The following is a 49,197-nucleotide window of genomic DNA, read 5'->3' as shown; positions in this document are numbered from 1 at the left end:
GTCGCGAGGACGATCGTGCCCTTGCCGTCGTCGTCCGTCTTCTCCATGTGCGGTTCGAGGTACGCCACGGCCGTCTTCATGACCTCGGCGGACTGAAGGACGAACGGCAGCTGCATCCGCCCGGAGCCGAACAGCTCGCCGACCGTCTTCATGCCCTCCAGAAGGGTGTCGTTGACGATCGCCAGAGCCGGCCGCTCGGCCAGAGCCTCGTCCAGGTCGGCCTCCAGGCCGTTCTTCTCGCCGTCGACGATCCGGGCCCGCAGCCGCTCCTCCAGCGGCAGGGCGAGCAGTTCCTCCGCCTTGCCGGCCTTCAGCGACTTCGCGGTGGCGCCCTCGAAGAGTTCGAGGAGCCGCTGCAACGGGTCGTACCCTTCGCGCCTGCGGTCGTAGATCAGATCGAGCGCGACCTCGACCTGCTCCGGCTCCAGCCTGGCGATGGGAAGGATCTTCGACGCGTGCACGATCGCCGAGTCGAGACCCGCCTTCACGCACTCGTCGAGGAAGACCGAGTTCAGTACGATCCGCGCCGCCGGGTTCAGCCCGAAGGAGATGTTGGACAGACCCAGCGTGGTCTGGACGTCCGGGTGGCGGCGCTTGAGCTCGCGGATCGCCTCGATGGTGTGGATGCCGTCCCGCCGGGACTCCTCCTGCCCGGTGCAGATCGTGAAGGTGAGCGTGTCGATCAGGATGTCCGATTCCCTGATCCCCCACTTGCCGGTGAGATCGGCGATGATCCGCTCGGCGATGGCGACCTTCGCCTCGACCGTCCGAGCCTGGCCCTCCTCGTCGATCGTCAGCGCCATCAGCGCCGCCCCGTGCTCCTTCGCCAGCGCCGTGACCTGCGCGAACCGCGACTCGGGCCCGTCACCGTCCTCGTAGTTGACGGAGTTGATCACGGCCCGGCCACCGAGCTTCTCCAGCCCGGCCCGCAGCACGGCGATCTCGGTGGAGTCGAGCACGATCGGCAGCGTGGAGGCGGTCGCGAACCGCCCGGCCAGCTCGGCCATGTCGGCCGTGCCGTCCCGCCCCACGTAGTCCACGCACAGGTCGAGCATGTGCGCGCCCTCGCGGATCTGGTCGCGGGCCATCTCGACGCAGTCGTCCCAGCGGCCGTCCAGCATGGCCTCGCGGAACCTCTTCGAGCCGTTGGCGTTGGTCCGCTCACCGATCGCCAGGTACGACGTGTCCTGGCGGAAGGGGACATGGCTGTACAGCGAGGAGGCGCCGGCCTCCACCTCGGGGACCCGCGCCGGCACGGCCGCTCCCCGGACGCGCTCCACGATCCGCCGCAGATGCTCCGGGGTCGTGCCACAACAGCCGCCGACGAGCGCGGGGCCGTAGTCCCGTACGAAACCCTCCTGCGCGTCGGCCAGTTCGGCCGGCGAGAGGGAGTAGTGGGCGCCGTCCGACGTCAGCACCGGCAGGCCGGCGTTGGGCATGACGGACAGCGGCACACGGGCGTGCTTCGACAGGTACCGCAGGTGCTCGGCCATCTCGGCCGGTCCCGTGGCGCAGTTGAGCCCGATCATGTCGATGCCGAGCGGCTCCAGGGCGGTGAGCGCCGCCCCGATCTCCGAGCCGAGCAGCATCGTGCCCGTGGTCTCCACGGTCACCTGCACGATCAGCGGCAGGTCGAGGCCGCACCACTCCAGGGCCCGGCGGGCGCCGATGACCGCCGCCTTGGTCTGGAGCAGGTCCTGCGAGGTCTCGATCAGCAGGGCGTCGGCGCCGCCCCGGATCAGTCCTTCGGCGTTCTGCTGGTACGCGTCCCTCAGCGGCTCGTACGTGGTGTGGCCGAGGGACGGCAGCTTGGTGCCGGGGCCCATGGAGCCGAGGACCCAGCGGGGGCGTCCGTCGGCGGCCGTGTGGGTGTCGGCGCTGGTACGGGCGATCCGGGCGCCGGCCTCGGACAGCTCGTACACGCGGTTCTCGATGCCGTACTCGGCGAGCGCGGCGAGGTTCGCGCCGAAGGTGTTGGTCTCGACGCAGTCCACGCCGACGGAGAAGTAGGCGTCGTGGACGGAGGCGACGATGTCCGGACGGGTCAGGTTGAGGATCTCGTTGCAGCCCTCCAGGTTCTGGAAGTCGTCCATCGTCGGGTCGGCGGCCTGGAGCATCGTGCCCATCGCCCCGTCGGCCACCACGACCCTGGTGGCGAACTCGTCCCGTAGCGACCGCCTCATGTCAGCCCCCTCATGACAGCCCCCTGATGACGGTCCTCATGCCAGTCCTCTCAGATGGGTCACCAGCGAGGCCGTGCACCCGACCCCGTACGTCGTCCTGATCCGGTCGAGCAGCGAGTCCCGGTGCAGCCGGTACTCCTGCGTCCCCACGTAGTCGAGTACGGTCGCGGCGACCGCGCAGCCCAGCTGGGCCGCGCACCGCTCGGGCACACCCCACAGCGTCCCGGCGAGGAACCCGGCCCGGAAGGCGTCCCCGACCCCGGTCGGGTCGACGACTCCCGGCACCTGGACCGCCGGCACGGCCAGCGGCTCCCGGCCCTGGCCGCGGACCCGGACACCGGCCTCGCCGTGGGTGGTGAGCCAGGTGCCGACGCGGCGCAGGACCTCCGCCTCCGACCAGCCCGACTTCTCCAGGAGCAGTGCCGTCTCGTACTCGTTGGTGAACAGCCAGCGCGCGCCGTCCACCAGCTCCCGCACCTCGTCCCGGCCGAGCCGCGCCAGCTGCTGCGACGGGTCGGCGGCGAACGGGATGCCGAGGTCGCGGCAGGCGCGGGTGTGCCGCAGCATGGCCTCGGGGTCGTCCGGGGAGACCAGGACCAGCTCCAGGCGCCCGGTCCGGGCGACGACGTCCCGCAGGTCGATCTCGCGGGCCTCCGCCATCGCTCCGGCGTAGAACGTGGCGATCTGGTTCTGCGCCCGGTCGGTAGTACAGACGAACCGGGCGGTGTGGAGCGACTCGCTGACGCGCACCGAGTCGGTGTCCACACCGTGGTCCTTCAGCCAGACCCGGTACGGCTCGAAGTCGGAGCCGACCGCGCCCACGAGAACCGGGCGCAGTCCGAGCACGCCGAGTCCGAAAGCGATGTTCGCTGCCACTCCGCCGCGCCTGACCTCCAGGTTGTCGGCGAGGAACGACAGGGAGACCCGGTCCAGCCGGTCCGCGAGCAGCTGCTCGGTGAACCAGCCGGGGAAGGTCATCAGATGGTCGGTCGCGATGGATCCCGTGACAGCGATACGCATTTCCTCAGACCCCTTCGTCCTTTTGCGCCTCCGGAGCGCTCGCCGCCTTCTTCAGGGCCTCCACGCGGTCCGTGCGCTCCCAGGTGAAGTCGGGGAGCTCTCGGCCGAAGTGGCCGTACGCCGCCGTCTGGGCGTAGATCGGCCGCTTCAGGTCCAGGTCGCGGATGATCGCGGCCGGCCGGAGGTCGAAGACCTGGCCGACGGCGTCCTGGATCGCCCCGTCGGACAGGGCGCCCGTGCCGAAGGTCTCCACGAACAGGCCGACCGGCTCGGCCCTGCCGATCGCGTACGCGACCTGCACCTCGCACCGCTTGGCGAGCCCGGCCGCCACGACGTTCTTGGCGACCCAGCGCATCGCGTAGGCGGCGCTGCGGTCGACCTTCGACGGGTCCTTGCCGGAGAACGCGCCGCCGCCGTGGCGGGCCATGCCGCCGTACGTGTCGATGATGATCTTGCGGCCGGTGAGACCGGCGTCGCCCATCGGGCCGCCGACCTCGAAACGCCCGGTCGGGTTCACCAGCAGCCGGTAACCGTCGCTCTCCAGGTTGACGCCCTCCTCGGCGAGCGCCTTCAGCTCGGCCTCGACGACGAACTCCCGGATGTCCGGCGTCAGCAGACCCTCGACGCTGATGTCGGCGGCGTGCTGGGACGACACCACCACCGTGTCCAGACGGACGGGACGGTCGCCGTCGTACTCGATGGTGACCTGGGTCTTGCCGTCGGGCCGCAGATACGGGACGGTCCCGTTCTTGCGGACCTCCGTCAGCCGCCGCGCCAGCCGGTGGGCCAGCGCGATCGGCAGCGGCATCAGCTCGGTCGTGTCGTCGCAGGCGTAGCCGAACATCAGGCCCTGGTCGCCGGCGCCCTGCGCGTCCAGCACGTCCGAGCCGCCCTCGACCCGGTTCTCGTACGCCGTGTCGACGCCCTGGGCGATGTCCGGCGACTGGGAGCCGATGGACACCGACACCCCGCAGGAGGCGCCGTCGAAGCCCTTGGCGGAGGAGTCGTAGCCGATGTCGAGGATCGCCTCGCGCACCAGCTTCGCGATCGGGGCGTACGCGGTGGTGGTGACCTCGCCGGCGATATGGACGAGACCCGTGGTGAGCAGGGTCTCCACCGCCACCCGCGAGGACGGGTCCTCGGCGAGCAGCGCGTCGAGGATGGTGTCGCTGATCCGGTCGGCGATCTTGTCGGGGTGGCCCTCGGTCACCGACTCCGAGGTGAACAGGCGCCGGCTCATGCCTGGCCCACCTCCGCACGCGCGTCGGCGAAGAAGTGGGTCTCGATCGCGGCCAGGGTCCGGATGGCGTCGACCTCCAGGGTCTCCATCTGGATGGACCGGCCGCTCTCCTGCTCCAGCAGGAAGACGAACTCGACGAAGGACAGCGAGTCGATGAGCCGGTTCTCGATGAGGTCCAGGTCGGCCGCGATGTCGTCGCGCTCCGGGTGACGCTCGAGGATCCAGTTCTTCACCTGCTGCAGGCCGTCGGCCATGGTGGGACTCCTTAGTGATGGTGTACGGAAGGGGTGGGGGGCGCGACGATGATCGGGGCGGCCACCGCGACCGCGTAGTCCACGTCGTGGCTGATGGACACGGTGATCTCGGTGATCCCGGACTCGGCGGCCATCTCGGCGGCCGACCGGTGCAGCTCCACCAGCGGCCAGCCGCCTTCGGAGCGCCGTACGACGATGTCCGGCCAGGGCAGGAACCTGCCCCTGACCCGGAGGGTCTTGAAAGCCGCTTCCTTGGCCGCGATCCGCCCGCACAGGCTCATGACGTCGAGCCCGGAGGAGGTGCGGCAGTCGGCGAGTTCGCCGGGGGTGAGCATCCGCTCGAAGAACTTCTCGCCGTACTCGGTGAGAAGCCGGCGGACACGGTTGACGGACACGATGTCCATGCCGAGGTTCGCCCAGCCCAGGCCGCCCGCCGGCGGGGCGACGGGTCGGGCCGGCACGTCAGATCACCGGCCCGGCCGCCACGCTCACGTCGGCGCGCATGCGGGCGTTCGCGTCGAGGACCGCCTGCGTCGCCGCTTCCCAGTCGCCGTGCCGGCGGGTCAGCGCGGACAGCCAGCGCTCCAGGCCGAAGGCCACGCAGCTGGTGAACGCGGGCCCGCCGTTCGACGCGAGCGTGATGTCGCAGCGCTCGCCGAAGAAGTTGCGATGGGTGTTGACCGACGCGATCGCCAGGTCCTCGTAGAGGAACTCGTACTTCACCGGCGTGAGGCGCTGGAGCAGCGCCTTGGAGCCGCCCTTGTCGAAGAACGGGTCGCAGGCGGCCTCCCTGCGCAGCGGCAGGTCGAGCGCCTCGGCGAAGGCCTGGACGCGGGTGGTGAAGTCGACCAGATGCGTCTCGGCGTGCTCGCGTGCGCCGATGGCGACGATCTCGCGCATACGGAAGCCGAGTTGGCGCCGCATGCCTTCGTAGTGGGTCTCCTTGCGGAAGCACCAGGAGCAGACGGTCACCAGGGTGTCGTCGGCGACCCGCCGGCCCTGGTGGTCGAGGTAGACGGCGTAGCAGGACGCCGAGGGCAGTCCGAGCGCGGCGGGTTCGAGCGCGTCGCACGGAAAGCAGCCGGTGTCGGTACAGAAGGCCGAGGTCTCGCGGCGCTCCAGGTCGAGCGGGGCGGCGACGACGGCCTGGTGCGGGAAGTTGTCGTAGTAGTCGAGCCGGGCCAGGTCGGCGGCCGGCAGCAGCGGGGGCATGGTCATCGGGCGGGCGCCCGCGGTCACGCCCCAGCTCTCGAAGGTGTCGTCGAGGAGCCGCAGCAGGGCGGTCGCCTCGGGGCCGAGGGACGGCAGGCCCCTCGTCTCCCCGGCACTCGCGGGGGTCGTCACGGTCATGGTCGATGCACCTCTCGGGTGATCTCTCGGATGATCTGCCGATCGGGCGGGCTCAGACGACGGGCAGGGTGTCGTCGGAGAAGATCCCGGTCTTCAGGAAGAAGGCGAGCGGCTTGCGGATCGCCTTGCGCTCGTACGGACGGCGGCGCTCGTCGGCGACCAGCGCGTTGCGCAGGGCCAGCGGGTCGGCGATGCCGGCGTCGCGGTACACGTGCGGGTTGTACAGCGAGTTGATGCTGAAGACGACGTACCGCTTGAGATAGGTCTCGACCTCCGCGACGCGTGCGGCGGGGACCGCCTCGCGCATCCGGGTGAAGAGCAGGGAGACCAGCTCGCGGCCGAAGGCGATGTGGCGGGACTCGTCCTGGTGGTGGATGCGGTTGACCTCGCGGATGGTGTGGCACAGGGAGTCGTCCTGCGCCATCCGCATGTTGTAGTGGTCGACCAGCTCCTCGAAGAACAGGATGCGGGCGAAGACGAGGAAGTTCTCCACCTCCGGCTCCCAGGCGGAGTCGGCGCGCATCGCGGTGGAGCCGTAGATCTTGTCGCCGTAACGGCGGCAGAACTCGGCGAAGAACCACATGTGCTCGTTCTCTTCGCCGATGAAGTGGTGGAAGAAGTCCGAGGGGACCTCGAAGCCGGGCATGTGGATCCGGCCGACGACCTCGATGAGCAGCTCGCGGATGCCGTGCACGTTGAGGCTGTAGAAGTTGACGGACTCCCACTTGGAGAGGCGCTGGATCGTTTCCTCGCCGAGCTCGTCGTAGTACGGCGTGCCGTAGACGGTGAGCAGCTCGGGGGTCATCCAGAGCTGCTTCTCCTCCAGCTGATCGGGCCAGTCGAACTGCTGGTAGGGGTTGTAGTACTCCTCGATGGAGCGGGAGCTGAGCCGCTCCAGGACTTCCATGAACCGGTCGGTGACGGGCAGGGGGGCGGTGACGCCCATGATGAACTCCTCTTTTCTTGAGGCTCGGTTCGCCTCCGGGGGCCTTGAGCCGGGCTCACGCGTCCGTACGTGCTCGCTCCCTCGTTCCTCGGGAACTGCGCGCGCTCGGACGCGTTCCCCCGACGGCCCCCTTCGGCTCACTCGCCCTAGGCGCACGGGGTGGACGTGAGGGCCGTCGGGGTGCGGGAGCCCCGGGCCGTCAGGGCCGGACTTCGTAGACCGCGTTGACCGGGGTCTCGGTGGCGCGGCGCCAGCGGGTGAAGCCGGCCTCCTCGGCGATGGCGCGGAACGCCTTCTCGCCGGAGTGGTTGCCGAGCGCGTGCGGGCCGCGCTGGGCGACCGCGACGGGCAGGCACATCACGGCGGACAGGGCCATGAACATGCGGGCGGCGGGGGTGTTGGTGTCGATGTCGGCGGGTGAGACGTTCGACTCGACGAGCATCCAGGTGCCGTCGGCGTCCAGCGACTTGTGGACGTGCTGGGCGGCGGCGACCGGGTCGCCCATGTCGTGCAGGGCGTTGAAGAAGCACACCAGGTCGTAGCCGGTGCCGGGGTAGTCGTCGGCGGAGGCGACCTCGAAGACGACCCGGTCGGACAGACCGGCCTCCTCGGCGAGCTGCCGGGCGATGGCGATGGCCTCTTCGGAGTAGTCGAAGCCGTGGACGGTGGCCTGCGGGAACGCCTTGGCGATGAGCAGGGTGGTGTGGCCGACGCCGCAGCCGACGTCGGCGACGGTGCCGCCGGCGGCGAGCTTGCCGGTGACCTCGTGGAGGGCGGGCAGCCAGTCCGGGACGAGCTTGTGCTCGTACGTGGGTTGGAAGAAGGAGCCCATGCCGGTGTCGAGGGCCGCGTCGTGCTCGGCCCAGCCGACGCCGTCGCCGGTGCGGTAGGCGTCGACGAGCAGGTCCTCGGTGGCGTACAGCGCCTTGAGGGCGGTGAAGAACCCGGCGGCGAAGGTGACGGCCTCCGGGTCGGCGAGCACCTCGACGTGGTCGGCGGGCAGCGTGTACGTCGCGGCGCTCGGATGGCGCTCGACGTAGCCGGCGGAGAGCTGGGCGTGCAGCCACTCCTCGATGTACCGCTCGTTGGTGCCGGTCTTCCGCGCCAGCTGCGCGGCGGTGAGCGGGCCGTGCTCGGCGAGGCACTTGTACAGGCCGAGCCGCTCGCCGAGAGCGACGGTCAGGCCGCGGACGGCCGCACCGGCGTCGGTGATGACCTTCTGGTGGAAGTCGTGGGCGCTCATGCGGCCTTGTCCCCCTCGTACGTCGGCAGGTCACAGGTGAACAGGAAGGAGCGGGGCACGCGCGGGACGGTGCGCGGCGGAACCGGGTAGGGCCAGCGGTCGAAGTCGGCGCCGTCCTCACCGGGCTGCTTGACCTCGCGTACGTCCCAGCCGCAGGCGGCGAGCAGCGCCTCGGGCTCCTCGGTTCCGAAGAGCCACGGGTTGCCGTCCTCGCGCAGGGCGTTGAGGAACGGCCGGGCGAGCGGGTTCTCCAGGGCGGCCCTGGAGATGACGTCGCCGAGCAGCACGGAGCCGGGCGCCGCGTGCGCGGACAGCGTCGAGATGAGGGTCCGTACGGCGTCCTCCGGGAGGAAGAACAGCAGGCCCTCGACCACCCACAGGACGGGCTCGTCGCTCTTCCATCCCGCCTCCTTCAGCGGACCGGTCCAGTCCTGGGTGAGGTCGACCGGGACGGTGATCCGGGTACGGCCGGCGGGCGCCGGTTCCTGGCTGAGCATCTCCGCCTTGGCCTCCAGGAGGGCCGGGCGGTCGAGCTCGTAGACGGTGACGCCGTCGGGCCAGGGCAGCCGGAAGAACCGGGTGTCCATGCCGGCGGCGAGGAAGACCACCTGACGGATGCCGCGCTCCTGCACCGCCTTGACGATGGCCCGGTCCAGGTAGGTGGTGCGGATGGCGAGGAACGGCACGGTGCCGCCCCCCGCGTAGCGCTCGAGCAGCTCGAAGCCGATCCGGTCGGCGACGGTGCGCGCGTAGGGATCGGCGAACAGCCGGTCCTCGCGCTCGGTCTCCAGGGCGCGCGCGGCGGCGGTCCACTGGGCGGTGCGGGATACGGCCTCCACAGGAGGTCCCCCTTCATTCGGGTGTCGGAGATTCGGACGGCCGTGTTCAGCCGGGCGTCTGAAGTGTCAGGCGCTCGCGACCGGTGCGCGGCTCTTCGTACGGGCGCACGCGACGGGGTCCTCGGCCGCGGACATCGACGACAGATGGTCGGCGTCGGACTCGGCGGGGCGCCGCCGGAAGATGCTGTGCAGGATCATGCTGAACACGGCCGTCCCGTCGGCGGCCACCAGCGTGCACCGCGGTTTGACGGTGCCGGTGGCGGGGTTGAACGGCGACGGGGCGGAGCCAAGGATCTCCACGCGGGCGGTGAGGACGTCCCCGGGCCGTACGGGGCGCAGATAGCGGACCTCGTCGATTCCGGGTGATCCCATGCAGGCGCTGTAGGCGAGCAGTCCGTCCACGTAGCGCCGCATGAACATCGCCTGCGTGTGGAAGCCGCTCGCGATGAGCCCGCCGAACTGCGAGCGGGCCGCGAGGTCGTGGTCCGTGTGGAAGGGCTGCGGGTCGAAGCGCCTGCCGAACTCCAGCACCTCCTCCGCGGTGACGGTGACGGTGCCCAGTTCATGGACATCGCCGGGCCGGAAGTCCTCGAAGTAGCGCATCGCGCGCCCCCCTTGACCTAAAGGAGTGGTCGTTCCCTGGCATCACCCAATCTACGAATGGCTCGTTTATTTTGTCAACCCAAAAGAAGGCTCATATGACCCCAGCCGCCCGGCCGTTCACCCCCCGCCGTCGCCGAGCGCGCGCTCGAAGTCGCTCCACAGGTCCTCCACCCCCTCGATGCCGACGGACACCCGCACCAGACCGGCGCCTATGCCGGCCGCGGCGAGCGCGTCCACGTCGAGCTCGCGGTGCGAGGTGGACGCGGGATGGGTCACCAGCGTCTCGACACCGCCCAGGGAGAGCGCGAGCCGGGCGATCCGTACCCGCTCGATGAACGCCCGGCCCGCCTCCCGGCCGCCCGCCAGCTCGAAGGAGAGCAGCCCGCCGCCCCCGGACAGCACCTTGCGGGCCGTCGCGTACGAGGGGTGGCCGGCGAGCCACGGGTAGTGGACGGCCGACACGTCCGCACGGGCGGCGAGCCGTTCGGCGAGGACGGCGGCGTTGGCACAGTGTTCCCGCATCCGCAGCGGCAATGTCGTGATCCCGCGCAGGGTCAGCCAGGCCGCGAACGGGTCGGCGCACGCGCCGAGTTCGACCGTGCGCGGCCACACCGCACGGCGCAGCTCCCCGTCGGCGAAGACGGCCGCGCCGCCGAGGACGTCCGAGTGCCCGGAGAGGTACTTGGTGGTGGAGTGGACGACGATGTCGGCGCCGAGCTCCAGCGGACGGCACAGCACGGGCGAGGCGAGCGAGTTGTCGACCACGCTGGTGATCCCGAGCCCGCGGGCGGCGGCCAGCATCCCGGGCAGGTCGGGCACCTGACCGGTCGGATTGGCGATCGTCTCCATCACCAGGAGCCGGGTGCGGGGGTGCCGGGCGGCCGCCTCGAACTCGGCGGCGTCGTCGCCGGAGACATGGCTGACCTCGATCCCGTACCGCTCGGCCAGGTCGGAGAGGACCGCGTAGGTCCCGCCGTACAGACACCGCTGCGCGACGACGTGGTCGCCGGGGCGCAGCAGGGCGAGCAGCACCCCGCTGATCGCGCCCATGCCGGAGGCGAAGGCGATGGCCGAATCACCGCCCTCGAGCCCGGCCAGGGTCTTCTCCAGGGCGCGTACGGTCGGATTGCCGCGGCGGCTGTAGACGTACCGGCCGTCGGGCCCCGCCATGGCCTCGGCCAGCTCGTCGGCCGAGTCGAACGCGAAGGCCGAGGACTGCACGAGCGGCACCGACAGCGGGCGGCTGCCGGGGTCGGGCGGCTCGTTGACGACGTGGACGGCCCGCGTGCTCATGTCTTGTGTGTCTCGCATGCCAACTCCCCTGCCGGGTTGCGGAGATGTGCCGGGTTACGGAAAAGGGGCCGCCCGACGTCCGTCGTGGACATCGGGCGACCCCTGGGCGCGCACGGCGAACGCACCCCGTGCGTCACACGGAGACCTTGTCGCCCTGCGGGGCCGGGGCGGCCGCGCCGGGGGCGAGGGCCTTGTCGCTCTTCATCACGAGGAGCGTGACGACACCGCCGACCGCGGCGATGATCGCGGCGCCGATGAAGGCGGCCGAGAAGCCGTCGGTGAGGGCGGGCAGGTTGCCGAGCTGGTCGGCGCCCTGGGACATGGCGACGGCGGTCAGCGCGGCGAGACCGAGCGCCGAGCCGACGTTGTAGGTGGTGTTGACGATGCCGGAGGCGAGACCCGCCTGCTCCTGCGGGGCACCGGACATGGCGGCGATCATCGCCGGGATGTAGGCGAGGGACATGCCGAGCGCGGCGACGAGCGAGGCGGGCAGGACGTCGACGAGGAAGGTCCCGGTCGGCGGGACGGCCGCGAGCCAGACCAGACCGGCCGCGAGGACCAGCAGACCGCCGGCGATCAGCGGCTTGGCGCCGAACCTGCCCATGAGGCGGGCGGTGATGGCCGTCATGAAGATCATCAGCAGGACGGTCATCGGAAGCAGCGCGGCACCGGACTCGAAGGCGCCGTAGTTCAGCACCTGCTGCAGGTAGAGGTTGAGGAAGTACCACATCGGGATCCAGGCGGCACCGAGCAGCGTCATGGCCAGGTTGGCCGAGCCCAGGCGCGGGACCCGCCAGACGCTGAGCGGCATGAGCGGCTCGCGGACGGCCTTCTGGATCACGAAGAAGAGGATGAGCAGCACGGCGGCGCCGGCCAGCTGGAGGACGGTGCCGGTGGAGCCCCAGCCGACCTCGGGGGCGCGCACCACGGCGAACACGGCGAGCGCGAGACCGGCGGTGACGGCGACGGCACCCAGGACGTCGACGGAGCCGCGGCGGGACTCGACGTTCGGGAGCAGCTTGGTGGCGGCGAGGGTGGCGAGGCCGATCGGGATGTAGATGATGAAGACCCACTGCCAGCTCATCCACTCGGTGAACACGCCACCGAGGAACACACCCGCGGTACCGCCGGCGGGGGCCGCGGCGCCGTAGAGGGCCATCGCCTTGCCGAGCTCCTTCGGGTCGTGCATGAAGAGCATCATCAGCAGGGTCATGGCGGAGGGCGCGATGAGCGCACCGCCGACGCCCTGGACGGCGCGGCCGACGATCTCGACCCAGGCGGTCTGCGCGGCGGCGGCGAGGACCGAGCCGACGATCATGACCGCCCAGCCGGAGACGAAGATCTTGCGCGCGCCGACGAGGTCGGAGAGGCGGCCGCCGAGGAGCAGGAGCCCGCCGAAGACGATGACGTAGGCGTTGAAGATCCACTGGAGCTCGCTCTGCGAGAAGCCGAGGTCCTTCTGCATCTCGGGGAGAGCGACGCCGATGATCGAGGTGTCCATGATCACCATGAACTGGGCGGCGGCGAGCACGACAAGTGCCCACCAGCGCCGGGGATTGACGGTTGACATTGCCCTGCTCCTTCTCTCGCACATACCCCTGGGGGGTACCTTCGCGGAGCACCGTAGCATACCCGTAGGGGGTATGTAAGAGTGCGATGAGGAAGAGCCTGGAAGGCAGCCCTCCGCAGCTACGGGCAGGCACAATGCCGTCCATGACCGCAGAAGAAGAGCGCGCGCCCGACCGCGAGCTGCTCCAGCGCTGGACCTCGACCCTGCTCGCCGCCAGAGCGGGCCGCGAGGGCCCGGACCCCGACCCGTACGGCCGGAACCTGCTCACCCGCTGGGCCGAGCCGCAGCGCAGGTACCACACCGTCGACCACCTGCGGGCGGTCCTCGACCGCATCGACGAACTCGCCGCTCAGGGGCCGTCCGACGCCGAGTGGGAGCTCGTCCGCCTGGCCGCCTGGTTCCACGACGCGGTCTACCGCCCCGACCGCTCGGAGAACGAGGAACGCTCCGCGGCCCTGGCCGAAAAGGCCCTCACGGAGGCGGGCCTCCCGGCCCGCGACGTGACGGAGGTGGCCCGCCTGGTCCGCCTCACGATCACCCACGACCCGACGCCCGGCGACACCAGCGGCGAGATCCTCTGCGACGCCGACCTCGCGATCCTGGCGACCGACCGGAATACCTATGCGGGGTATACGTCCGCGGTCCGCGAGGAGTACGCCTTCGTCCCGGACGACGCCTTCCGCGCGGGCCGCGCGGCGGTCCTGCGCCAGCTGCTGTCATTGCCCCGCCTCTTCCGCACGCCGTACGGGGCGGCGACGTGGGAGGAGAGGGCGCGCCGGAACCTGGAGGGGGAGCTGGAGAGCCTGGGGGCGTGAAACCCGTTGTGGGCTTTCGCTCCTCCCCCAGACTTCGTCCGGGGGGGGACCCCCGAGCGGAACGGGTGGGCACAACGGACGGCGCCCTGGCGGGCGCGTCCGCTCCAGGGCCTCGGCGCGCACGGACCGTCCGCATGCCAAGACACCTGCGCCCGGAGGAATGTCAGGCATAAACCCCCTGTTGACGCATGTCATGCCGTCACTCGCCGCCGAGCCCACGTCTCCCGCACCCACCCCCGCCCGAATGCCCCTGGCCGTCTACATCCTCGGCCTCTCCGTCTTCGCGCTCGGCACGAGCGAGTTCATGCTGTCCGGGCTGCTGCCGCCCATCGCCGACGACATGAACGTCTCCATCCCGCGCGCCGGGCTGCTCATATCCGCCTTCGCCATCGGCATGGTCATCGGCGCCCCCCTGCTCGCCGTCGCCACCCTGCGGCTCCCCCGCAAGACGACCCTCGTCGCCCTGATCGCCGTCTTCGGTCTCGGCCAGGTCGCCGGAGCCCTCGCCCCCAACTACGCGGTGCTCTTCGCCTCCCGCGTCGTGAGCGCCCTCGCGTGCGCCGGGTTCTGGGCCGTCGGAGCCGCCGTGGCCATCGCCATGGTGCCGGTCGGCGCCCGCGCCAAGGCGATGGCGGTCATGATCGGCGGCCTCTCGATCGCGAACGTCCTCGGTGTCCCCGCGGGCGCATTCCTCGGCGAGCACCTCGGCTGGCGCTCCGCGTTCTGGGCGGTCGGCGCCGCCTCCGCCATCGCGCTCGTCGGCGTCGTGACCCGCATCCCGCACATTCCCCTGCCGGAGACGAAGCCCCGGCTCAAGCGGGAGCTGGTGATCTACCGCGACCGCCAGGTGCTGCTCTCCGTCGTGATCACCGCCCTCGCCGCGGGCGGCATCTTCTGCGCCTTCTCGTACCTCGCTCCGGTGATCACCGACGTGGCCGGCATCGACACCGGCTGGGTCTCCGCGATCCTCGGCCTCTTCGGCATCGGCGCGCTCATCGGTACGTACATCGGCGGCCGCGTCGCCGACGCGCACCTCTTCGGGGTGCTGCTCAGTGGCATCACCGCCTCGACGCTCTTCCTGGTCGCCCTGGCCCTCTTCGCCTCCAGCCCGGTCGCCACGGTCCTGCTCGCCTTCCTGCTGGGCGTCTCCGCCTTCTACACCGCCCCGGCCCTCAACGCCCGCATGTTCAACGTGGCCGGCGCCGCCCCGACGCTCGCGGGGGCCACCACCACCGCCGCCTTCAACCTGGGCAACACCGGCGGCCCCTGGCTCGGCGGCACCGTCATCGACGCGAACCTCGGCTTCGCGGCGACGGCGTGGGCGGGCGCCGCGATGACGGCCGTGGCCCTGGCGACGGTCGCGCTGGCCCTCCGCCTGAGCCGGCGTACCGCGAACAGCCACATCGTGGCGACCTCCTCGGCGTCGCACCAGGAGACGAGCCCGGAGCCGAGCATGGCCCGCGTGGACTGACCCGTCCCACCCTGTGGCACTGTGACGCCGATCGCCTCCCCCACAAGGGGGGAGGCGCAGGCGCACAAGAAGCAGGGGGAGTCAGTGATACCCGCGCGACACAAGGGGTTCAGAATCTTCAGGGCGTCGGGACGCGCCGTCGCGGCGGCCGCCGGTGCGCTCGTCCTCGCGCTCGGCGGCTCGGTGCTCGGCGCCCCGCCCGCCGCCGCCGTCTCGGCGGACTTCGAGTACCAGGTGAGGCCGAAGGCGGACCCGTACGAGGACGTACCGGGTACGGAGATCACCTTCGACGCGGCGGCCGGGGAGAGGTCGCTCCTCTGGTCCCGGTACTTCTCGGTGGAGCCCGTCTCGGCGCTGTCGTCGGGTGACAACATCGGCAACACCTTCGCCATCCGCTGTCGCAACGCCGACGGGACCGCGCTGCCCACCGGGACCGAGGCCGGCTCCTACTGGGCCGCCAACCTGGTGCCGCCGGGCGAGACGCGTCTGGACTCCGCGCTCCGCTGGCTGTTCATCGCCCCGGCGGACGGCAGCTACACCTGCCGCCTGTCGATCGTCTCGTACTCCTCGATCATCAAGAACGGCCGCACCGTCACCATGCGCGTCCCGGCCGGAGCCGAACTGGCCAGGAAGACCTACTCCTCGATGTCCCGCTGGACGCTGCTCGCCGGCAGCGGCACCGTGGTCGACCGGGGCACCACGGTCTCGACCGGCGGCTCCACCAACACCCCCACCGACGAGAACATCATCGTCTACCAGGACGCGGCGCTGTCGACCTGCATGGCCGAGTCCTCGATCTGCGCGGGCGGCACCGCCGCCCACACCCACACCACGGCCGAGACCTGGGTCGAGGCCCAGCCCAAGAACCCGGACGGGGCGCTCTGCGGCGGCCCGATCAAGGGCCCCGTGTCCAGGTGGAACATCACGAACGCCAAGCACCACCAGACGGCGGCCAACACCCTCCGCCTGACCAAGTCCCAGCTCGGCGGCTGCACCCAGATCCGTATGACCCTGAAGGTACGGAACGTCGACGGCAACCCGCTCAACATCCATGACGGCTACGCCACGGACACGCTCGCGGCGACGCACGGCGTGGCCTACTCCTACTGAGTCCCACCACCCGGCGGCCCTGTCATGGGTGTGTGCGAGGATCGCTCGTCGCACACACCCATGGGGGGTTCATGCCAAGGGCATCGGCGTCCACCAGACGCCCCGTTTCCGCCGTCGTCACCTGCCTGTTCGCCGTCCTCGGCACGCTCCTGCTGCCCGTCGGGTCCGCCACCGCGCAACCCGCCGCCGAGGAGTGCGTGGCCGTCCCCGAGGGGCGGTACGCGGGCGAGTTCACCGCTCCCGGCCAGACCACCTGCCTGGAGCTGCCCAGCCCGCAGGGCGCCCGGATCGCCGCGCTGACCTCGCGCGGCGGCGAAGGGACCGCCGTCACCGTCGAGGTCGTCGACGCGAACGGCACCGCGCAGTGCACGGAGAGCGCGCTCTCGTACGGTTCGTGCGCCCTCACCGGCACGGCTCCGTTCCGCGCGACGGTCCGCGCCGAGGACACCACGGCGACCGGCTCGTACGGCGTGCACTTCGTCCGTACGGACGCGCCGCAGGCCAACTGCCCGGTTCTGACCGCCGGCACCTTCGCCGACGACACCGCCGCCGTACGCCTGGAGACCGGCGACGGCGTGTTCTCGCACTGCCTGACCATCCCGGCCGACGCGCACTCCACCGCGGAGCTGTTCCGGTTCCGGTACGCCTTCCCGGACGACCGGGACGTGTTCCCGGACTACGTGGTCCGCCTGATCGACACCGACGGCAACGGCCCGGAGTCCTGCTACACCCACCCCATGGCCGGCCAGCAGCTGCGCACGGACATCCTCAGCAGCTGCTCGCTCGCCGAGGGCAAGGCGTACACCGTCCTCCTCGAAGGCCAGAACGCGCCCGCCACGCACACCCTCGTCCACCGTGACGTGACCGCCACGGCCCAGGGCTGCGCCGGCTCCGCCGCGACCGCCATCGGTGCCCCGGCCCTCCATGCCTCCTCGGGCGAGAACGGCACGCTGCGCTGCCACCGGATCACCACCGACACGGCGACGGACCGTCTGGTCATCAACGCGCGCGACACGGAGGACACCACCCACACCCTCGTCATGAACGCCGAGGGTGGCATCGAGTGCTATCTGCAGACCGTCGCGTGCACGGCCCAGGGCTCCACCAGCTACCAGGTCGTCACGCAGGCGCCGGAGGACTGGACCCTGCCGGAGTCGTACCGCCTCGACGCCTGGCGGACCGCCACGGCCGCCGGGCTCGCCCCGGAGTGCCCCCGGGCCGGATCGTTCACGTCCGGCTACGGGCCGGTGACCGGCGCGCTCTCGGAGGAGCGCCCCGCCGTGTGCGCCGTCCTGCCGACCGTGGCAGGCGACCGGTTCACGGCGAACGTCACGGCCACCGACGGCGGGACGTCCACCGCGGAGCCCACGCTCTACGGCGGCAAGGGGCAGCGCCTCTCCGGGCCCACCTACCAGACCGACGGCCAGAGCCTCTTCGTGCTCTCGCTGCCCGACGGCGCCGACCGGACCGCGTACCGCGCCACCCTGTCCTGCGCCAACCAGCCCTGCGGCGCCGAGGAGCCGTCCGTCGACACGGTCACCCCGACCAGCGCCCAGAGCGGTACGGTCGCGACCGTCACCGTGCGGGGAACTGCGCTCAGCAAGAGCACCACGGTCAAGCTGTCGGGCGGCCCCGCGCCGCTGACGGCCACCACCGTCTCGGTCTCCGAGGACGCCCGGACCCTGAAGGCGACGGTCGACCTGCGCGAGGCCCCGGCCGGCACGTGGAGCCTCAGCGTCCTCGCGTACGACAAGGAGTACCCGCGCGGCTCGTTCACGGTCACGCCGCCCACCACCGGCCCCGGTACGTACAAGCCGATCACCCCGACCCGGCTGATGGACACCCGCAGCGGACTCGGCGTCCCCAAGGGCAAGGTCGGCCCCGGCGGGACCGTCACCCTCCAGGTGACCGGCAAGGCGGGCATCCCGGCGGCCGGGGTCACCGCCGTCGTCCTCAACGTCACGGCCACCGGCCCCACCTCCGGCAGCTTCGTCTCCGTGTACCCCGACGGCACCACCCGCACGAGCGCCTCGAACCTCAACTTCACCGCCGGCCAGACGATCCCCAACCTGGTGGTCGTCCCCGTCGTCAACGGAAAGGTGAGCTTCTACAACCGCGCCGGGTCGGTCGATCTGCTGGCCGATGTCGCCGGGTACTACACGACCGACGGCACCGGCTCCACGTACGAGCCGATCACGCCCACCCGGCTGATGGACACCCGCAGCGGACTCGGCGTCCCGAAGGCCAAGGTCGGCGCCGCCGGCACCGTCACCCTCCAGGTGACCGGCAAGGCGGGCATCCCGACGGCCGGAGTCACCGCCGTCGTCCTCAACGTCACGGCCACCGGCCCGACGGCGGGCAGCTTCGTCTCCGTGTACCCCGACGGCACCACCCGCACGAGCGCGTCCAACCTCAACTTCACGGCCGGGAAGACCATCCCCAACCTGGTGGTCGTCCCCGTCGTCAACGGAAGGGTCAGCTTCTACAACCACGCGGGGACGGTCGACCTGCTGGCCGACGTGGCGGGTTACTACACGACCGACGGCACCGGCTCCACGTACGAGCCGATCACGCCCAGCCGTCTGATGGACACCCGGAGCGGACTCGGCGTCCCGAAGGCCAAGGTCGGCCCCGGCGGAATCGTGACCCTCCAGGTCGCGGGGAAGCCCGGCATCCCGGCGACCGGAGTCACCGCCGTCGTCCTCAACGTCACGGCCACCGGCCCGACGGCGGCGAGCTTCGTCTCGGTGTACCCCGACGGCACCACCCGTACCAGCGCGTCCAACCTCAACTTCGTCGCGGGCGAGACGATCCCCAACCTGGTCGTCGTGCCCGTCGTGAACGGAAAGGTCAGCTTCTACAACCGGGCGGGGACGGTCGACCTCCTCGCGGACGTGGCGGGTTACTACACGTCGTAACGCGGGAGGCTCTCCCCGGGCGCCGGCCGGCCCTTCGGCCGGCGCAGTCCCGCCTCCGTGATCCTTCGTACGAGCTCCTTGGAGCCGACCTCGACGGCGCCCGCCGCCACCGCGTCCGCGTACCGGTCCGACGGGATGTCGTAGTGGTCGCGTTCGAAGGCGCGGGGCGGGGCGCCGATCGAGGCGGCGAAGGCGTGGAGCTCCTCGTACGAGACGTCGCTGACGAGGTGCGACCACATGCGTCCGTGACCCGGCCAGGTCGGCGGATCGATGTACAGGGCCACGTCAGCCCCTCACCGCTGCGGCCGCCGCCGTCACTTCAGGCCGCCGACCGGGGCCACGACCACGCCCGCCTTGCCGCAGACCCAGTGCGGGTCCGGTCCCAGTTCCGGCTCCACGTCCAGGGCGTGCGGGTCGCCCGACGAACACACGGGACAGAGCGGCCAGCGGCCGTACCGCTCCAGGAGCGCGTCCTGGACGTCCTGCGCGACCAGCCCCGCGACGTACGTGATGCCCTCGGGCCACTGCTCGACCCACCACCGCCGGTGCGTCACCGCGTCCTCGACCATCGAGACGACCTCGGCCGCGGCCACCTCGCGCGCCGCCAGATCGGCGAGGACCAGGGCGCGAGCGGCATGCAGGGCCTGCTCCAGGGGGTCGATGTCGTCCATGGAGTCATTGTCACCCCACAAGCCTCACCGGCGAAGGCCCCCTCCGCATCCGCGGCCGACGAGGTCTTGACGCCCCCTGTGCCCGAAAATATCTTTCAGGTGTGACCAATGACGTGAAGGAAAGTTTCACCGGCGGCACCAGAGCGTCCGTACCGGGCCCGTCCGCGCCCGCCGGCGGCGGCTCCGGCGCCCGCGGAGCGCCCGCCCCCGCCGCCCTCGCGGCCAAGGTGCGGACCCTCGTGCCGTCCATGACCCGCTCCATGCAGCGGGTCGCCGAGGCAGTCGCCGGCGACCCGGCCGGCTGCGCCGCCCTCACGGTCACCGGTCTCGCCGAGCTCACCGGCACGAGCGAGGCGACCGTCGTCCGCACCGCGCGCCTCCTCGGCTACCCCGGCTACCGCGACCTGCGGCTCGCCCTCGCCGGCCTCGCCGCCCAGCAGCAGTCGGGACGGGCCCCCTCCGTCACCGCCGACATCGCCGTCGACGACCCGATCGCCGACGTCGTGGCCAAGCTCGCCTACGACGAGCAGCAGACCCTCGCCGACACCGCCGCCGGACTCGACACCGTCCAGCTCGGCGCCGCCGTCGCCGCCCTGGCCGGCGCCCGCCGCATCGACATCTACGGCGTCGGCGCCTCCGGCCTCGTCGCCCAGGACCTCGGTCAGAAACTCCTGCGGATCGGCCTCCTCGCCCACGCGCACAGCGACCCGCACCTCGCCGTCACCAACGCCGTACAGCTGCGCTCCGGCGACGTCGCCATCGCCATCACGCACTCCGGTTCGACCGGTGACGTCATAGAACCGCTGCGCGTCGCCTTCGACCACGGCGCCACCACGGTCGCGATCACCGGGCGCCCCGACGGCCCCGTGACGCAGTACGCCGACCACATCCTCACCACCTCCACCGCCCGCGAGAGCGAACTGCGCCCCGCCGCCATGTCGTCCCGTACGAGTCAGCTCCTGGTGGTGGACTGCCTGTTCACCTGCGTGACGCAACGTACGTACGAGACGGCGGCCCCCGCCCTCGCGGCCTCGTACGAAGCCCTCGCCCACCGGCACTCCCCCCGCACCCGCTGAACGTCCACGCGACCGACACCAACGCGACCGACGTCAACGACGACGCACCGAAAGAGCCGCACGTGTCCTCTACGTACTCCGAACTGCGCGCCCAGCTGGCCACGCTCACCACCGAGGCGTTCCGCCCCGAGCTCGCGGAGATCGACCGGCTTCCCACCGCCGAGATCGCCGCGCTGATGAACAGGGAGGACCAGACGGTCCCCACGGCGGTCGCCGCGCAGCTCCCGCGGATCGCCGCCGCCATCGACGCCACCGCCGCGCGCATGGCGCGCGGCGGCCGTCTGGTCTACGCCGGCGCCGGTACGGCGGGGAGGCTTGGCGTCCTCGACGCGAGCGAGTGCCCGCCGACCTTCAACACCGACCCCTCCGAGGTCCTCGGTCTGATCGCGGGCGGCCCGACGGCGATGGTGAAGGCGGTCGAGGGCGCGGAGGACTCCAGGGAACTCGCGGCCGCCGACCTCGACGGGCTGCGGCTCACCGCCGACGACACCGTGGTCGGGGTCTCCGCCTCCGGCCGTACCCCCTATGCCGTCGGCGCCGTCGAACACGCCCGCGCGGCGGGCGCTTTGACCATCGGCCTGTCCTGCAACGCCGACAGCGCGCTGGCGGCCGCCGCCGAGCACGGCATCGAGGTCGTCACCGGCCCCGAACTCCTCACCGGATCCACCCGGTTGAAGGCCGGTACGGCCCAGAAGCTGGTCCTCAACATGATCTCGACGATCACGATGATCCGGCTCGGCAAGACGTACGGAAACCTCATGGTCGACGTCCGCGCCTCCAACGAGAAGCTCCAGGCCCGCTCGCGGCGGATCGTCTCCCTCGCCACCGGCGCGCCGGACGAGCAGATCGAGGCCGCGCTCGACGCCGCCGACGGCGAGGTGAAGACCGCGATCCTGATGATCCTCGCCGACATCGATGCCAAGGCCGCCGACCAGCGCCTCACCGACTCCCACGGCCACCTGCGAGCGGCGCTGCACGCCCCGGCCGGCTGAGCGCTCCTCTCCCCCCACCCCCGCACAGCGAGGCACCACCGCACATGAGCACAGACGACAAGAACCGCGCCATCGCCGCCGCGATCCTCCCGCTCGTCGGCGGCGCGGAGAACATCGGCTCCGTGGCCCACTGCATGACCCGGCTCCGGCTGGGGCTGCGGGACCGCTCCCTCGTCCAGGACCAGGCCCTGCGGGCGCTGCCCGCCGTCCTGGGCGTGGTGGAGGACGACACGTACCAGATCGTCCTCGGCCCGGGGACGGTGGCGAGGGTGACCCCGGAGTTCGAGGCGCTGGTGGCCGCCGGGACACCGGATCTGGCGGCGCGCGGCGCGGCGATCAAGGCGGCGCGGAAGGAACGGAACGCCACCCCCTTCAAGCTCTTCCTCCGCAGGATCGCGAACATCTTCGTCCCGCTGATCCCCGCCCTCATCGGCTGCGGCATCATCGCCGGGCTCAACGGCCTGCTGGTCAACCTCGGTTGGCTGCCCGCCCTCACCCCCGCGCTCGCGGCGATGGCGAGCGGCTTCATGGCGCTGATCGCGGTCTTCGTCGGCTACAACACGGCGAAGGAGTTCGGGGGTACGCCGATCCTCGGCGGCGCGGTCGCCGCCATCATCGTCTTCCCGGGCGTCGCGAAGATCGACGCGTTCGGCCAGACGCTGTCGCCCGGCCAGGGCGGCGTGCTGGGCGCGCTCGGGGCGGCGGTGCTGGCCGTGTACGTCGAGAAGTGGTGCCGCCGCTGGGTGCCGGAGTCCCTGGACGTCCTGGTCACCCCGACGCTCACGGTCCTGATCTCCGGCCTGGTCACCCTCTTCGGCCTGATGTTCCTCGCCGGTGAGATCTCCACCGCCATCGGCGACTTCGCCGACTGGCTGCTCGCGAACGCGGGCGCGGGCGCGGGCTTCATCCTCGGCGGACTGTTCCTGCCGCTGGTGATGCTGGGGCTGCACCAGGCGCTGATCCCGATCCACACCACGCTCATCGAGCAGCAGGGCTTCACCGTCCTCCTCCCCATCCTCGCGATGGCGGGCGCGGGCCAGGTCGGCGCGGCGATGGCCGTCTACGTCAAGCTCCCCCGCAACGGCTCCATCCGCCGCACCGTCAAGTCCGCTCTGCCGGCCGGCTTCCTCGGCGTCGGCGAGCCCCTGATCTACGGCGTCTCGCTCCCCCTCGGCCGCCCGTTCGTGACGGCCTGCGTCGGCGGCGCGTTCGGCGGCGGCTTCGTCGGCCTCTTCAACATGCTCGGCGACAAGGTCGGCTCCACGGCCATCGGCCCCTCGGGCTGGGCCCTCTTCCCCCTCCTCGACGGCAACAGGGGCCTGGGCGAGACGATCGCGATCTACGCGGGCGGCCTGCTCGTCGGCTATGTGACGGGCTTCGTGGCGACGTACCTCTTCGGCTTCAGCCGAGAACTGCTGGAGGAGTTCAACGTGGACACAGAACCGGAGACCATGCCGGCCACCTCGGGCGCGCCGGCCCCGCAACCGGCGAAGGTCTGACCGTACGCACGCCACCAGGGCCGCCCCGGCCGGACACCGGGGCGGCCCTCGCACGGCCCCTCTACGCGAGAAAGGCCGACGAAATCGTCGGCCGTGGTGGCGTACCTACTCCTCGCCACTTTCAACTTATAGCGCACAGGGGGGCTTGCGGCAAGGCCCCGGTGGTGCCGCAGAATCGCTCGCCTCGGCCAGAAACCGCGGGAACGGGAGACCCATCACGTGCGTGTGCTGTTGTCGGTCCACGGGTTGTGCGGCGCCAGGAGGCGGACGTGCGCGTCGCCGGACTTCGCCGGCGCGACCTCGGATCGGAGCTGAAACCATGAACCCCCTGACCACCAGCGCGTTCGACCTTCCCGGCCACCTCTCCCCCAAGGCCGACCCGATGCTGATCGGCGGCGACGAGCAGCACTTCGCGGCCATCGCGGAGAGCCTCGAGCAGGCGATCGCCGAACTGTCCGACCGCCTCGACGCCGCGCGCGAGGCGCCCGGCGGCATCGGCCGGCAGGCGATGGAGCGGGACCTGGAGATCCACCGGCTGACCGCTCGCCTGCGCACACTGCGCCGCTTCGGCCTGGACCTGTGCCTGGGACACGTCGTCGGCGCGGACGACCCCGAACCCGTGTACATCGGACGCCTCGGCCTCACCGACATCGAGGGCCGCCGGCTGCTGCTCGACTGGCGCTCCCCGGCCGCCGAGCCGTTCTTCGCGGCGACCCACGCCAACCCGATGGGCCTGGCGAGCCGTCGCAGATACCGCTGGACCCGCGGCCGGGTCAGCGACTACTGGGACGAGGTGTTCACCGCCGACGGGCTGGAACGGCACGCCGCGCTCGACGACCAGTCCGCGTTCATCGCCACCCTGGGCACCAACCGGTCGGCCCGGATGCGCGACGTGCTCGCCACGATCCAGGCCGACCAGGACGCCATCATCCGGGCGGGCTCACGCGGCGCCCTCGTCGTCGACGGCGGTCCGGGTACGGGCAAGACCGTCGTCGCCCTGCACCGCTCCGCGTACCTGCTCTACTCCGACCCCCGCCTCGGGCACCGTCGCGGCGGCGTGCTGTTCGTCGGTCCGCACCAGCCCTACCTCGCCTACGTCGCCGACGTCCTCCCCAGCCTCGGAGAGGAGGGCGTGCGGACCTGCACCCTGCGGGACCTCGTCCCCGAGGGAGCGGCAGCGCCGGACGAGACCGACCCGGACGTGGCCCGCCTGAAGTCGTCCGCGCGCATGGTCGGGGCGATCGAGCAGGCCGTCGGGTTCTACGAAGAGCCGCCCACGCGGGGAATGACGGTCACGACGCCCTGGGCCGACATCCGGCTGACCGCCGACGACTGGGCCGAGGCGTTCCAGGCGCCGGGACCGGGGACGCCGCACAACGAGGCGCGGGACCTGATCTGGGAAGAGCTGGTCTCGATCCTGCTGGACAAGCTCGACGGCGACGTCCCGCCCGACGATTTCAGCAGGGCGCTGCGGCAGGACGACGAGCTGACCGGCGCCCTCCACGGCGCGTGGCCGCTGCTCGAAGCGACCGACCTCGTCGGTGACCTCTGGTCGGTACCCGCCTACCTGAGGCTGTGCGCTCCCTGGCTGGGCCCGGACGAGCTCCGGAAGCTGCGGCGCGCGGACGCCCAGGCCTGGACGGTGTCCGACCTGCCGCTCCTGGACGCGGCACGGCAGCGGCTCGGCGACCCGAAGGCGTCCCTGCGCAAGCGGCGGCACGACGCCACTCTCGCCGCCGAACGCGAGCGCATGGCCGGCGTCATCGACAACGTGCTCGCGGCCGACGACGACGGTGAGGGCGCGGTGACGATGCTGCGCGGACAGGACCTGCGGGAGAGCCTGATCGACGAGACCGCCCTGCCCGCCATCGACCGGGACGCCCTGGCCGGCCCGTTCGCACACATCGTCGTGGACGAGGCTCAGGAACTGACCGACGCGGAGTGGCAGATGTTGCTCCTGCGCTGCCCGTCCCGGAGCTTCACCATCGTCGGGGACCGCGCCCAGGCCAGGCACGGGTTCACGGAGTCGTGGCGGGAACGGCTCGAACGGATCGGGCTCGACCGGATCGAGGTGGCCTCCCTGAGCATCAACTACCGCACCCCGGAAGAGGTGATGACGGAAGCCGCGCCGGTCATCCGCGCCGTGCTGCCGGACGCCAACGTGCCGACCTCGATCCGCAGCAGCGGCGTCCCCGTCGCCCACGGGTCCGTCGCGGACCTGGACTCGGTCCTCGACACCTGGCTCGCCGCGCACGCCGACGGGATCGCCTGCGTCATCGGCGCCCCCGCCTTCCGGTCGACGCCCCGCGTCCGGTCGCTGACCCCGGAGCTGTCGAAGGGGCTGGAGTTCGACCTGGTCGTCCTCGTCGACCCGGAGGAGTTCGGCGAGGGCGTCGAAGGAGCGGTCGACCGCTACGTCGCGATGACCCGGGCGACCCAGCGGCTCGTCATCCTCACGAGCCCCTGACATCGGCCGCTGCCATAATCCAGCGGTGGACGCGCGAACGAGGACCGACGGGATACGGACGGGCGCGGGGCCCTTGGCATGGGCGCTGCGCCCCGGGGAACCGGCGGACGTCGAGCCGATCGCGGAGCTGCGGGCCGAGGTGCTGCGCCCGGACCTGGAGCGGTTGGGCCGGTTCGACGAGCACCGGGTGCGGCAGCGGCTGCGGGACTCCTTCTCCCCGCGACACACCTCGGTCATCCTGGCCGACGGCGCCTTCGCGGGCTGCGTCACCTTGCGCCCGGCCGAGGAGGGGCTGTGGCTGGAGCACTTCTATCTCGCCCCGCCCCTCCAGGGCCGGGGCCTCGGCTCGGCCGTCCTGCGCACCCTCCTGACCCGCACCGACGCCGACGCCGTGCCGGTCCGCCTGAACGTCCTCCAGGGCAGCGCCGCCCGCCGGCTGTACGAACGCCACGGCTTCACGGTGGACACCCAGGACCCGATCGACGTCTACATGACCCGCCTCCCCGACCTCCGGCACTCCACCGCGACCCTGCTCCTGGAACAGGGCGTGACCTCATCGTGATCAAGGAGCTGTTGGGCCACGCCCAAGGCTCCGCCTTCAACACGACGCCATCGACACCCTAAGTACCACGCTCGGCAGCCCGGCGATCACCACGGGCAACGGTGACAACGACGAACCGCCGCCCCTGCGCCATCGTCCGCTGACGTTGCCGTCATTTACTGCCGTCACCCCACGCAGAAGCCCCGCCAGGACGCACTCGACGGGGCTTCGTTTCGCGATCACGAACGGCTTCAGCAAAGGAAGCCTTCAGAAGTGGGTGGAGGTATAGCCTGCCAGTGATCAGTCCAGGCTCTCGGCAAGCTCAATCCAGCCTGCCACTTCCCTCTCCCAATGAGAAGGATCAGCAGTCTCAAGGAAGCCTGCCGCCGACCATCGATCCCACAACCCTTCGGGCGCAAGTAGATCTTGCGAAAGCCGTATGCCCAAACGCCTCTCGATATGCAGCAGCGCGCCAAGGCACGACGGCTGGTTTCCCCGATTTTGCAGCTCGCTCAGACTGCGCTCCAGATAACGCTTCAACGCATACACATCTGAGGGTTGACAGAACCGAGCCAGCATGAAGGCAACGCCCTTTTTCGTGCGCCTGGCGCCCCCCCTCATCGATAAGCCTGTGCAGCTCATCTCGAAATTCAGATCTCTACGCAAACCCGATGAGCCAACACGCCGTAAGAGCCTCCCGCCAGTCGCCGTCCAGGAGCTGCTCCAGCTCGCTCGCCGACGCCTGCCGACCGTCGTCCATCAAGGCCGCACCAAACTCAAGGGCCTGCTCACGGCCAGCCCTCATGAAGCTCCCGGAGAGGGGTTTCTTATACCTGTTCCCAGGCAAGCAATAGCACGCAAACAGATCACCCGCATTGCTTCCAGACACACTCAAACCCCCCTCTCCCGGACACACTACTTCGATTCCGTCACTTAAATGGCCCCCATTCTCGGCATGCCCGTCGTCTTCACCGGCCTGGTCGCCTCAGCCTGGGAGAACGAAATCAACGGCAAGGACCGGCACGGCATCTCCCTGCGCGCCGACGCCGCCAAGGCGGGCGCCTGATGACCGGCAACCCCCTCGGGCTCGCGCTCCTCGCCGTGGTCGGCCTCGGCGGGCTCGGGCTGCTGGGCTGGTCAGGTTTCTGCTTCGCCCGCTGGTACCGGGCCGACGCCGAGACCCGGATCAGCCTGCGGCAGGCCCGGCGGCTGCGGTGGAGCTGGAAGCGGCTCGCCCCGATGCTCGGCCTGGCAGTCAAGGACGCCACCCCCACCGTGCTCCAGCAGTACGGCCCGCAGGACCAACCGACCAAGCCGCGCGTGCTGGTCCCGCGCCTGCACACCCGCGCCGACACTTTCGGCGTCACCGTCACCGCCGATGCCCTGCCGCAGGTCGGGCTGAGCGCCTGGCAGGACGCCAACGAGGGCCTGTGCGACGCCTGGGGTATGCGCCGCATCCGGATCAGCCAGCCCTAGCCTGGAGTGATCGTCGCACGCGGCTTCCGCCGTGAGCCGCTGGAGGCGGTGATCCGCTCACCACTGCTCGGTCCCGACGGCTCCCCAGTGTGCCGACCGGGTCAGTTCGTCTCCACCGATGATGTGCTGCTCGGCTGGGACGAGGACGGCACCCCCGTCGTGCTCAACCTCGCCTATTCCGCGCACGCCCTCGTCGCCGGCCTCACCCGCTCCGGTAAGTCGATCACCGTCAACACCCTGCTCGCCTACGCGTCCCTGATGCGGGATGTGCGGCTGATCGTGATCGACCCCAACCTCGGTGCGGTCGCGCCCTGGTGGCGTACCGCCTGCAAGGTCTCCGACGCCATCCACCCCGACGAGCCGACCGAGATCCTGCGCCGGGTCCGCGAGGAGATGCAGCGCCGCGAGCGGCTGTTCTGGTCCGGTCGCACCGACCGCATCACCGAATTTCACTCGGTGCTCGAATCGGCCCTGGAACACGCGGTCCGCGAAGACGAGCCGCCCCGGAACATCGCACGCAACGTCAAGACCACCACGCACCAGCCCAGGCGCTTCCAGCCCCTCACCGCAGCCGAGGCGCGCCAGTTGCTCGACGCCGCCCGCGCCGACCGACTCCAGGCGCTGTACGAACTCGCACTGCGCACCGGCCTCCGCAAAGGCGAACTTTTCGGCCTCCACTGGGAAGACCTCGACCTCACCAACCGGAACGGCCAGCATCCACCGCTCGCTCCAACGCACCCGCATCGGCGGCCTCACCCACCTGCCCACAAAGACCCGGGCGTCCGAGCGCCGTATCGCGCTCCCTCAGCCCGACCGACGACGACCACGACAACCCACCCGCCGCAGCCATCGTCCGTTGACGTTGCCGTCAGCGTTGCCGTCAAACGACTCAGAAGCCCCACCGAGATTACTCTCGGCGGGGCTTCTGATATACCCAAGGACATTCCGCCTTGCTGTTGCGGAAACAGACGGATCAGAGCAGAGCCCTATCCATCAGTCCAGTCGATTCAGTTCAGCACGGATTCCTTCTGCTTCGGCGCGAGCAGCGGCCGCTTCGGCGGCAGCTCTCTGGCGATCTTCCTGATAGATGAGAACGCCAGCCAGTGAGTCCAAAGCGTCTGCAATCCTTTCCCGCCACGCGGCAAAAGATTCAGTTTCACGCCCACCCGGAGGCCTTTCGGATCGCACTTCCCTCAATTTCTTAAGTGCGGCGCGCAACTCTGGAGAGACAGGCACGAGGCTCACCCTCGTCCACCGATTTGAGGCAAGAACCGCTGGCAGGCAGGGCATGGTGCGATCAGTTCACCATGATTCTCAATTGGGAATGAATTCCCTCTACCGCCACCGCCGATCCTGACAGACTGGAATGTCGCCCCCTCTAGCGGGATGCCGGCGCTCTCGAACTGAATGGCACACCCAACTTCCCCGCACCCGCCGTGGTGTCCGGAGTTAGCTACTGCTCTCGCTGTCTGCGGAGGCATTGCACCACTGCGCGTATCCGTTGCATAGGAGAAACGGACATGCTCTCCATCCGCAGAGGTAATCTTCGTAGCAACATTGGGACGCGATTCCGGACTCATGCTCAGCGCCTCGTCTGCGAAGTCGAGCAAGTCATCATCGGCCTCCCCACAGTTGTGAACGAGGACCGGCGCAGCCCCAGCCAGCACATAGTACGTGTGGACGTCAGAGACGGTCAGGTTGTGGACCGTGGCGTCCTGGCCGGTCCAGCGCTCGATCGAGGCGATCTGGACGAACGTGCCCGCGCTCGTCCGGAGCCACTGGCCCGACTTCAGGTCGGCGGCGTTGATCCACCTGCCTAGCTCGGCGACCCAGAATGGGTGGCCGTCCGTCGCCGTGACCTCCGCCGTCTTCGAGCCGGCCTTCCCGTCCGTGTCGATCGTGACCTTGACCAGGTGCTTGAGGCCCTCACCCTTGATCTCGGCGGTGACCGTCTCGATCCGGGACTCGCCCGTCTTCGGGTCGGTCGCAACGACCTTGTCGCCGGTCTTGACCTGCTCGATCGGCTTGGTGGAGCCGTCGGCCATCAGCACCTTCGTGCCCGGCGTGAAGCTGTTGTCCGACCTGTTGCAGGATCCGCCGCTGGAGCCGCCGCTGCTTCGCGAGGAACCGCCGTTGGAGCCGCCGGCCTTGGAGGTACTGACCTTGTTGCCGCCACCTCCGCCGCCCTTACCGCCGCCGCCCTTGCCGCCGCCACCCTTACCGCCGGAGACGGAGGAGGACTTCGGCGCAGCCTTCGCCTGCGCCTGCTTCTGGACCGGGTTGCCGGTCTTCTTCTTCTGGGCTAGCGCCTTGTCGGCGATTCTCTTCGCTTCTTCCGCGGCCTTTTTCTTGGCCGCTTGCGCGGCCTTCTTGGCCTTCTCGATCGCCGCGATCTTGGCCTTGAGCGCCGCCGCCTCGGCCGCCTTGGCCGCCTTGAGGACGGCCTCCGCCGCCTTCTTCGCCGCCTTGAACGCCTGGATGGCGTCGATCGTGCGGTCGATGGCTCTCAGGACCGACGGGATCTTGCCGATCTTGCCCCATGGAATCGCGTCGAGGATGAGGCTGCCGCACGACCACATGTCACCGCCGAAGCAGGCCATGGCGTCGTTGATCCCGATGAAGTCCTTCAGCGTCTCCCACGCGATGGCGAGGATCACCGAGGACAGCGACTTGCCCATCGTGGACTGCGCCTGCGCGACCTGCGCCGCGCTCAGACCCGCGCCCGCCAGGGCGGCCGCCCGTTCCGAGGACGACAGCGAGATCGCCAGGCCCGTCGGGTCGGCGTGCGTGACCGGGTTGTTGTGCGCGTACGCGTAGCCGTTGGACTGCAGCGGGTCGTTCAGATCCAGGATCGGGTCGGCGGACAGGAAGCGTCCGACCACCGGGTCGTACAGACGGGCGCCCAGCAGCGAGTAGCCGGAGGCGTCGTCGTTCGTCTTGCCGAGGAACCCCTTGTGGGTCTGCAGGTTGGCAGCCGTGGTGGCAGCCGCACGCTGGTTGCCGAAGGGGTCCTGCTTGCGGATGCGGACCGTCTGGCCGCCGTAGAGCGCGACCTCCGCGTACGGGCTGCCCTGGTGGTCCGTCGTGATGGCGACCAGCTGGGAGGAACCCGCGCCATAGGCGAAGCGCATGATCGCGCCGCCGGGAGCGGAGTAGGTGCGCTGGGTGTTGACCAGGATGCCGCCCTTCTGGACGGTGACCTCGGCCTCGCCCAGGTGCAGGGTCGCCTGCTTGCCCTTGATCGTCAGCAGTCGGCCGCCGTCGGGGCCGTAGATGTGACGGGTGTCGTTCTGCGGCGACCACAGCTGGGCCGCGGAGGCACCGTCACAGGTCGCCAGCACGATCGCCGTACCGCTCGCGGTCGCGCCGCCCTGGACCGCGACGCAGAGACCCGACGCGACGTGCGTCAGCTGTCCCGCCGTGTTCCGCTTCAGCTGCTGCGCGGCCGTGCCGTCACACTTCTGGATCTGCACCGCCGAACCGGCCGTGTTGGCCGCCGGCCGGACACACCAGGTGTCGTGCACCGTCAGCGTGCCCAGGTTCGGGTCGGCCTGACCCGGTGCGGGAGCGAACCTGAAGTTCTGCGCCTGGGTGGCATTGCAGGGGTACAGCTGCAGCGGCTGCGAGGCCGCGACCAGGCCGGACTTGAGGTCGATGCACTTGTCGGCGAGGCCCACGTACGGGGTCTTGCCACCAGCGCCCTGGCCCGTGATCCGGTCGACCTGGCCGTCGTAGGTCCAGCTCAGCTCCTGCTTGTCGCCGTTCTGGATCGAGGTGATCGACTTGGTCTCACCAGTGAGCTCGTACAGACGCTCCGCCTCGGCCTTCACCGCCGCGCCCGCAGGCGTCTTGTACGCCTTCGACACCTTGGTCAGCGTGTGCGGCTGGGAGCCGTCCGCCTTTCCGTAGGTGTAATCGATGACGGCGTCCTTCGTGGTGTCGCCGGTGAGGTCCTTCTCGCTCAGCTTCTTACGGTTGCCGAGCAGGTCGTACTCGTACTCCTGCCAGTAGCCGGAACCGTCCGCGCCGGCGGCGACATTGAGCGTGCCGTCGAGCGCGTTCTTCGGAGCGGTGGAGCACGTGGTCTGGTTCTTGTCGGTCCACGCCTGCTTCAGCTGACCCAGCGGGTCGTACGTGAAGCACTGACGCTCCGCGATCCCCTGGGAGTGCTCCTGGATCCCGGTGACGTTGCCCGCCGGGTCGTAGGTGTAGGAGCGCTTGGAGACGAGGATGCCGCTGACCAGGGACGCGTCACCCGTCTGCTCCCGGTAGACCTGCTGGTCCTTCAGCTCACCGCTGGCCTCGTCGAAGGTGTTCTGCGTCCACACCCGGTACGGCTGCGCGCCGAGCGTGGAGCGCATCACCTGGCCGTACGGGGAGTAGACGGTCTCCGAGCCGTACCAGTCCTTGCCGGATATGGAGAGCGGCAGGCCGTCCTTGTTGTAGCGGACGACGAGCTTCTCGGCGGCGAGGGCGCCGACCGCGGGAAGGGTGGCAGCGTCCAGCTGGCCGGTGTCGGAGTACTGGTAGCCGTACGTGTACGAGCTCTGCAGACCCCACGTGTCTGCGATCGACTGCGGCAGGCTCAGCGTGGTCGAGGTCGGCTGGTAGTCCTCGGTGTAGCCGTTGACCTTCTGCGTGTACGCCAGACCGTCGGTGTAGCGCGTGGCGGTGGCGGGCAGGCCCTTGCCGCCGGCGACGTTGTCGTACGTGAAGTCGGCCAGCAGCGTGCCGGCCGGACCGTTCAACCGCTGCTGCGTGGGCCGCGACAGCTCGTCGTAACCGTTCCACACCACGCCACGGCCGGTGGTCGTGGTCAGCACGCGATCGCGGTGATCGTAGGAAGTACTCGCCGTGCCCGTGTCCGGGTCGGTGGCGCTCTTCATCCGGCCGCGGTGGTCGTACGTCCACGACCACGGGTGCGTCGGGTCGGCCGACTTGGTGGCCTTCACCAGCTGGCCACGCGCGTCGTACTGGTAGCTCGTCGACGTGTACGTCTGGTGCGCCGTGTCGGTGAACGTGTCCGTGCGCGATGTGCGGCCGAGCGCGTCGGTGTAGACCCGGTAGGAGGAGGCCCCCTGCGGGTTGATCACCTTCGACCAGTCCTGGCCGTACTCGTATCGGGTGGCCCGCTCCGGGAACGCCTTCGACGTGGCTCCCTCGGACCCCGGAATCTCGTACTTGAGGAAGGGCATCTCCTCGACCACGCGACCGAGGCCGTCGTAGGTGTACATGGTCCTGTTGGGGACCGCCGTGTCGGCGTCCGGGATGAACAGCTCGCCCGGCTTGGCCGTGTGCGACAGATAGGCATTGTTGGTCTGCCGGATCTGGCTGGCGCTGTTGTACAGCGTGTCCGTGATCAGCCATCCGCGGCCCGTGGCCTGCTCCTGCGACTGGCGCTCACGGCCGAGACCGTCGTAGATCGTGACGGAGGTCTCGATCCGGTCCTTGTGGCCACGCGCGTGGGTGGTCACGTAGGGCGGCGTGCGCGTCGGGTCGTCCGGCTTGATCTCGGGGATCGTGTAGACGGCCTCGAAGTCGGGCACTGCCGTGGCCGAGGGCGTGCGGCCCGCACCCCACGCCTTGACGAGGCGGCCCAGCGGGTCGTACTCCGCCTGGCTGACCCGGCCGTTGACGTCCGTGGTCTTGAGGCCCACGGCCCGGCCCGGCTCCAGCTCTTGGATCTGCTCGTGCAGCAGGGAGTTCCTCTCGATGACCTTGAAGACCTGTCCGGTGGGCGGGTCGAAGGTGATCGTGGAGGACTTCTGGTCGGGGTCGGTGCGCCGGACGACACGGCCGATGGCGTCGAAGCCGGTGGTGCCGTTGGTCTGGAAGCCGGTGCCGTCGCCGTTGAGCGACCACGTCTCGGTGGCCAGGCCACGCGTCGTGGCGCCGAGCGCCACACCGTAGCCCAGGCCGTCGTACGCCGTGCGGGTGCCGCCGCTCAGAGTCTTCAGGTCTGTGAAGTTGGCATTCGCGCAGGAGGTCGGCGAGGAGAGAGCCTGCTTGGTCAGACCGATCATGTTCTTGTCGGTCTGGTGCAGGTACTCCATCTTGGTGCAGGACTCGTCGCCGGTCTTGCCGGTGTCCCCCAGGAACTCGACCTGCGTGGGCAGGCCGTACGTCGCGTCGTAGGTCGTCTTCGTCTCGACGAGGCGCAGGGTACGCGTGTCGTCACCCGTGCCGGAGGACTTGGTGTACGACACCGTCCGCGGCTCGGTGACGCGCCAGGACCGCAGCGGGGTCAGGCCGTCGTCACGGTTGCGCTTGGCGAGTTCGGTGGCGTCGGGGACGGTGATGCTGCGGGTCAGCCAGTTGGTGTCGGCGTCCTCCGCGCTGGTGTAGGTGAGCTCCTCGGCGATGCGGCCCGCGAAGGGCTCCTCGTCCTTGGCGATCTCGACGCCGTGGACGTCCGTGACCGGGACGGTGTTGCCCATGCCGCGGAAGTAGCGGGTGACGGCCTTGGTCTTGGGACTGTCGGTTCCGGGGGTGTCCTCGCCCGGCGTGGAGCCCTCTCCGCTGTCGGAGGCGGCCCTGTCCGCACCGGTGATCACCGTGGTCTGCTCGAAACCCGCGAACTGCGAGTACGTCCGCGTGGACTTCTTGGTGAACTCCGCCTCGGCGAGCTTCCATCCCGCGTTCTTGTACGCGTACGAGGTCAGCGTGGAGTACGAGCCGGGGACGTTCGGGAGTTCCTCGATGGAGTCCACGACGTACTTGTGGAACCAGTCGATGTCCTCGACCTCGGGGTCCGGGTTCCAGAACGCCGGGTAGCACAGGCGGTTGTTGTTCTTCAGCCCGGCCGTGTCCGTCTTGCCGGGGAGCCCGGCGCCGGTGGGACTGGCGCATTCACCGACGGGCTTCTTGTAGGTGACGACGGTCTCGCCGCCGTACTCGTTGATGACACGGGCGATCCGCAGCCGGGAGAACGACGGACTCGCGTCGTCCTTGATGCGGTTGGGCATGTCCTCGGCGTTGGACTCGAAACGCACCGCGTTGAGCTTCACGCTCGCGTCGGGGGTGCCGTTGCGGCCGTAGCCGGTACGGCCGATCGACTCCAGCCACAGAGCGGTGTTCACGCCGGTCTTGGTAACCGGGAAGTGCTGCGTCAGCTGGTACTCGTCCACCGCTTGGCGGGCGGGGTCGCCCGCCAAGCGCTGGGCGGTGGTGGTGATCTTGTCCAGGCGCTTGGTGGTCCAGAAGGTCGGGCCGGCGTTCCAGCACTTCTTCTTGTCCGTCGTGGTGACCGCCTGGCACCGCAGGTCGGCGGGGGTGTCGTACCAGATGCGGTACTTGCCCGGGTCGCTCGACTTGAAGTTGTCCTGGCTACAGGTCAGCGTGCCCTCGGTGTAGCAGCGCTCCTCGACGGAGAAGTTCACACGGGCCGGAGCCGACGTGGAGAAGATGCTGTCCTTGCGCTGGCCGTAGTCGATACGCGACAAGTAGCCGCCGCGGTCATACTTGACCGGACCCTTGAAGTAGAAGTTCTTCGCGTAGTAGTTCTCTTCCTTCTCCCACCACAGCGACATGGCGTTGCCGTGGATGTCCTCGACGTAGTCGAGGCTCCAGCGCCAGCCCTGGGTGCAGAAGGAGGACTTCCAGTCGGTGGTCGTCGGACCCTTGTAGCAGTCCTCGCCCGAGTGGTTGCCGTACACCGGCACCGTGAGCACGGACTTGGTCTGCGGGTCGTCGGCGGCGGCGCCGTTCTCCGACCAGCCCGGGAGCTTGTTCAGACCGAAGTGGTACTTCGTGCCGTCCTTGGTGGTGACACGCCAGTACTCGCCGTCCTTCGCACCATTGCCGGTGGCCTGGCCGAGAACCCGCTCGATCGTCGAGCCGTCACCGTTGGCCGTGAACCACTTGCCCTTGGTCGCGTCCCACACCAGCTCGGTGGTCATGCCACCCAGCGACAGCGTGGCGTTCATCGACCCCCAGCACAGGTCCGCGGTCTTGTGGGTGGAGTTGTTCGCCCCGGTCTTCTTGGAGTCCTGGCGGCAGTTGGCGTACGTCCGGGTGATGGAGCCCGCGTTGTAGTCCCAGCCGTCACCGACCCACGAGGCCTGGTTGTTCGACGCCGAGGTGCGACCGTCGACCGATTGCGAGTTGTACGACAGGCCGACCTTCGGCATCAGACCGCCGGCGGTCTCCGGAACCTGCACCTGGTAGTTGTAGGTGAAGGCGCCGTTGGACGAGCCCGCGGCCCAGGAGCCGGAGGACAGCAGCGGGGAGGCGGTGAAGTCACCGGAGCTCGAGGCACCGGTGTCCATCGCGCCCACGGCCTGACGGCCCGAGGCGTCCACTGCGGGCAATGCGGCCTGACGGGCCGAGGCGCCTGAGACCTTCGAGCCGGCGTCGTTGTCGGGGAGCAGGTTCGCGACCGGAACCGAACCCGAGAGGATCTTGCGGGTGGGTGCGTTCTTCTTGAGCTTGGCCTTGGTGGGGGCCTTGGCGGCCGGCACCTCCTTGACCGTGGAACGCAGCCGCTCGACGTCCTCGGCGACGTCGTCCTTCCCGGACATGGTCTCGGTGCCGGTGTCCGGCGCGCAGTCACCGGTGTCCGGGGAGTCGATGACACAGTTCGGCAGCAGGACCAGGCCGAAACGCTCTGCGGCCTGCGGGCCGTAACGGTCGGCGAAACCGGTGGTGTCGACGTCGAGCAAGACCTGCGCGGCCGGATCGGCGGTCGCCGGCGGGATGACCTCCATGATCATGCCGGGTACGCCGGTCTCCTCCGACGTGGTGGTCGACTTGACCGCGACCTGCCAGTCACCGGCGATCGCCGCCGGGTCCTGTCCCACCGGCACACCCACCGCGACCGGCAGACCCACCGACGTGGTCTCGTTCACCACCGGCACGGTGGTGCCCGGCTGGGTCTGCGCCGTCAGCGGCGCCTTGCCGGCGTCCTCCGCCCACGGGTCGACAGCCTGCGCCACATAGGGCGTGACCGGCACCTCTTCGGCCGTGCTCAGATCCTTGACGGCCGTGACATCCGGATCGATCGGCGCGTCCTCGGGCAGGTCGGGCAGCTTGACCTGCCCCGTGTCCTCCTCCCGGCTCATGCCGGGACCCGGCGCCGCCCATGCCTGTGCGCTCAGGCTGGTCACCGACAACGTCGAGGACAACAGAAGGACGGTCGCCGTGCGGCCAAACCGCCGACGCCGTCGTTGTGACTCCGTCATGGCTGGGCGTCCCCGCCCCAGCCATGACAGCGGACCTGAAGCACGCATACGCGTCGACTCCCACTGAGGCAACCCAGACAACTGATGAGGTGCGGAAACACCAAAGAGCGCACACCTGCTCCAGGCGCACGCGTGTGCACCATCTGTCATGAACGCTGCGCGTTTCAAGATCGGAGGAACGGGCTGGAACGCATTTTCGGTGAGCTGCGTCACGGTTCATGAATCATCGAATCGCCGCACTGACGATCTTTCAGATGGATCGTCCGATTTGCCACATAGAATCTCTTAAGGGTTGCCCGAAAGCCCCAGAGGGAACGCAAGCGGCCACGAGCCCGCCCAACTCGCCCCTGAAGGTCACGAATTAATAAAACCTTCATGTATGGACAGACCGTGTCGGTCGTGTGATCGTTTGCGCGCCTGTGCCCCGCGGTCCGACCGTCGGGGCTGTCTGTGCTGACCCCATTCCGCTTGGTCCCCACGGGAGTAGACCGCCGTGACCGCGCTCCGCCTGCTCAGCCCCTTCGTGCGCACGCGCACCAGGCTGGCCTGCACCCTCGGCCTTGTTCTGGCCGCACTCACCGCTGCCCTGTTGCCCTGGTGGCAACCCGACAGTCCACCAACGGCCCAGGGCCCACGACCGGCCGAGGCGAAGCCGGCCTCGACCGGCCTGCGCGACGAGAAGGCCGCCATGTCCCAGGCCCTGCGCACCGGAAAGCAGGTACTGGTCGAAACCGAGACCACGGCCACCGAGCTGACCTGGGCCCTGCCGAACGGTCGGCTGCGCACGCAGATCCACGCCCTCCCGCAGCGCGCGAAGAACGCCAAGGGCCAGTGGGCGCCCATAGACAACAAGCTGGAGCGGACGGAGGGCGCGCCCGGCGGGCTCGGCGTCCGGCCCGTGAACGCCGCCCTTCCGGTGCGGTTCTCCAGCGGCAGCGCCGACGCGTCCCGCGCGGACCGTTCCTTCGCCAGGGCCCCGCAGCCCGGTGACAGCGTGCTGGCCGAGATGGACGTGTCCGGCCACACCGTCGCCTACAGCTGGCCCGGCGCTCTGCCGGAGCCGGTGCTCGACGGGCCCCGTGCCCTCTATCCCGAGGTCCTGCCCGGGGTCGACCTGCTGCTGGTCGCACGTGAGGAGGGCGGTTTCGCCCAGCTCCTCATCGTGAAGACGCGGGAGGCCGCCCAGCAGAAGGCACTCAAGTCGGTTGCTTACGGCCTGCATTCGAAGACGGCCGCCTTCCGGCACGTCAGGGCCGGCAGCCGCGTACAGATCCTGGACAAGGGCGGCAAGGAGATCGGTTCGATCCCCACCCCCTTCGCCTGGGACTCCAGCGGCCGCGACCCCGAACTCCCCGACGCCGGGGCCGCTCCCCGTACGTCGGTGGCCACCTCCGCCGACGTGCTGAAGCTCTCCGGCCTGACCGGCATCGAGCCCGGCGCCCGCCAGGCCCAGGTCCCCCTCCGGCTGGAGGGCGAGGGCACCGGTGACGCCCGCCTGCGGCTGCAGGCTGCCGCCACAGGTCTGTTCACGGACAAGGACGTCCGCTTCCCGGTGTTCGTCGATCCGACGATGAACACCCCTTGGGAGGCGTGGACGACCGCCTACCGCCCGTACCCGAACACCAGCTTCCACAACGGCACCAACTTCAGCTCCGGCACTTCGGACGCCCGCGTGGGGTACGAGAACCAGACCGGCGGCCTTGGCCGCTCCTTCTGGCGCATGAAGTTCACGAAGATCACAGGCGCCACGGTCTACTCGGCCTCGTTCAAGGTCCAGAACAACCACTCCTGGTCCTGCGACAACCGTCAGTTCGAGTTCTGGCTGACCGGCGGCATCTCCACCGGGACCACCTGGAACGCCCAGCCGAGCTGGGCCACGCACCTGCAGTCGAAGTCCTTCGCCCACGGCTACTCCTCCACGGGCTGCCCGGACGCGTACGAAGAATTCGACAACGCCAACGTGAAGGCCGCCGCGCAGAAGGCCGCCACCGGCGGCTGGACGAACATCACCTTCGGCATGCGGGCCACCAGCGAGGGCGACACCTATACCTGGCGCAAGTTCCGCGCGACCTCCGCCGCGTTCGAGGCGGTGTACAACCGCATCCCCTCCGAGCCGACGGGCGGCACGAGCACCCCGGGCGGAGCGTGCGTACAGACTCCGGGCAGCCGGACCATCGCGACGACGAGCATCACCCTCTCGGCGAACGCGAAGGACGCCGACGGCAACCTGAGCAAGCTCCGCTTCCGCGTCACGAAGGTCGGAGGCACCTCTACCGATTACCTGGGGACCCCGAACTCCAGCGGCACGGCCTCCGTGCCCGTCTCCGGTCTGGTGCATGGAGCCACCTACACATGGGTCGTCCGGGCCGAGGATTCCCATTCCCCGCAGGGCCTCTCCAGCTGGTTCCCGCTCGGCCTCGAATCCTGTTCCCTCACCGTCGACACCACCGCGCCCCAAGCGCCTGACGTCACGAGCACCCACTTCCCGGAGGCCACCGACAACGGCCAGACCTGGGCCACGGTCAGGTTCGGCGGAACCGGCGCGATCACCTTCAAGTCCGTCGGAGCTGCGAAGTTCCGCTACAACTTCGAGGGTGTGGGAAGCACCGAGGTGGCCGCTGCGGCCGACGGATCCGCGACGGTGACCAACCTGGCTCCGCCGCACGCCGGTCCGAACGGGCTGCAGGTCTTCGCCCTCGACGCGGCGGGCAACATCAGCGCGCGCACGGACTACGCCTTCTACGTCCGACCGCGCGACAAGGCCGACGGCCCGGGTGACGTCGGCGGTGACGACATCGTCGACCTCCTGATCGTCAACGCGAGCGGCAGCCTCCAGTCCCTTTCCGGCGCAGCCGGGGGCGAGCTGTACTCAGGCATGCGCGGCTCCTACGTCCTCAGGCCCGACGCCGACAAACCGGAGATTCTCAACGCGGAGGAACCGCCGCCCGGCTACTGGTACGACGCCACCACCGGCAAAGCCGCGCTGATCTCCCACTACGCGGACGTCTACCCCGGCGACGGCTCGACCGACCTCTTCTCCGTCGCACCGGACGGCACCTTCTGGCTCTACCCCGGCGACGGCTACGGCACCTTCAACGTCGAGGACAGGATCGACATCCAGCTGCCGCCGGGCGCCCCTGCACCGTCGACCTGGACCCAGATCAAGGCGGTCGGCGACATCACCGGCGACAAGCTGTCCGACGTCGTCGTGCGCGCGGGTGCGGCCTTCTGGACCCTGTCCGGCTACACCGGAGCCACCTTCCAGTCAGCCACCCAGATGACCGGCGAGACCTGGACCCGCCGCGACATCGTCAACCTCGCCGACATCGACAAGGACGCGACCCCCGACCTGCTGTGGCGGGACCTGGACACCGGCTTCATGTACGTCCGCCACGGCAAGCCCGGCACCGTCACCGGCAGCGTGAACCTCAGCTCGCTGATGACGTCCGCCGCCTCCCGGCAGGGTGACGTCCAGTACGGCAACGGCTGGACCCAGACGAACATCTCGGCTGCCATCGGCATCCCCGACGTGAACAACGACGGTACTCCCGACATCTGGGCCCGGGACGGGGCGACCGGAAACATGCGCGTCTACTACCCGTCCGCGACCAACACCAACGCCGCGGCCAAGACGGTCCTTTCCGTCGACTGGAGGAGCGTCAAGTCCTTCGGATAGGCACAGAGCACAGCTGTGCTGATTCGAGCCTCGGTCGTTGGTAGCGGTCGAGGCTCGGCCTTTCGTCGGGGTCAAGGCCGCCGGCGCTGTCGCGCGTACATCCTGAATTGCGCCAGGTGCCGCGAACCCATCTACCCCAACACCCTCCAGGGCAGCGAATGCGGCCCTGCCGTGGCGAGCCCCCGGCACGCCCCAGCGTGCCGCCGCGCCGGCTCCATCCACCACCGCCGAGGTCCGCGCCCACGCGGCGGCCATCCGCGCCCGAGAAGGGAAATCGCACACGACGGTTCAGCTCGTCCGCACCGACGGCGGAGCAGGATGGAGGGGAGGAGGCGACGCCATGCCTCCCCACACCGCTGCCCGCCGGGACATGGCGACCACGACGAGATCTACATGTGGCTCATGCGCCAGCGCATGCAGCACCGCCCCGAGCTCGCGCTCTACCCGGAGCGGGGCCTGGCCGTCAAGCAGTATCGAAACGGACGCGCCACGCCCGACGGAGCCCGGCGCCCGTCGGGCAGTCGCCGGGCAGAGGGAGTGGGCCACCCCGCCGGCGTACCCGTGATCGTGGAGATCACGTCCCACGACTCCGACACCCACCGCCGCGACCGCGTCGAGAAGCGCGGCGCCTACGCCGCCTCCGAGACTCCCGTCTACCTTCTCGTCGACCGACGGCGCCGGCACCGTCGTCGCCTTCAGCGACCCCCGGAACGGTGCCTACCAGCACCGGGACTCCTACCCTTCGGCGCCACCGTCCCCCTACCCCGCCCCGTCCCGTCCGCATCACCCTCGACACTGAGAAGCTCAAGGACCACGCCGGCTGACCCGTCCCACCGCTCTCACATCGTCGGCAGGTACTCCGCCAAGCGGTCGTACTCCTCCCTGACCCCCGCCTCCATCCCCGTCGCCAGTGCCTGGTCCCGGATCTCGGTCGACGGCCAGAGCGAGGTGCTCGTCAGGGCCGTGCCGCCTTGCGGGGTGGAGTCGAAGGTCAGGGTGACGTGGACCGGCGGGCCCGGCATGAGTTCGAAGTGCTCGGTGTAGACGAGGCGTTCGTTCGGGACGATCTCCTCGTACGTTCCCGAGAACACGATGTCCTGTCCGTCGGACGACGTCTGACCCCAGCGCCATGCTCCCCCGACCCGGAGGTCGATCTCGCAGACGGTCGTGGTCAGCGCGGCCACGCCGTACCAGTGGCGGACGTGCTCGGGGCGGGTCCAGGCCTCCCAGACGCGTTCCGGCGGGGCGTCGAAGGTGCGTGTGATGACCAGTTCCCGGTCCGACGGTGTCGTCAGCAACGTGATCATGATCGCTCCCGTCTTCCGGACGGATCTCGGCGACTCTCGGACGGCTCCCTACTGTCATGGTCACACCGACAGAGCAACCGAGCGACACGACTGAAGGGCGGCACCCCCGCTGGGGTGCCGCCCTTCGGCGTTCAGCCGGACCGCTGATCCTCGACGGATCAGAAGTCCATGTCACCGCCCGGCATGCCGCCCGGAGCGGCCGCGGCGGCCTTCTCCGGCTTGTCGGCGATGACGGCCTCGGTGGTCAGGAACAGCGCGGCGATGGAGGCCGCGTTCTGCAGCGCGGAACGCGTCACCTTCGCCGGGTCGATGATGCCCTCGGCGATGAGGTCGACGTACTCGTTGGTCGCGGCGTTGAGGCCGTGGCCGACGGGCAGGTTGCGGACCTTCTCCGCCACGACGCCGCCCTCGAGGCCGGCGTTGACGGCGATCTGCTTCAGCGGGGCCTCGAGGGCCAGCTTCACGATCGCGGCACCCGTGGCCTCGTCGCCCGTGAGGTCGCCCTCGAGCTTCTCGAAGACCGAGGAGGCCTGGAGCAGGGCCACGCCACCACCGGCGACGATGCCCTCCTCGACGGCCGCCTTCGCGTTGCGAACGGCGTCCTCGATGCGGTGCTTGCGCTCCTTGAGCTCGACCTCGGTCGCGGCACCGGCCTTGATGACCGCGACACCGCCGGCGAGCTTCGCCAGGCGCTCCTGCAGCTTCTCGCGGTCGTAGTCGCTGTCCGAGTTCTCGATCTCGGCGCGGATCTGGTTGACGCGGCCGGCGACCTGGTCGCTCTCGCCCGCGCCGTCCACGATCGTGGTCTCGTCCTTGGTGATGACGACCTTGCGGGCGCGGCCCAGCAGGTCCAGGCCGGCGTTCTCGAGCTTGAGACCGACCTCCTCGGAGATGACCGTGCCGCCCGTGAGGATGGCGATGTCGTTCAGCATGGCCTTACGACGGTCGCCGAAGCCCGGAGCCTTGACGGCGACGGACTTGAAGGTGCCACGGATCTTGTTGACGACCAGGGTCGACAGGGCCTCGCCCTCGACGTCCTCGGCGATGATCAGCAGCGGCTTGCCCGACTGCATGACCTTCTCCAGGAGCGGGAGCAGGTCCTTCACGGAGGAGATCTTGGAGTTGACGATCAGGATGTACGGGTCGTCCAGGGACGCCTCCATACGCTCCATGTCGGTGGCGAAGTACGCCGAGATGTAGCCCTTGTCGAAGCGCATACCCTCGGTGAGCTCCAGCTCCAGACCGAAGGTCTGGGACTCCTCGACGGTGATGACGCCTTCCTTGCCGACCTTGTCCATGGCCTCGGCGATGAGCTCGCCGATCTGGGTGTCGGCGGCGGAGATGGAGGCCGTGGAGGCGATCTGCTCCTTGGTCTCGACATCCTTCGCCTGCTCCAGCAGGGCGCCGGAGACGGCCTCGACGGCCTTCTCGATGCCGCGCTTCAGAGCCATCGGGTTGGCGCCGGCCGCCACGTTGCGCAGGCCCTCGCGGACGAGCGCCTGGGCGAGGACGGTCGCGGTGGTCGTACCGTCACCGGCGACGTCGTCCGTCTTCTTGGCGACTTCCTTGACCAGCTCGGCGCCGATCTTCTCGTACGGGTCCTCGAGCTCGATCTCCTTGGCGATGGACACACCATCGTTGGTGATCGTGGGGGCGCCCCACTTCTTCTCGAGGACGACGTTCCGGCCCTTGGGGCCAAGGGTGACCTTGACGGCGTCGGCGAGCTGGTTCATCCCGCGCTCGAGACCGCGCCGTGCCTCCTCGTCGAACGCGATGATCTTGGCCATGTGAAGTGGTCCTCCCGGACATGGGGTGGATAACGCTCCAGGACCGCGCCGACGCCCGCGACGGACGGCCTGCGTGCCAGGCGGTTCCTTGCCCCACCTGGTCGCGGGCCTCGTCTGCCCGATCCTCGTAAGCACTCTCACCTTCAGAGTGCTAACGCCAATGATTAGCACTCGCCCTAGGAGAGTGCAAGCGCCTCCCACAGATCGGGAGACACCCGGGGAGCCGTCCGGGAACGCACGAGGGGCCCGCATCCCGGTCAGGATGCGGACCCCTCGGCGTGAGTGCGTACGTGGTGGCCGATCGCGCCGTGCTCAGACGGCGAGCTTGACCATGTCCGCCTGCGGACCCTTCTGGCCCTGCGAGATCTCGAACTCGACTCGCTGACCCTCTTCAAGGGTGCGGTAACCGTCCATCTGGATCGCGCTGTAGTGGACGAAAACATCCGCACCACCGTCGACCGCGATGAAGCCGTACCCCTTCTCCGCGTTGAACCACTTGACGGTGCCCTGAGCCATGCCTAACTCCCCTATTACTGGCCCTTGCGCGGGACCGCACTTCGCGGACCCGGGTCAGACCCTGCGCCGGAACGCGTCGACCGCGGCTGAATGTATCTGCCCAACTGCCCTCTGCAACAGGTCAATCGGACGAGAATTCTGGGCGCGCCGGAAAGGAGAATTGGGGAGGATTCGCTGAGTTCCGGGGCAAGTCGGGCCCGTCAAAGTGCGCAGAAGGTACACAACACTCGAACACTTTGGCTGCATCTTGTCGCGCGTCGACGCATTCTCATATGCGTCCGGCATGAGCAGCGGAGGGGGCTTCCCCAACTCTACCCCGTTCAACCATGCAGAATTGCCCCCTCCGTTTCTCACGGAGAGGGCAATTCGGGGAATCGCGATGAGTCAGCAGCCGCCGGCGACGGCCGGGATGATCGACACGCCCGCCCCGTCCGGCGTCACCGTCTCCAGGCCCTGCTCGAAGCGGACGTCGTCGTCGTTCACGTAGACGTTCACGAAGCGGCGGAGCTTGCCCTGGTCGTCCAGGACTCGGGCCGCGATGCCCGTGTGGTTCTTCTCCAGGTCGGCGATGACCTCGGAGAGGGTCGCGCCCTCCGCCGGGACCTCGGCCTGACCGCCCGTGTACGTACGGAGGATGGTGGGGATGCGGACCTTGACGCTCATCGGGTTCTCCAGTCTCTCAGTCGGCTCAGTGGGCCAGGCCGGCGTCGCGGAACGCGTCCAGGCTCGGGCGGATGGTGGCGGTCGCCTGCGAGGTCTCGGCCACCGCGTCCAGGGTCTTGAGGCCGTCGCCGGTGTTCAGCACGACGGTGGTCAGGCTGGGGTCGATGAGACCGGCCTCGACGAGCTTCTTCGTCACGCCGACCGTGACCCCGCCCGCCGTCTCGGCGAAGATGCCCTCGGTGCGGGCCAGGATCTTGATCGCCTCGACGACCTGCTCGTCGTTCACGTCCTCCACCGCTCCGCCGGTGCGGCGCGCGATGTCGAGGACGTACGGGCCGTCGGCCGGGTTGCCGATCGCCAGGGACTTGGCGATGGTGTTCGGCTTCTGCGGCCGTACGACGTCGTGGCCGGCCTTGAAGGCCGCCGACACCGGGGAGCAGCCCTCGGCCTGGGCGCCGAAGATCTTGTACGGCTTGTCCTCGACGAGGCCCAGCTTGATGAGCTCCTGCAGGCCCTTGTCGATCTTCGTGAGCTGGGAGCCGGAGGCGATCGGGATCACCAGCTGGTCGGGAATGACCCAGCCGAGCTGCTCGCAGATCTCGTACGCGAGGGTCTTGGAGCCCTCTCCGTAGTACGGGCGCAGGTTGACGTTGACGAAGCCCCAGCCCTCGCCCAGCGGGTCGCCGATGAGTTCGGAGCAGAAGCGGTTGACGTCGTCGTAGTTGCCCTCGATGCCGACGAGGTCGCCGCCGTAGACGGCGGCCATGACGACCTTGCCCTGCTCCAGGTCGTGCGGGATGAACACGCAGGAGCGGAAGCCGGCACGGGCGGCCGCGGCACCGACGGCGCCGGCCAGGTTGCCGGTGGAGGAGCAGGACAGGGTGGTGAAGCCGAAGGCGCGGGCGGCTTCGAGGGCCTGGGCGACGACGCGGTCCTTGAAGGAGTGCGTCGGGTTGCCGGAGTCGTCCTTGACGAAGAGCCTGCCCGGCTCGACGCCGAGCTCGCGGGCGAGGTTGTCGGCCTGGACGAGCTTGGTCCAGCCCGGGTTCAGGTTCGGCTTGTCGGCGACGTCGGCCGGGACGGGCAGCAGCGGGGCGTAGCGCCAGATGTTGGCGGGGCCGGCCTCGATCCGCTTGCGCAGCGCCTCGGGGTCACCGGTGGGCAGGTCGTACGCGACCTCGAGCGGGCCGAAGCACAGCTCGCAGGCGAAGATCGGGCCGAGCGGGAAGACTTCACCGCATTCGCGACAGGAAAGCCCGGAAGCGGGACCGAGATCGACCGTGCTCTGGGCGTTCTGGGTGTTCTCGGTGTTCGCGACAGTCTGTACAGCCATTGGAGGCGAGGCCCTTTCTCCTCATCTTTCCCATGGCGAATTTCGCCATGAGACGGATTTGGCACCTTCCCTAGCCGGGGACCTCGCTGGAGGACGAGTGACCGACTGGAGGGTTGCCGGGGCTTCAACGGGCCGTTTCCCTCTGCCCCTCTGGATGAGCGGTATTCGGTTGTGGAACGCGGGCGGCACCCCGACATGCATCGGGCATCCGCGTTGTTCAAGACTGTAACCGAAGGCATGGACGGTTGAGATGGTCGTCCGAACCGCGAGATGGAGATCACCTTGCTGGATGAAGTGGAGCGCTGGCTGACCCGGCGGTCCTGGTCCGTGACCGACCGTCCGCTGGAGCGGATCCTCGCGGCCAAGCGGGGGACGACGGTCAGCGTCGTGCTGCCCGCGCTCAACGAAGAAGCGACGGTCGGCGCGATCGTCTCCGTGATCCGGCGCGAGCTGATGTCCGACGCGGTTCCGCTCGTCGACGAGCTGGTGGTGATCGACTCCGGTTCCACCGACCGTACGGCCGAGGTCGCGGCGGCTGCCGGGGCCCGGGTGGTGGCGCGCGACGAGATACTTCCGCGGATACCGGCCGTCCCCGGCAAGGGTGAGGTCCTGTGGCGCTCGCTGATGGTGACCGGTGGGGACGTCGTCTGCTTCGTCGACGCGGATCTGCGGGACTTCTCCGCGGACTTCGTCTCGGGGATCGTCGGCCCCCTGCTCACCGAGCCGGACGTGCACCTCGTCAAGGCGATGTACGACCGCCCGCTGGGGGACGCTCCTGGTCAGGGCGGCCGGGTGACGGAGCTGGTGGCCCGCCCGCTGCTCAATCTGCACTGGCCGCGGCTGGCCGGTTTCGTCCAGCCGCTGGGCGGCGAGTACGCGGCGCGGCGCTCGCTGCTCGAACAACTGCCGTTCCCCGTCGGTTACGGAGTGGAGCTGGGTCTGCTGGTCGACGCGCTGCACACGGTGGGCCTCGACGCGCTCGCCCAGGTCGACGTCGGGGTTCGCAAGCACCGCCATCAGGACGGGCAGGCGCTCGGCCGGATGGCGGCGGCGATCTACCGGACGGCGCAGCTGCGGCTGTCGCGCGGGCATCTGGTGCGGCCCCGGCTGACGCAGTTCGAGCGGGACGAGACGGGGTTCTCCCCCAGGACGTACGCCGTGGACACGGAGGAGCGGCCGCCGATGCTGGAGATCGCGGAGTACGCGCACCGCCGGGTGGCGTAACCGCGTGGCGGAACGTCGGATGATGATGTTTTCTGCCTAGATTTCCGTTTCATGAGGTTCACGCATCAGAGGTTCACGCATCGAAGGGGAGCTGTGCTGGCGGTCGCCGGTCTCCTCGCCGGCTCGCTGCCCCTCGCGGCGGCCGGTCCGGCCGCGGCCGAGGTGATCGAGCCTCTGGGCGAGCGGGCGAGCCAGGTGCGGCCACCGTGGACGACCCCGGCGCCGACGGTCCGCCCGCCGCGGCCGGCCCCGCACGGCCCCCGGGGCTCGATGGCCGGGACCGGCGCGCACGGCGAGCGGCTGTGGCTGCTCGGCGGGCTCGCGCTGGCCCTCGCGGGGACGGGCGCGGTGGCGAAGGCGGCCCTGCGCGGCCGGCGTGGCGACTGAGCGCCGACGTCGTATACGTACGTTTGAGCGTTTACGGGACGGGCTAGGTTCGGCACATGGCTTCTGTACTGGTGGCTTCGAACCGCGGTCCTGTCTCGTACGTGCCGCGCGAGGACGGTTCGGGTGCGCTCGACGCCCGTCGGGGCGGTGGCGGACTCGTCTCCGGCCTCTCGGCCGCCCTCGCCGGGCAGCCGGAGGCGCTCTGGGTGTGCGCGGCGCTGTCGGACGGGGACCGGGAGGCCGTGCGCACGGGCGTCTCGGAGCCCGGCGTCCGCATGCTGGCCGTCGATCCCGCCGTCTACGACGGGGCGTACAACGGCATCGCGAACTCGGTGCTGTGGTTCCTCCACCACCATCTGTACGACATCCCGGTCGCGCCGGTCTTCGACGCGGAGTTCCGGCGCAGGTGGGAGGCGTACCGCACGTACAACCGCGCCTTCGCGGAGGCGCTGGCGGCGGAGGCGGCGGAGGGTGCGGAGGTCCTGGTGCAGGACTACCACCTGGCGCTCGTGCCCGGGCAGCTGCGGGAGCTCCGGCCCGACCTGCGGATCGCGCACTTCACGCACACGCCGTGGGCGTCGCCGGAGTATCTGCGGATGCTGCCGGAGGACATCCGCGAGGAGCTTCTGTGGGGGATGCTCGGCGCGGACGAGCTGGGCTTCCACACCTGGGCATGGGCGTCGACGTTCATCAGAGGCGCGCACATCGACAGCGCCACCGGGACGGCGGACGGCTCCTGGCCGAGCGACGACCCCTGGCGCGGAGTGCGCCACCGCAAGGCGGGCCAACCCGGGCGCGGCACCCGGGTGCGGGTGTACCCGCTCGGCGTGGACGGGGACGAGCTGCGGGCGCTGGCGCACCGGCCGGAGGTGGACGACCGGCTGGCCGCGCTGCGGGCGGAGGTCGGCGACCGGAAGACGATCGTCCGGGTGGACCGTACGGAACTGTCGAAGAACGTGGTGCGCGGCCTGCTCGCCTACCGCGAACTGCTGCGCGAGCGGCCGGAGTGGCGCGGCCGGGTCGTCCACCTGGCCTCGGCCTACCCCTCCCGCCAGGACCTGGAGGTCTACCGCGACTACACGGCGGCGGTGGCGCGGCTGGCGGAGGAGATCAACGCGGAGCTGGGCACGGAGGACTGGCAGCCGGTGCTCCTGTCCGTGAAGGACGACTTCGCGCGCTCGCTCGCGGCGTACCGGATGGCGGACGTGGCGCTGATCAACCCGGTGCGGGACGGCATGAACCTGGTGGCGAAGGAGATCCCCGTGGTGTCGGAGGCGGGGTGCGCGCTGGTGCTGTCGACGGGGGCGGGGGCGTACGAGGAGCTGCGGGAGGACGCGCTGACGGTCAACCCGTACGACGTGTCCGAGACCGCGCGGGCCCTGCACGAGGCGCTGACGAAGGGCCCCTCCGAACGGGCCGACCGCACCAAGCGCCTGGCGGCCAAGGCGACGGCGCTGCCGCCGCGACAGTGGTTCCTGGACCAGTTGGAGGCCCTGCGCGAGCCGCGCTGACGACTCGGCCGGACTCCTGGGCGCGCCCCCGCTGTCA

Annotated in this window: 37 protein-coding genes, 3 pseudogenes and 1 riboswitch; of the genes and pseudogenes, 18 read left to right on the top strand and 22 right to left on the bottom strand. The window is 69.9% G+C overall.

Annotated features, from left to right (window positions below; translation table 11 throughout):
- The 12 genes from ABZY12_RS29205 to ABZY12_RS29150 all read right to left on the bottom strand — a co-directional run.
- Positions 1–2,183: homocysteine S-methyltransferase family protein (locus ABZY12_RS29205; RefSeq protein ID WP_356895494.1), on the bottom strand; the 2,183-nt coding region annotated here is incomplete at its 3' end.
- 36 nt (positions 2,184–2,219) lie between these two features.
- Positions 2,220–3,203: a carbohydrate kinase family protein gene (locus ABZY12_RS29200; RefSeq protein WP_356895492.1), complete on the bottom strand. Its 984-nt coding sequence runs from the start codon at positions 3,201–3,203 to the stop codon at positions 2,220–2,222.
- 4 nt (positions 3,204–3,207) lie between these two features.
- Positions 3,208–4,443, bottom strand: a complete 1,236-nt coding sequence (gene metK / locus ABZY12_RS29195) for a methionine adenosyltransferase (RefSeq protein WP_356895490.1) — start codon at positions 4,441–4,443, stop codon at positions 3,208–3,210.
- On the bottom strand, positions 4,440–4,697 hold the full coding sequence (locus tag ABZY12_RS29190) for an acyl carrier protein (RefSeq protein WP_356895488.1): 258 nt from the start codon (positions 4,695–4,697) through the stop codon (positions 4,440–4,442). Before ABZY12_RS29190 ends, metK begins: the two co-directional genes overlap by 4 nt.
- An 11-nt stretch (positions 4,698–4,708) precedes the next feature.
- A complete protein-coding gene (gene acpS, locus ABZY12_RS29185; protein WP_356895486.1) occupies positions 4,709–5,158 on the bottom strand; it encodes a holo-ACP synthase in 450 nt (149 codons plus the stop codon).
- 1 nt (position 5,159) lies between these two features.
- The gene (locus tag ABZY12_RS29180; protein WP_356895484.1) at positions 5,160–6,047 is read right to left on the bottom strand and encodes a hypothetical protein; all 888 of its coding nucleotides are present in this window, start codon (positions 6,045–6,047) and stop codon (positions 5,160–5,162) included.
- Between the two features lie 52 nt (positions 6,048–6,099).
- Positions 6,100–6,993, bottom strand: coding sequence for a diiron oxygenase (locus ABZY12_RS29175; protein ID WP_356895482.1), 894 nt, complete (start codon positions 6,991–6,993; stop codon positions 6,100–6,102).
- Positions 6,994–7,192: 199 nt separating this feature from the next.
- Positions 7,193–8,236 (bottom strand): class I SAM-dependent methyltransferase, encoded by a 1,044-nt coding sequence (locus ABZY12_RS29170; protein ID WP_356895480.1) that lies wholly within the window; start codon positions 8,234–8,236, stop codon positions 7,193–7,195.
- Positions 8,233–9,075: an SAM-dependent methyltransferase gene (locus ABZY12_RS29165; RefSeq protein ID WP_356895478.1), complete on the bottom strand. Its 843-nt coding sequence runs from the start codon at positions 9,073–9,075 to the stop codon at positions 8,233–8,235. The genes ABZY12_RS29170 and ABZY12_RS29165 overlap by 4 nt, the downstream gene beginning before the upstream one ends.
- A gap of 66 nt (positions 9,076–9,141) precedes the next feature.
- Positions 9,142–9,678, bottom strand: a complete 537-nt coding sequence (locus ABZY12_RS29160) for a MaoC family dehydratase (protein ID WP_356895476.1) — start codon at positions 9,676–9,678, stop codon at positions 9,142–9,144.
- 117 nt (positions 9,679–9,795) lie between these two features.
- On the bottom strand, positions 9,796–10,971 hold the full coding sequence (locus ABZY12_RS29155; protein WP_356895504.1) for an aminotransferase class I/II-fold pyridoxal phosphate-dependent enzyme: 1,176 nt from the start codon (positions 10,969–10,971) through the stop codon (positions 9,796–9,798).
- 133 nt (positions 10,972–11,104) lie between these two features.
- Entirely contained in the window at positions 11,105–12,541 is a 1,437-nt protein-coding gene (locus ABZY12_RS29150; protein WP_356895474.1) for an MFS transporter, read from the bottom strand.
- A 143-nt stretch (positions 12,542–12,684) separates the two neighbouring features.
- On the opposite strand from ABZY12_RS29150, the gene ABZY12_RS29145 reads away from it, so the two are divergent.
- From ABZY12_RS29145 to ABZY12_RS29130, 4 genes are all read left to right on the top strand, one after another.
- Positions 12,685–13,356 carry a hypothetical protein gene (locus tag ABZY12_RS29145; RefSeq protein ID WP_356895472.1) on the top strand — a complete coding sequence of 224 codons (672 nt, stop codon included), beginning with the start codon at positions 12,685–12,687 and terminating at the stop codon, positions 13,354–13,356.
- 244 nt (positions 13,357–13,600) lie between these two features.
- The gene (locus ABZY12_RS29140) at positions 13,601–14,827 is read left to right on the top strand and encodes a Cmx/CmrA family chloramphenicol efflux MFS transporter (RefSeq protein WP_356895502.1); all 1,227 of its coding nucleotides are present in this window, start codon (positions 13,601–13,603) and stop codon (positions 14,825–14,827) included.
- A gap of 84 nt (positions 14,828–14,911) precedes the next feature.
- Entirely contained in the window at positions 14,912–15,937 is a 1,026-nt protein-coding gene (locus tag ABZY12_RS29135; protein WP_356895470.1) for a hypothetical protein, read from the top strand.
- A gap of 71 nt (positions 15,938–16,008) precedes the next feature.
- Positions 16,009–18,855, top strand: coding sequence for a hypothetical protein (locus ABZY12_RS29130; protein ID WP_356895468.1), 2,847 nt, complete (start codon positions 16,009–16,011; stop codon positions 18,853–18,855).
- On the opposite strand, the gene ABZY12_RS29125 is transcribed toward ABZY12_RS29130, so the two are convergent.
- Both ABZY12_RS29125 and ABZY12_RS29120 read right to left on the bottom strand, forming a co-directional pair.
- Positions 18,843–19,139, bottom strand: a complete 297-nt coding sequence (locus ABZY12_RS29125; RefSeq protein WP_356895466.1) for a DUF4031 domain-containing protein — start codon at positions 19,137–19,139, stop codon at positions 18,843–18,845. The genes ABZY12_RS29130 and ABZY12_RS29125 overlap by 13 nt on opposite strands.
- Before the next feature lie 30 nt (positions 19,140–19,169).
- A complete protein-coding gene (locus ABZY12_RS29120; protein ID WP_356895464.1) occupies positions 19,170–19,526 on the bottom strand; it encodes a hypothetical protein in 357 nt (118 codons plus the stop codon).
- 101 nt (positions 19,527–19,627) lie between these two features.
- Here ABZY12_RS29120 and ABZY12_RS29115 point away from each other — a divergent pair, with 101 nt between their 5' ends.
- From ABZY12_RS29115 to ABZY12_RS29095, 5 genes are all read left to right on the top strand, one after another.
- On the top strand, positions 19,628–20,602 hold the full coding sequence (locus tag ABZY12_RS29115) for a MurR/RpiR family transcriptional regulator (protein WP_356895462.1): 975 nt from the start codon (positions 19,628–19,630) through the stop codon (positions 20,600–20,602).
- A gap of 62 nt (positions 20,603–20,664) precedes the next feature.
- A complete protein-coding gene (murQ, locus tag ABZY12_RS29110) occupies positions 20,665–21,594 on the top strand; it encodes an N-acetylmuramic acid 6-phosphate etherase (protein WP_356895460.1) in 930 nt (309 codons plus the stop codon).
- Between the two features lie 44 nt (positions 21,595–21,638).
- The gene (locus tag ABZY12_RS29105) at positions 21,639–23,093 is read left to right on the top strand and encodes a PTS transporter subunit EIIC (protein ID WP_356895458.1); all 1,455 of its coding nucleotides are present in this window, start codon (positions 21,639–21,641) and stop codon (positions 23,091–23,093) included.
- A gap of 319 nt (positions 23,094–23,412) precedes the next feature.
- Positions 23,413–25,560: an RNA polymerase recycling motor ATPase HelR gene (gene helR, locus ABZY12_RS29100; RefSeq protein WP_356895456.1), complete on the top strand. Its 2,148-nt coding sequence runs from the start codon at positions 23,413–23,415 to the stop codon at positions 25,558–25,560.
- Between the two features lie 85 nt (positions 25,561–25,645).
- A complete protein-coding gene (locus ABZY12_RS29095) occupies positions 25,646–26,122 on the top strand; it encodes a GNAT family N-acetyltransferase (RefSeq protein ID WP_356895500.1) in 477 nt (158 codons plus the stop codon).
- 279 nt (positions 26,123–26,401) lie between these two features.
- On the opposite strand, the gene ABZY12_RS29090 is transcribed toward ABZY12_RS29095, so the two are convergent.
- Together ABZY12_RS29090 and ABZY12_RS29085 are read right to left on the bottom strand one after the other, a co-directional pair.
- Positions 26,402–26,722, bottom strand: a complete 321-nt coding sequence (locus ABZY12_RS29090) for a DUF6000 family protein (RefSeq protein WP_356895498.1) — start codon at positions 26,720–26,722, stop codon at positions 26,402–26,404.
- A 37-nt stretch (positions 26,723–26,759) separates the two neighbouring features.
- Entirely contained in the window at positions 26,760–26,990 is a 231-nt protein-coding gene (locus tag ABZY12_RS29085) for a DUF6000 family protein (RefSeq protein WP_356895454.1), read from the bottom strand.
- Positions 26,991–27,038: 48 nt separating this feature from the next.
- Here ABZY12_RS29085 and ABZY12_RS29080 point away from each other — a divergent pair, with 48 nt between their 5' ends.
- The 4 genes and pseudogenes from ABZY12_RS29080 to ABZY12_RS29065 all read left to right on the top strand — a co-directional run.
- A complete protein-coding gene (locus ABZY12_RS29080; protein ID WP_356895452.1) occupies positions 27,039–27,167 on the top strand; it encodes a hypothetical protein in 129 nt (42 codons plus the stop codon).
- Positions 27,167–27,577 (top strand): hypothetical protein, encoded by a 411-nt coding sequence (locus ABZY12_RS29075; RefSeq protein WP_356895450.1) that lies wholly within the window; start codon positions 27,167–27,169, stop codon positions 27,575–27,577. The genes ABZY12_RS29080 and ABZY12_RS29075 overlap by 1 nt, the downstream gene beginning before the upstream one ends.
- 6 nt (positions 27,578–27,583) lie before the next feature.
- Positions 27,584–27,985: pseudogene (locus ABZY12_RS29070) on the top strand (FtsK/SpoIIIE domain-containing protein); the annotation flags it as partial.
- 16 nt (positions 27,986–28,001) lie between these two features.
- Positions 28,002–28,382 (top strand): annotated as a pseudogene (locus ABZY12_RS29065) (tyrosine-type recombinase/integrase); the annotation flags it as partial.
- Positions 28,383–28,818: 436 nt separating this feature from the next.
- Here ABZY12_RS29065 and ABZY12_RS29060 read toward each other — a convergent pair.
- Positions 28,819–36,636, bottom strand: a complete 7,818-nt coding sequence (locus ABZY12_RS29060) for a polymorphic toxin-type HINT domain-containing protein (RefSeq protein WP_356895496.1) — start codon at positions 36,634–36,636, stop codon at positions 28,819–28,821.
- Positions 36,637–37,249: 613 nt separating this feature from the next.
- Here ABZY12_RS29060 and ABZY12_RS29055 point away from each other — a divergent pair.
- Both ABZY12_RS29055 and ABZY12_RS29050 read left to right on the top strand, forming a co-directional pair.
- Positions 37,250–40,432: a hypothetical protein gene (locus tag ABZY12_RS29055; protein ID WP_356895448.1), complete on the top strand. Its 3,183-nt coding sequence runs from the start codon at positions 37,250–37,252 to the stop codon at positions 40,430–40,432.
- A 318-nt stretch (positions 40,433–40,750) separates the two neighbouring features.
- Positions 40,751–41,149, top strand: a pseudogene (locus tag ABZY12_RS29050) (Uma2 family endonuclease); the annotation flags it as partial.
- Between the two features lie 122 nt (positions 41,150–41,271).
- Here the strand turns inward: ABZY12_RS29050 and ABZY12_RS29045 are convergent.
- The 5 genes from ABZY12_RS29045 to thrC all read right to left on the bottom strand — a co-directional run bounded on the left by ABZY12_RS29045 (position 41,272) and on the right by thrC (position 46,038).
- A complete protein-coding gene (locus ABZY12_RS29045; RefSeq protein ID WP_356895447.1) occupies positions 41,272–41,739 on the bottom strand; it encodes an SRPBCC family protein in 468 nt (155 codons plus the stop codon).
- A gap of 158 nt (positions 41,740–41,897) precedes the next feature.
- Positions 41,898–43,526, bottom strand: a complete 1,629-nt coding sequence (gene groL, locus ABZY12_RS29040; RefSeq protein WP_356895445.1) for a chaperonin GroEL — start codon at positions 43,524–43,526, stop codon at positions 41,898–41,900.
- A gap of 312 nt (positions 43,527–43,838) precedes the next feature.
- Positions 43,839–44,042: a cold-shock protein gene (locus ABZY12_RS29035; protein ID WP_005315736.1), complete on the bottom strand. Its 204-nt coding sequence runs from the start codon at positions 44,040–44,042 to the stop codon at positions 43,839–43,841.
- A 384-nt stretch (positions 44,043–44,426) separates the two neighbouring features.
- A complete protein-coding gene (locus ABZY12_RS29030) occupies positions 44,427–44,705 on the bottom strand; it encodes a MoaD/ThiS family protein (protein ID WP_356895443.1) in 279 nt (92 codons plus the stop codon).
- A 25-nt stretch (positions 44,706–44,730) separates the two neighbouring features.
- Positions 44,731–46,038 carry a threonine synthase gene (thrC, locus tag ABZY12_RS29025; protein WP_356895441.1) on the bottom strand — a complete coding sequence of 436 codons (1,308 nt, stop codon included), beginning with the start codon at positions 46,036–46,038 and terminating at the stop codon, positions 44,731–44,733.
- Positions 46,039–46,056: 18 nt separating this feature from the next.
- Positions 46,057–46,199: riboswitch (SAM riboswitch) on the bottom strand.
- Positions 46,200–46,320: 121 nt separating this feature from the next.
- Between thrC and ABZY12_RS29020 the strand changes: the two genes are divergently transcribed.
- The 3 genes from ABZY12_RS29020 to ABZY12_RS29010 are packed head-to-tail and all read left to right on the top strand — an operon-like array spanning position 46,321 to position 49,160.
- The gene (locus ABZY12_RS29020) at positions 46,321–47,262 is read left to right on the top strand and encodes a glucosyl-3-phosphoglycerate synthase (RefSeq protein ID WP_356895439.1); all 942 of its coding nucleotides are present in this window, start codon (positions 46,321–46,323) and stop codon (positions 47,260–47,262) included.
- A gap of 51 nt (positions 47,263–47,313) precedes the next feature.
- Positions 47,314–47,649, top strand: coding sequence for a hypothetical protein (locus ABZY12_RS29015; RefSeq protein WP_356895437.1), 336 nt, complete (start codon positions 47,314–47,316; stop codon positions 47,647–47,649).
- Positions 47,650–47,705: 56 nt separating this feature from the next.
- Positions 47,706–49,160: a trehalose-6-phosphate synthase gene (locus tag ABZY12_RS29010; RefSeq protein ID WP_356895435.1), complete on the top strand. Its 1,455-nt coding sequence runs from the start codon at positions 47,706–47,708 to the stop codon at positions 49,158–49,160.
- Positions 49,161–49,197: the final 37 nt, after the last annotated feature.

Origin of the sequence: Streptomyces sp. NPDC006551 (assembly GCF_040611675.1) — a bacterium.
Classification (GTDB): Bacteria; Actinomycetota; Actinomycetes; order Streptomycetales; family Streptomycetaceae; genus Streptomyces.
This window is presented reverse-complemented; position numbering and strand designations above follow the sequence as displayed.

Bases quoted from the DNA above. Each gene is read 5' to 3' on its own strand.
- ABZY12_RS29175 (WP_356895482.1), bottom strand. From the start codon at position 6,993: ATGGGCGTCACCGCCCCCCTGCCCGTCACCGACCGGTTCATGGAAGTC.
- ABZY12_RS29035 (WP_005315736.1), bottom strand. From the start codon at position 44,042: ATGGCTCAGGGCACCGTCAAGTGGTTCAACGCGGAGAAGGGGTACGGC.
- ABZY12_RS29080 (WP_356895452.1), top strand. From the start codon at position 27,039: ATGGCCCCCATTCTCGGCATGCCCGTCGTCTTCACCGGCCTGGTCGCC.
- ABZY12_RS29010 (WP_356895435.1), top strand. From the start codon at position 47,706: ATGGCTTCTGTACTGGTGGCTTCGAACCGCGGTCCTGTCTCGTACGTG.
- ABZY12_RS29090 (WP_356895498.1), bottom strand. From the start codon at position 26,722: ATGAGGGGGGGCGCCAGGCGCACGAAAAAGGGCGTTGCCTTCATGCTG.
- ABZY12_RS29105 (WP_356895458.1), top strand. From the start codon at position 21,639: ATGAGCACAGACGACAAGAACCGCGCCATCGCCGCCGCGATCCTCCCG.
- ABZY12_RS29045 (WP_356895447.1), bottom strand. From the start codon at position 41,739: ATGATCACGTTGCTGACGACACCGTCGGACCGGGAACTGGTCATCACA.
- ABZY12_RS29190 (WP_356895488.1), bottom strand. From the start codon at position 4,697: ATGGCCGACGGCCTGCAGCAGGTGAAGAACTGGATCCTCGAGCGTCAC.
- ABZY12_RS29170 (WP_356895480.1), bottom strand. From the start codon at position 8,236: ATGAGCGCCCACGACTTCCACCAGAAGGTCATCACCGACGCCGGTGCG.
- ABZY12_RS29060 (WP_356895496.1), bottom strand. From the start codon at position 36,636: ATGAGCCGGGAGGAGGACACGGGGCAGGTCAAGCTGCCCGACCTGCCC.
- ABZY12_RS29130 (WP_356895468.1), top strand. From the start codon at position 16,009: ATGCCAAGGGCATCGGCGTCCACCAGACGCCCCGTTTCCGCCGTCGTC.
- ABZY12_RS29075 (WP_356895450.1), top strand. From the start codon at position 27,167: ATGACCGGCAACCCCCTCGGGCTCGCGCTCCTCGCCGTGGTCGGCCTC.
- ABZY12_RS29120 (WP_356895464.1), bottom strand. From the start codon at position 19,526: ATGGACGACATCGACCCCCTGGAGCAGGCCCTGCATGCCGCTCGCGCC.
- ABZY12_RS29200 (WP_356895492.1), bottom strand. From the start codon at position 3,203: ATGCGTATCGCTGTCACGGGATCCATCGCGACCGACCATCTGATGACC.
- ABZY12_RS29030 (WP_356895443.1), bottom strand. From the start codon at position 44,705: ATGAGCGTCAAGGTCCGCATCCCCACCATCCTCCGTACGTACACGGGC.
- metK (WP_356895490.1), bottom strand. From the start codon at position 4,443: ATGAGCCGGCGCCTGTTCACCTCGGAGTCGGTGACCGAGGGCCACCCC.
- ABZY12_RS29015 (WP_356895437.1), top strand. From the start codon at position 47,314: ATGAGGTTCACGCATCAGAGGTTCACGCATCGAAGGGGAGCTGTGCTG.
- ABZY12_RS29155 (WP_356895504.1), bottom strand. From the start codon at position 10,971: ATGAGCACGCGGGCCGTCCACGTCGTCAACGAGCCGCCCGACCCCGGC.
- ABZY12_RS29140 (WP_356895502.1), top strand. From the start codon at position 13,601: ATGCCCCTGGCCGTCTACATCCTCGGCCTCTCCGTCTTCGCGCTCGGC.
- ABZY12_RS29180 (WP_356895484.1), bottom strand. From the start codon at position 6,047: ATGACCGTGACGACCCCCGCGAGTGCCGGGGAGACGAGGGGCCTGCCG.
- groL (WP_356895445.1), bottom strand. From the start codon at position 43,526: ATGGCCAAGATCATCGCGTTCGACGAGGAGGCACGGCGCGGTCTCGAG.
- ABZY12_RS29160 (WP_356895476.1), bottom strand. From the start codon at position 9,678: ATGCGCTACTTCGAGGACTTCCGGCCCGGCGATGTCCATGAACTGGGC.
- ABZY12_RS29150 (WP_356895474.1), bottom strand. From the start codon at position 12,541: ATGTCAACCGTCAATCCCCGGCGCTGGTGGGCACTTGTCGTGCTCGCC.
- helR (WP_356895456.1), top strand. From the start codon at position 23,413: ATGAACCCCCTGACCACCAGCGCGTTCGACCTTCCCGGCCACCTCTCC.
- ABZY12_RS29145 (WP_356895472.1), top strand. From the start codon at position 12,685: ATGACCGCAGAAGAAGAGCGCGCGCCCGACCGCGAGCTGCTCCAGCGC.
- thrC (WP_356895441.1), bottom strand. From the start codon at position 46,038: ATGGCTGTACAGACTGTCGCGAACACCGAGAACACCCAGAACGCCCAG.